A 57,671-nucleotide genomic window follows, 5' to 3' on the forward strand; every position below is an offset into this window, starting at 1 on the left:
AAGCGCGCTACGCCGAGAAGGCCGGGCAGGTGCTGCGCACCTGGTTCCTCGATCCGGCCACGAGGATGAACCCGAACCTGAACCACGCGCAGTTCATCCCGTGCAAGTACGACGGTCGCGCCATCGGCATCATCGACTTCTCGCAGTCCTACACCAGCGTCCTCGACGCGCTCGCCCTCCTGGAGAGCGGCGCCCCGGGCTGGACCGCGAAGGACCGCAGGGGCATGGCCCGGTGGAACACCGATTTCCTCGACTGGCTCAGGAACAGCGACTTCGGCAAGCAGGAGGCCGCCGCCACGAACAACCACGGCACCTTCTACGACCTGCTGCTCGCCGGCCTCGCCTACGCGACCGGTGACCGGGAACTGGCCCGCCGAACGGTCCTCGACGCCCGGCACAAACGCATCGCACCGCAGATCGCGGCCGACGGCAGCCAGCCCCAGGAGCTGACCCGGACCAGGAGCTGGCACTACTCGACGTTCACCCTGGTCGCCCATGCGCGGCTGGCGGCCATCGGCCGGAACGCCGGCGTGGACCTGTGGGCCTATCAGGGGCCGGAGAAGGAGAGCCTGTTCAAGGCGGTCGGCTTCCTCCTGCCCGCCGCGACGGGAACGGCCGCCTGGCCGCATCCGGAGCTTCAGTTCCGCCGGTACGCGGCGACCGACGTCGTGCACGCGGCGGCCGATGCCGGGGACAGGCGGGCGCAGCGGGCCGTGCGGTCGCTGGAGGAGCCGCCGGGCGGCGACCTGTGGCTCCTGCGCCCGGCGGCGGAACAGCTGGACTCCATCGCAGGCTGACGGCACTCCCTGCCCGTCAGACCGTGGAGAGGTCGATCGCCCGGTCGACGTCCTGCGGCTGGAGCACCCGCAGGATGCCTTCCAGCAGGTAGTAGTCGGCATACGGGAGGGAGATCTCGATGCCGTCCTCGGCCGGACGGTTGCGGGTGCAGCGGGCCACCACGGCTTCCGCGCGGGCCGAGTTCCTCGTCAGGCACGTCTCCGAGAGTGCGGTGAGCAGCCGTAGCGCCACCTCACGGTAGGCGTGCCTGCCGGTGGCCGCGGCCAGGTCCAGCAGCCCGCAGGCGGTGATCGCTCCGGCCGACGCGTCCTTGATGTCGTGGGGCTGCTGCGGCGCGCGGTAGTCCCACACCGGGACGTGGTCCGGGGTGAGTGCTCCGACCGCGTAGTCCGCGAGTGCGCGGGCGGTGGTCAGGAAGTCCCGGTTCCCGGTCCTCCGGTACAGGGTGGTGAAGCCGTACAGTCCCCACGCCTGCCCGCGCGCCCAGCAGGACGTGGGGCTGTACCCCTGCACGGTGTTCGGTCCGACGGGCGCGCCGCTGTCCGGGTCGAAGTCGTAGACGTGCGGCGTCGATCCGTCCGGGCGGGGGAAGACCCGCCGGGTGGTCTTCGCGTGTTCCACGGCGATGTCCAGGTACCTGTCGTCCCCCGTCTGCCGGCTCGCGAACGCCAGCAGGTCGAGGTTCATCATCGTGTCGATGATGACGCGGCCGGCGTTCTTCGGATCGTTCAGCGGGCCCCACGCCCTGATGAAGCGCCCCCGCGGGTTGTACCGCTGGATGAGGGAGTCGGCCGCCCGCAGGGCGCCGGTCCGCCAGGCTTCATCGCCGGTCAGCCGCCAGGCGGTGACCCAGGACGGGTAGAAGAGGAAGCCGAGGTCGTGCGTGCCGGTGTCGTACTGGCGAGGGGCCAGCTTCCGCGCCGAGTCCAGGGCATGCGTGCGGAAGGCCTCGTCCTTGCTGTGGAGCCACGCCATCCACAGCGTGCCCGGCCAGAATCCGCCGACCCAGTCGCCGTTCTGCGAGTAGACCCACTTCTCGAACTTCGTGCCGACGGGGAAGGCGGTCACGTCCGGCGCGACGGCGGCGACCTTCTCGACGGCGTAGTCGGCCGCCGCGCGGAGCTTGCGCAGGGTGGGCGCCGGCACGCGGCCGGCGGTCGTGTCCGCGGCTGCGGCAGGTGCAGGGGAAGCGCATAACGCCGTGGCGCCGGCCGCTGTGGCCAGCACGGTACGCCGGGAAACACTCATGCTGATCCCTCCAACTCGGTGTTCAGGCACGTGAACTGGCTCAGCGGTGGCAGGTGGTGACACCCGGGCGCCAGGGACAGGCGATCCCGGCGAAGCCGCCGTTCGCGACCACGTCCACGGCGAACGTGTCGCCGCCGCGCAGCACCTGACGGTTCCTGACGAGCCCGTCGGCGCCGTCCTGGATCGTTTCGACCAGCCAGCGTCCCGCGCCGATGGTCAGCGGCACCTCCGCCCTGCGGGCGGGGCCGGCGTACACCCCGCCCAGGAACCAGCGGTCTCCGCTGCGGCGGGCGAGCACGGCTTCCCGGCCGGGCCGGCCGGCGAGCAGCCGGGTGTCGTTCCACGCGGCGGGGACCTGGTCGAAGTAGTCCCGGGCGAGCGGCCGGGCGTCGTACGAATCGGGGGTGCCCGCGAACATCTGGAGGCCCGACTCGTAGGCGACGGTGAGCCCGACCTCGGCCGCGTCGGAGTTGGGGCGCAGGCCGACGCGATGGAAGGCGCCGGGGGTGAAGTCCATGGAGCCGATGACGTTGCGGGTGAAGGGCAGGGTGGTGAGGTGGGCGGCGGTGTTGGTGCGCTTCTCCTCGCCGGCGACGCCCTCCAGGGTCATGACGTGGGGCCAGGTGCGCTGGATGCCCTTGGGGACGGTCGAGCCGTGGAAGTTCACCATGAGGTGGTGGGCGGCCGTCTCCCGGAGGATGGCGTCGTACCACTGGAGGGTGGCCTGCGCCTCGGAGTCCATGAAGTCGATCTTGACTCCCTTGACGCCCCACCGCTCCAGAGTGGGCAGCCACTGTGCGCGTTCCTCGGGTGTGTCGAGCTCGCGCTGGTGGATCCAGACGATGATCCCGACGCCCTTGGCGCGGGCGTGGTCCACGAGCTCCGGCATCCAGCTGTTGGTCTGCCAGTCGGGGTCGGTGACGTCCCACTCGTCGGCCTTGAAATACCAGCCCGCGTCGACGGCCTCGTAGGGCCAGTTCCGCTCGGCGGCGTAGTCGACGTAGGCCTTCTGCGCGGCGAGACTCTGCCCGGCCGGGCGGCCGCCGGCGAGCCAGGTCCACAGCACGGTCCCGGGCCTGATCCAGGACGGGTCGGCGACCTTGGAGGCGGGAGCGAGGTCGTCGGTGAAGGTGGACCGGGTGACGGTGGCCAGGTCGCCGGTGACCATGGCGCGCCAGGGGGTGGTCAGGGGGCCGTCGGTCTTGACCCGGTCGTCGGCCAGTTCGACGCGGTAGGTGCCGGTGCCCTTGTCGTGGGCGAGCCGGGCTCCGGAGTAGGCGCCGGTGAGGTCGGACTCGGCGAGCAGGGTGTACCCGCCGTCGGTCGCGAACAGCGCCTGGGGCGAGTACGCGCCGGTGGGGGCCGTGGCGGCGGTGTACTCGGTGAACTGGCCCTCGTTGTCGGGCCGGTAGGTGCCCAGCCAGGCGCCTGCGTCCGGGGGCAGGGTGAAGGCGGAGGTCTCGCCGAGCACGTCGCCGTGTCCGGCGGGCAGGACGTAGCGGTAGGCGACGCCGTCGGCGGCGGCGCGGACCAGCAGGTCGAGCCGGGCGCCCGCGGGGGTGGCGAAGGACAGGCGGGTCTCGTTCATGCGGACCCGGCGGTCCAGCCGCTTGCCCGACCTGGTGCGGTAGCGCTCCTCGACCGTCCGGTTCTTGCCGCGCAGGAAGCGCAGATCCTTGGAGAAGTCGGCCCGTTCGGTGACGATGCCGACCGGCGACGGCTCGATGACCGTACGGCCGCCACGGGTCACCGACAGGCTCAGTGTGCCGGTGGCGTCGTCCAGGGCTATGCGTGCGCGGGGGGCGTCCGCGGCGACGGTCACCGTCCAGGCGCGCTCCCGCTGCTCGGCCCCGGCGGGAGCGGTGGTGAGGAGGGTGGCCGCCAGTGCGGTGCACAGCGCGGCGACCACGGTTCTGATCGGAACAGCCATGTGAACCCTCCGAGGTGTGTGGCGGTTACGGCAGTCCCCAAGCCGGACCCGGTTCGCCGACGGCGACGGGCGCGATGACGAGGTCGGGGCGCGATCCGGAGTGGACGAGCACCTCGCGGCCCTTGGGCAGGTCGATGGCGAGGGTGCCGCCGCCCAGGTCGCGGGTGCGGGCCGGGGTGCCGTCGTCGAGCAGCACGGTGAGGGTGCCGGTGAGGCCGTGCCGGAGTTTGAGCGGCTCGCCGGCCAGGCTCTTGATCCGGATGAACCGGGTGGCCCCCTTCTTGCGGACGGCGCTGACCAGGAAGGCGCCCTGGGTGCGGAAGTCGTGCAGGGTGACGTCCGCCCATGCGGTCGGGACGGCCGGGAAGACGCGGATCACGCCGCCCCAGCTCTGGCAGAACATGTCGTGCAGGGACTGCGAGGCGGACAGCGGCGTCTCGATGACCGGGCCGGCCTCGGTGTAGTGGGTGTTGGCCTGGCAGGGGTAGCGGGTGGAGGTGTCGAAGAACCTCCGTAAGTAGCCGATCGCCGTGTCACCGTCGCCGGTCATCGCGTAGATCGAGGCGGCGCCGGTGTAGCTGTAGCCGCGGTGGGCGCCGGTCAGCGCGTGCCAGTGCTCCACCGACGTGGTGATCAGGTCGCGGCTCTCGGGCTGGTCCCAGTTGACGAGGTACAGCGGGTACACCATCAGCAGGTGGGAGTAGTGCCGGTGGGACCGCTCGTACGGCGTGTCGGCGCCGATCATGAAGCCGTTGTCGTCGACCGGGTAGGGCGTGAGCTTGGCCAGCACCTCCCGCCAGCGCGGGGCCAGGTCGTCGTCGATGCCGAGGACTTCGGCGGACTCGATGAGCGTCTGGCAGGCCCAGCGGATCAGGGCCAGGTCGTAGTTGGTGTCCTGCGGCGGTACGACGGGGTACTCGGGCGAGAGCGTGCTCGGCAGGTGCAGCTTGCCGTCGCTGCCCGGGGTGAGGAAGTGCAGGTAGTAGTTGACGGCCCGGCGCAGGACGGGGAAGACCGTGTCGCGCAGGAGCGCCTTGTCCATGGAGTGTCTGTAGGACAGCCACACGTTGTGCAGCGCCCAGGTGAGGTTGCCGGCCTCGGTGCCGCTGCCGGGCCTGCCCACTCCCCGGTTGGCGAACATGTCGGAGCTGCGGCCGACGCCCGAGCTGTCGGCCCGGTAGGCGGTGGGCACGTTGGCGATGAGCTGTTCCTGGTTCTGGCGCAGGGTGGTGGCGAGCGCGTCGAGTTCCAGGTGGTTGGAGCCGTGGATGAGCCAGTACTCCAGCTGGACGTTGAGGTTCCACCAGACCGCGGGCCAGGGGGTGGGCTCCAGCCACGGCCCGGAGGTGGCCATGACGGGGCCGCCGGCCCGGCTGGCGGAGGCGACCTTGTAGAGCTGGATCCAGTGGAAGCTCTGGAGCCGCTGGTCGGGGAACGAGACGAAGCTCTTCTGGTAGAAGGCGTGCCACCAGCGCGTGTGCCGTCGCCGGAGGGTGCCGTAGGACCCGGCGCGCCGCAGGTTGCGCAGCGAGTCGGCCTCGGCCGCGGTGGTGGAGGGGGCGCTGTGCCCGACGCTGAGCAGCAGTTCGTCGCCGTCGCGCCGGTAGGCGGTGGCGGTCTGGGCGCCGGTGAGCGGCTGGAGCACCTGCTCGGTGCCGTCGGCGGCGGTCTTCGTGGTCCAGGGCGGGTTGGGGATGTAGTCGGCGGGCGGGGGCTCCTGGATCTTCCGGGGGCTGATGGCCTCCTCGGGGTGGAAGGTCCAGACGGCGCGCTCGCCGCCGGTGGCCCGCACCCGGACGGCGAGCACCTCGTCGTGGATGAGGGCGGAGAGGGTGAGCTTGCCCGCGGTGGTGGTGACGGTGCCGGTGAGTTCGGCGTTCCACAGGCTCAGCCGCCAGTCGACGGCGGTGATGGTGCCGGCCGGTTCGAGCGTGAGGTGCCCCACGGGCAGCCGGCAGGTGCCCCAGCCGCTCCCGAACTCGGGGCGGTGGTCCTGCACCCGGCCGTGCTGGACGGTGAAGCGGACCTGGTTGGCGTCCGGCTCCCGGTAGATCATGCTGCCGAGCAGCCCGTCGCCGAGGAAGGGGCCCTCGTACCAGCGGGTGGGCAGCCTGGTCCACAGCAGGTCCTGGCCGCGCAGGAACGTCGACCAGGCGCTGTCGGTGGTCATGGTGTCGCGGAGCTTCCAGGGGCGTCTGCCGCCGCCGGCGTCGGACGGCACCGTCCCGGTGGGTTCCTGGGCTTGGGCCGTGCCGGGCAGGGCCGCCGCCGCGGCGCCCGAGAGGGCGGTGCCGAGTACGGCTCTGCGGGCCACCTTCGAACGTTGCTCCGGCTGTGAGGTCATCGTGTCCTCCAGACCTGACGGATCATCGATACATCGGGTGTATCGGGGAACCTAAGCAGCGTTCATGCACCTGTCAATGACATGAACGCGGTCCATGTGGATGAGCCCTCCGATGTATCGAGGAGGACTCAGCCCCGTTCGCCCGGTCTGAACAGGACGTCAGTCACGCAGCCACGGCGCGAGCATCCCGCCCCTCTTCAGCGAGCCGAGGACCATCGACACATCCACCGACACCGCCTCGCGCAACCACGGCGAACGCGTGACGAAGTCGTGGAGCGCCGCTTCGTCCGGAAACGCGGTCAGGACCAGCAGCTGGCGTTCACCGGTGACGAAGCTGACGTACCGGACGTGCGGGGACGCGGCGAGCCCCGCCGTCACCGCGTCGACCTCCGACGGCACCGTCCGCACCCACAGCACCGCCTCCACCGGCAGCCCGAGCAGCACCGGTTCGATCACGGCACGGACGCGGACCCGTCCCGCCCTGCGCAGGGCGCCCAGCCGGCGCCGGGCAGTGGCCTCGGACACCCCGGACACGCGGGCCAGTTCGTCGAACGTGCACCGCCCGTCCTCGGCCAGGGCGTTCACCAGCAGCCGGTCGGCGCGGGAGAGTTCCCCGGCACCGTCGAACGCGGGTGACACGTCCGCCGACGCCGAGGCGGCCCCCGTCCCGGCGGTGAGGGCGGTGATCTCGGCCTCGGTGAGCAGACCCGCGTGCCACTCGCGAATCGTCCGCACGTGCCGCAGCACCGGGAGCGTCAGCGTCCGTACGACCCCCGGCAGACCCGGGAGCTCGTCCATGACGAGACCGGCGAGACGGTCGCGCGGGCACTGCACCTCCGCGACGCAGTCCCAGGTCCCGGTCAGGACGTGGGCGAAGGCACAGTCGGGCCGGCGCGCCAGCGCGGTGGCGACCACACGGGCCTGGCCGGGTGCGCAGCGCACTCCGATCACCGTGCTGCGCCCGCGCACCGCCATGGCGCCGATCCGTACCAGCCCGGAGTCCAGCAGCCGGGTGCCCCGCCGGACGACGGTCCGTTCCGGTTCGCCGAGCGCCGTCGCGATGGCGTGCCACGAGGCGCGGCCGTCGATCTGCAGCGCGCTGATGATGCGCCGGTCCAGCGAATCGGCCACGAAGCCGGTGTGCGGTGCGTCCATCGGCCTGAGCGTATGGCTGATTCCGTCGATTTCCCAGGGAATCTTGTTCCCATCCGTCGGCCTGGCCGACTCTGCCGGAAGCCGGACCACGCTTTCCCTATCTCCGGAGGTGGCCGACGTGACCGCGACACCCGGAAGTCCCCCTCATCCACCGACGGCTGCCCCGTCCCCCGAGTCCTTCCCCGCCCCCGCCACCCGGCGCGGGCGGCTGGCCGTCCTCGGGCCGGGGCTGGTCCTCGCGGCGGCCAGCGTGGGCGCCGGCGACATGGTGACGTCGCTGGCGGGCGCCGCCGGCTACGGCATGGCCCTGCTGTGGGCGATCCTCATCGGCGTCGTGCTCAAGTACGCGCTGACCGAAGCCGTGGGACGCCTGTATCTGGCGACCGGCCTGACGGTGATCGCGAGCCTGCGTTCGGCCGCCCGCTGGCTCCCGTACGCCTTCTTCGGTTTCGTCCTGGTCATCGGGTTGCTGTACGGGGCGGCCCTGAGCTCGGTGGCGTCGCTCGCGCTGTCGACGCTGTTCCCCGCGCTGCCGGTGAGACCACTGGCCCTGGTGATCGCGCTGGCGTCGGCCGGGATCGTGTACGTGGGCCGGTACTCGCTGTTCGAGCGGGTGATGAGCGGGTTCATGCTGGCCAAGTTCGTCGGCATGGTCGTGCTGGCCGTGGTCACGCTGGTGACCATGGACGACCCGTCCGGACTGGTGTCCTCGCTGCGGCCGCGCCTGCCGGAGGGCGACGTGATCACCGTGCTGGCGCTGGTCGGCGGGGTGGGCGGCACGGCCGGAGTGGCCTCGTACAGCTACTGGGTGCGGGAGAAGCGCTGGCGGCACGCGAGCTGGCTGCCCGTCATGCGGGCCGACACGGCGATGAGCTACACGGTCACGTTCCTGTTCGTGGTGTGCACCTCGATCGTGGGCACCGGTCTGCTGTACGGCAGCGGCCGGACGATCACCGGCAACGACGGACTCGCCGCGCTGGCCGAACCGCTCGGCGCGGACCTGGGGTCGGCGGCCCGGGTGCTGTTCCTGGGCACCTTCTTCCTCGTCACCCTGAGCGCCCTGGTCGGCGGCTTCAACGCCCTGTGCTACCTGCTGGCCGACTCGCTGCGCACCCTGCGCGGGGTGCCGGACGACGAGGCCGAGCGGCACATGGGCCAGCGCAGCCGCCCGTTCCGCCTGTTCGTGCTCTACTGCGCGGCCACGTCCGTGGCGGTGACCTTCGCCGGGAAGCCGGTCCCCCTGCTGCTCACCTACGCCGCCGTGGGCTCCCTCGTCCTGCCGCTGCTGTCCGGGGCGCTGCTGGTCCTTCTCAACCGGCGCGGTCTGCAGCCGCCGTACCGCAACAAGACCCTGTCGAACGTGCTGCTGTCGGGCTCCTTCGTCCTGTTCGGGGTGCTCGCCGTCGTACAGCTCAAGGAAACCCTGGGAGGACTGTGAACCCCGCCGACCTGTGCTTCGCCACCGCGACCGAGCTCGCCGCGGCCCTGCGGCGCCGTGAGATCTCCGCCCGCGAGGTCGTCACCGCCCATCTCGAACGGATCGACCGGGTGAACCCGTCGGTGAACGCGATCGTCACCCTGGTCGCCGACCGAGCGCTCGAGGCGGCGGCCGAGGCGGACGAACGGGCTGTGTCACAGGCCGAGTTGGGGCCGCTGCACGGGCTGCCCGTCGCCCACAAGGACCTCCACGACACCGCGGGCATCCGCACGACGTACGGCTCCCCCGTCCTCGCCGACCACGTCCCGGCCCGGGACCACCTGGTCGTCGAGCGTCTCAAGCGGGCCGGGGCCATCACGCTCGGCAAGACCAACGTGCCCGAACTCGGCATGGGTTCGCACACCGTCAACCCCGTCTTCGGCGCGACCCGCAACCCTTACGACCTCTCGCGCAGCGCGGGCGGCAGCAGCGGCGGAGCCGGGGCCGCCCTCGCCTGTGGCATGCAGCCGATCGCCGACGGCAGCGACACCGGCGGCTCGCTGCGCAACCCGGCGTCCTTCAACAACGTGGTCGGCCTGCGCCCCTCCCCCGGCCGGGTCCCCTCCTGGCCCGACAAGGCCCCGTGGGGGCAGCTGTCGGTCAAGGGACCCATGGCGCGGACCGTGCAGGACGTCGCCCTGACGCTGTCGGTGCTGGCCGGGCCGGACCCGCGCAGCCCGCTCGCCCTGGAGACGCCGGGCTCCCTCTTCTCGGGCCGGCTCGACGGCGATGTGCGCGGCTGGCGGGTCGCCTGGTCGCCCGACCTCGGCGGGAGCGTGCCCGTCGAGGCGGAGGTCCGGGACGTGGTGCGGGGCGCGGTGGAGGTGTTCGCCGCGCTGGGCTGCGAGGTCGAGGAGGCCTGCCCCGACCTGTCCGGCGCCGACGAGGCGTTCCACGTCCAGCGCGCCTGGCAGATGGAGCTCGCCCACGGGCCCCTGCTGGACGAGCACCGGCACCGCATGGCCCCGGACGTCGTCTGGAACATCGAGGAGGGCCGCAAGCTCACCGGCCCGGACCTGGGCCGCGCCCAACTGCTCCAGGCCGCGCTCTTCCACCGGGTGCGCGAGTTCTTCGGGAGGTACGACGTCCTGCTGCTGCCGGTGAGTCAGGTCGCGCCCTTCGACGTCCGTCTCCCTTACCCGGCGTCGGTGGACGGCATCGCCATGGAGACGTACCTGGACTGGATGCGCTCGGCCAGCCTGATCACCATGACCGGCTGCCCGGCCCTGTCGGTCCCGGCCGGCTTCACCCCCGGCGGGCTGCCGGTCGGGCTCCAGGTGGTCGGGCCGCACCGGGCGGACGCGGCCGTGTTGAGGGCGGGGCACGCGTTCGAGCAGGCGACGCGGTTCGGGGAACGGCGGCCGGACGTCGCGGTGAGCACGGAAACGGCGGAAGGCGGCCGGTCATGAGCCCGCGCAGTGTCGTGGTGGTGGGTGCGGGCATGGCGGGACTGGCAACTGCCTGGTTCCTCCAAGAGGGCCGCGTCGAAGTCACCGTCGTCGACCGGCGGGGCGTCGCGGCCGGCGCGTCCTGGGGCAACGCGGGCTGGCTGTCCCCCGCCCTGACCGTGCCGCTGCCCGAACCGGCCGCCCTGAAGCTGGGGTTGCGCACGCTCCTCTCCCCCGCTTCCCCGCTCTACATCCCGCCCCGCCCGGATCCGCGGCTGGCCCGCTTCCTGCTGGCGTTCACCCGGAACTGCACCCACCAGCGCTGGCAGGTGGCGATGGCGGCACTCGCCGCGCTCAACCGCCAGGCGCTGTCGGCGTACGACGAGCTGGCCCGGGGCGGGATCACCGAGCCGACGCGCTCGGGCGAGGCGTGCCTGCTCGCCTTCACCTCCGCGGCCGGCCGTGCCCCGCTCGTGGCGGAGCTGGACGCGGTGCGCGCGGCGGGGCAGGAGGTCGACTACGACCTGCTCACGGGGGCCGAGGCACGCGCGTGGGAACCCGCCCTCTCGCCGCGCGTCGACGCGGCCGTACGACTGCACGGCCAGCGTCACCTCGACCCCGGGGCCTTCGTCGCCGCGCTGGCCGACGCGGTCCGCGACCGGGGCGGAAAGATCGTCACCGGCCTGGAGGTCACCCGCGTACGGGACCTGGGCACCGGGGTCGTCGCCCTCGCCCCGGACGGCGCGTCCGTGCGGGCCGACGCGGCCGTCCTCGCCCCCGGCGCCTGGCTCGGCCGCCTGGCCGCGCCCTTCGGGGTGCGCGTGCCGGTGCAGTCCGGACGCGGCTACAGCTTCTCGCTCCCTCCGGCGGGGCTGCCCACCCGGCCCACCTACTTCGCCGAACGGCGGGTGGTCTGCACTCCGCTCGGGGACCGGGTGCGGGTGGCGGGAATGATGGAGTTCACGGGGCCCGACCGCCCCGCGGATCCCCGCCGCATCGAGGCGATCGTCAACTCCGTCCGTGATCTGCTCCCTTCGGCCGACCTCAGCCGTCGCACCGACGAGTGGGCAGGCCCGAGGCCATGCACGGCGGACGGCCTGCCCCTGGTCGGCCCGACCCGCTCGCCCCGGGTCCACGTCTGCGGCGGCCACGGCATGTGGGGCATCGCCCTGGGCCCCCTCAGCGGCAAGCTGCTGGCGGAGTCGATGGTCACGGGCCGTCGGGCTGCCGAGTTGACGGCGCTGCATCCGCTGCGGTGACGCACGGTCAGTGGCTGCCCCGGTGTGCGTGTGCTTCGGCGAGGAGGAGGTAGCTCGCCGCGGTCCAGGTGTAGGCGCGGTCGCGCAGACCCGTGCCCGTGAGGGCGTCGAAGTTCTCGGCGAAGCCGTGGGTCTCGCACAGGGCGCGGAAGCGGGCGCTGATGTCGTCGGCGAGCCGGTCGTGGCCGGCGCGGCGCAGGCCGTCCTCGATGAGGACGGTGGCGGGGGCCCAGACCGGTCCGCGCCAGTAGCCGTCGGAGAGGTAGTGCGGTGAGGTGGGCAGTTCGGTGGCGAGACCGTACGGGGTCAGATGGGCCTTGATGTGATCGGCCAGCGCGCTGCCGATCTCGCCGGGCAGGTGCTCGCCCAGCACGATGGGCATCAGGTCGAGAAGGCTGGAGCTGCTCCACGTGTGCCCGGTGGCGGCTCCCCGGGCGACGAACCGTTCGCCGGTCCAGAGCTCGTCCAGCAGCGCCGACTGGATCTCGCGGGCCGTGCGCGTCCACCGGCTCGCCTCGTCCGGCTTGTCCAACTCCGCGGCCAGTTCAGCGAGTTCGTGGAGCTGGAGGACGAGGAAGGCGGCCAGGTCGGCGGTGACGACCACCCGCTCGGGGTCGAAGGTGGTGGCGTTGTCCCAGCCGCTGTCGTTGCCGTGCTGGTAGTGGGGCAGGGCGGCGCCGGGTGCGCGTCGTTCGGTGAGCCAGAAGTCGGTCCAGCGTGCCAGCCGGGCGTATGTCTGGGCCAGTTCCGCCCGGCTGGGAGGCACCGGCAGCCGGCGGCGCAGAAGGCCCGACGTCCAGCCGTGGATGGGCGGTTTGACGAAGTTGTGGAGGACCTCGGAGTGGGTGACGGAGTCGGGCAGGGCTCCGCTGCCGTCCTGGTGGTCGAAGGGCAGGGCGAACTGGTCCACGGCCAGTTCGGGACGGCCCGGAGCCAGGGCCAGGGCGTTGAAGCAGTGGTCCCAGCTCCACACCTTGTCCATCCAGTGCTTGGACATGAGAACGGCGGGCCGGGTGACGAGTCCGGTCGGCCGTACGGTCGCCGACCAGAGGACGTAGGCGGCGAGTTCGGCGGCCGGGGTCGCGGACGAGCGCCAGGGAGCCACCGCGTCGGCGAAGTCCGCGAAGGATCCGCGGGCCGCCGCCACGATCTCGTCGAAGGCGGCCGGGGACGCGTACGGCGGGCGAGCGGTGTCGAGTTCCTCGACGGCGATCTCCCACCCGCCGTCTGCCGCCGCGGCCAGGGCGAGGCCGCGGTCGCCGCCGCCCAGGGCCTGGGCTCCGTCGGTGTGGGCGATACGGCCGGACAGGACGGTGACGCGGTAGCGGCGTCCCGTCTCGTACGACGTGAACACGTGCGCGTCCGCCGCCGGGTCGTGGAAGAAGTACGTCCCGCTGAACGGCGTCAGGACCTGCGCGGCCGCACGGACGCCGAGGCCCAGTCCGCTCCCCCGCAGGCGTACGGTGTCCGGCGACTCGTAGGTGAGGTCGATGCGCCCGGCCTGGCCGACCCAGCTGAGCAGTCCCGGAGTCGCCTCGACACGGGTCCCGGTGCGCTCGCCCGTCGCCGGGTCCAGGGGGACGAGGCGGAGGACGGCGTGCATGCCGTTCTGGTGCGAGACGAGGTGGAGGTCGTCGGCGTACGTCTTCTCCGCCACCACGGGTGAGATGCCGAACCAGGATCCGAACGTGCTGAACGGGATGTCGTGGACCGAGAAGGCCGGTCCGGACGACGGGGCGGCGGTCATGAAGGCGTGACTCGTTTCTCGAGCAGGGATCGTCGGCGGAGGGGAAGGTCAGCGGGAGGTCAGTCCTTGACGGCACCGGCGGTCACGCCGGCGGCGACGTAGCGCTGGGCCAGGACGAGGATCACCGCGGCGGGCAGCGAGGCCACGACGGCGGTCGCCATGATGGCGTTCCACTCCTGGTTGTTGTTGCCGATGTAGTGGTAGATGCCCAGGGTGATCGGCTCGTGGGCACCGCCGTTGACGAGGGTGCCGGCGAAGACGAAGTCGGACCACGACCACAGGAACGCGAACAGCGACACCGTGACGACGGCGTTGCGGCTCATCGGCAGGACGACGGCACGGAAGGTCGTCAAGGGCCCGGCGCCGTCCATCGTCGCCGCCTGGAGCAGTTCGCCGGGGATGCCGGACATGAACGCCGTGAAGATGAGCACCGCGAACGGGACGGCCAGGGTGGAGTCGGCGACGATCAGGCCGGGCACGGACCGGAGCAGGCCGAGCTGGAGGTAGATCGCGTAGAACCCCATCGCCATGATGATGCCGGGGATCATCTGGGCGACCAGGAAGAGGAAGCCGAGCAGACCGCCGCCGCGCGGGCGCAGTTTGGCCAGGGCGTAGCCGGCGGGGGCGGCCAGTGCCACGGTCAGGACGACCGTGCCCAGGCCGATGACCAGGCTGGTCGCGAGGTAGGGCAACTGCTCGTCCAGGACGGTGCGGTAGCCGGCCAGGGTGCCGTGCAGCGGCAGCAGGTCCGGCGGGCTCTTGCGCATGTCCTGGTCGCGGGTGAGGGAGACGTTGAGCATCCAGTAGACCGGGAAGAGCATGATCCCGGTCAGCAGCAGACCGATGGCCGTCTTCCACCACGTGCGGCTGGTGCTTCGGTTCATGACAGCGCCTGCTTTCGCTGGACCCGGATGTAGACGAGGCCGAACACCAGGGCGGCGACGACGAGCAGGTTCCCGACGGCCGCTCCGGGGCCGAAGGCGGGCAGGAGATTGCCGAAGCCGAGCTGGTAGGACCAGGTGGCGAAGGTGGTGGACGAGTCCGCCGGGCCGCCCTTGGTCATGATCCAGATGATGTCGAAGACCTTGAGTGTGTAGACGAGGCCCAGGAGCAGGGTGATCGCGGACACCGGGCGCAGCAGCGGGAATGTGATGCGCCAGAAGCGGTGCCAGGCGTTCGCCCCGTCCAGGGCGGCGGCCTCGTACAGGCTTGCGGGAATGGACTGGAGGCCGCTGTGGAGCACGACCAGGTTGAAGGGGACGCCGATCCAGATGTTCGCGATGATCACCGAGGTCAGCGACCAGGACGGTGAGGTCAGCCAGTTCACCGGGCCGATTCCGGCGGCGCTCAGCAGGGCGTTGACGATGCCGGAGTCGCTGTTGAGCATCCACGACCAGGTGGATGCCGACACGATCAGCGGGAGCAGCCACGGCACCAGGAACAGGGCTCGCAGGGTCGCCGAGAGCCGGAAGTTCTGGTGGAAGAAGACCGCGAGGGCCAGGCCGATGGCGTACTGGAAGACCAGGCACACGGCGGTGAACACCACGGTGTGGAGCAGGGCCGGCGCGAAGGTCGGGTCGTCGAGGACCTTCCCGTAGTTCTCCAGGCCCGTGAAGGGCGCGTTGCCCTGGACGAAGGAGCGGACCGTGTAGTCGCGCAGGCTCAGGTCGAGGTTGCGGTAGAGGGGATAGGCGTAGAAGAGGACGAGGTAGAGGGTGACGGGGGTGAGGAAGGCCCAGGCGGCCCACTGCTGGGAGGCCGGGCGGCGTCGTGGCGCGGGGCCGGCCGGGGGCGGGGCGGCGGTGGCCGCCCCGCCGTCCCGGTCGAGCGCCGGCCGGCGGGCCGGTGGAAAGGTCGTCTGCTTCATCGGGCCCACGTCACTTGACTGCGGACTGCGCCGAAGTGAGAGCGTCCTTCGGGGACTTCGCCCCGCTGAGCGCGGACTGGACCGCCTTCCACAACTGCTCCGAGATCTTGGGGTACTTGGTGCCGAGGTCGCCGCTGGTGCGTCCCTTGGCCGACTTGACCGCGTCGACCCAGGGCTTCAGCGCGGGGTTCGCCGCCACCTGCTTGTCCTGGACCTCACCGGTGGGGGCCACGTAGGACAGGGTGGTGTCGGTGTCGTACAGGTTCTGGGTGCTGGTCAGGCAGGTCGCCAGCTTCTGCGAGGTGGTGTACCGGCCGGTGTCGTCCTGGACCGGGAGGGTGACGAACTCGCCGCCGGTCGGGGCGGCGGCGTGGCCCCCGCCGGCGCCCGGGATCGGCAGGACGCCGTACTCGAAGCCGGCCTTCTCGGCGTTCGCGAGCTGCCAGGTGCCGTTCTCGGCGAAGGCGTAGTCGCCGCCGGCGAACTCCTGCCAGCTGGTCGTCTGGGTGTTGTTGATGACCGAGTTGGGGGCGTAGCCCTTCTTCAGCCAGTCCTGCCACAGCGACAGCGCGGAGACGGCCTCGTCCGAGTCGAGTTCACTGAGCTGGGCGCCGGAGCCCCAGAACCAGGGCAGGAACTGGAAGCTGCCCTCCTCGGTGCCGATCGCCGAGAACGTGATGCCCTTCTTGCCCGCCTTCTCGACCTTCTCCAGCGCCGCCGTCAGCGACGTCCAGTCCTTGACCGAGGCGATGTCCACCCCGGCCTCCTTCAGCACCTTCTTGTTGTAGTAGAGGGCGAGGGTGTTGGCGCCGATGGGTGTGCCGTAGGTCTTGCCGCCCGACTGGCCGGCCGCGAGCAGGTTGGGGTCCACCTTGGAGGTGTCCAGCTTGTTCTCGTCGGTCGTGGTGAGCACGCCCGCCTCGGCCAGGGTCGAGACGACCGGATTGTCGACGATCAGGACGTCCGGGGAGTTGCCCTGCTGGGCCGCGAGCAGCGTCTTGTTGGCCAGGTCGCTGGTGTCGAAGCCGGTCCGCTGGATCTTCACGCCGGCCTGGGTGCCGCACTTGTCCAGCAGCTTCGTCCAGGCCGAGCCCTTGGCGAACTGCGGGTACGGGTCCCAGATCGTGTAGGTGCCGCTGTCGGCGTCCTTGGCGTCGGTGCTGCCCGCGCCGGAGGAACAGGCGGTGCCGACGACGGCGACGGCTGTCGACAGGGCCACGGCGGCGAAGAGCCGTCTGGAGGAGCTGTGCATGGCGGGTCCTTCGTTCTTGGCATACGGGTGCCGTGGGCGGGGTGACGAGGGGTGTGCGGGCACGCGGAACGTCGGCGGCGTGCCTGGTGAAGTGAGAAGAGTCCGAGGAGGGGTCGAGGGTCAGGCGGAGGTCAGGCGGAGGGCGTACCGCCGGCGGGTCCGGTGCTCGCCCGCAGCGAGATGGGCGGTGCGAGAAGGTGGTGCCGAGGCGGCGCGCCGGGATGGTCGAGCCGTTCGATGAGCAGGTCGACGGCGCGGCGGCCCATCTCCTCGGCCGGTACGTCCGCCGCGGTGAGCTGCGGGGTCACCGTCTCCGCCCACCGGCCGGCGACGACTCCCGTGACGGAGAAGTCCCGCGGCACATGACGGCCCGCCTGGGAGAGCCCTCGGTAGAGGCCGCCCAGGGCGGCCTCGTTCAGCGTGACCAGGGCCGTCGTCGCCGGATCGTCGTGCAGGATCTGTTCCAGGCATGCCTGGCCGGACGCGGCGTCGTCCCCGCAGCAGTACGTCCGCACCGTCAGCCCGCGCTCGGCCGCCGCCTTGGTGAAGCCGTCCAGTCCCCGGTGCGCGGACTCGTACCCCGCCCGCAGGAGCTGCTCCGGACGGTTGACGAAGGCGACCCGGCGATGTCCGAGGTCCGCGAGGTGGTGGACGCACGCCGCCGCCAGCGCGGTGTGGTCCAGGCCGACCCACCAGCCGCTCTCCGGGTGCGCGGTGCGGCCGATGGCGACGGCGGGGAAGTCCAGCGCGGCCAGATGGTCGGCCCGGTCGTCCTCCAGTCTGATCTCCATCAGGATCGCGCCGTCGACCCGCCGCTCCCCCAGCAGTCGCTGGAACGAGCGGTCGCTGTCCACGCCGCTCGGGGACAGCAGCACGTCGTAGTCGTGGGCCGCGGCGGCTTCGACGACACTGCCGATGAAGTCCAGCTGCATGCCGGTGTAGTGGTTCCCGGCGGGCGGGAAGACCAGGCCGATCGTGCTGGTCCGGCCGTTGGCCAGGGCGCGTGCGCTGGCGTTGGGCCGGTAGCCCAGCTCGTCGATGACGTCCTGGATCTTCCGGCGTGTCTCGTCCGACACCGGACGCTTGCCGCTCAGCGCGTACGACACGGTGCTCCGCGAGACACCGGCCCGCCGGGCGATCTCACCGATGTTCACGGGCAACTCCTTGCGTGGGCTGTCGAACCGGCGAGTGTCGAACCGGTTCGCGTGAAGTGAAGCTAAGAACTGCCCCGACGGCTGTCAACACCCCGCACAGCACTTCTTGCCTTGCGACAGGGGTATTGCTGGGAGATTTCGCCGGTGCTAGCTTCCTGCGAACCGGTTCGACGAGCGGTCGGCCCTGTGCGCCGCAAGGGACGACGGACGGTCGCAGCTTGTTTGCCAGCGATGAGTCGAACCGGTTCGACTCCTTCAGTGTCCGATTCAGCGTCCGAAGCAGTACGGAACCCACGGAGACCTCAGTGCGACGAAGCAGAACGACTGTGGCCGGAGCCGTCGCGACGGCCGCCCTCGCCACGCTCCTGGCCGGCCCGTCCGCGGGCACCGCCGGGGCCGCGGAGCGGGAACGGCTCGTCATCGACCTCGCCACCGACACCGGCGCCTTCCACGGCGGCGCCGCCGGCTCGCTGTACGGCGTGTACGGCGACGGCGTGCCGAGCCGCAACCTCATCGAGGGCATGCACCTGCGCACGGTGTCGACGAAGGCGCAGGACGGTCCGCAGCACCCGGGAGCGGACGCGCTGGAGATGCTGCCGCCGTTCGTGGACTCGGGCGGCAAGGACGTCTACATCTACATGACCGACATCTACCGCGGCTTCCCGTACCAGTGGCCCGGCGCCAACGGCCCCGAGCGGCTCGCGGACTTCAAGGCGAAGATCAAGAAGCAGGTCCAGCAGGTCCTGACCATGGGGAAGTACAAGGATCACGTCGTCTACGTGCCGTTCAACGAGCCCGAAGGGAACATGTTCGGGACCGGTGAGTGGAGCTACAACAAGGTCTCCTGGCTGAACGACCCGCAGCACTACTTCGCGGCCTGGAAGGAGGTGTACCACCTCATCAAGGGCCTCGACCCGGACGCCCGCATCGCCGGCCCCAACACCAGCGTCCTCTACAACCAGGTCAAGGGCTTCCTGCAGTACGCCAAGGCCAACGACGTGGTGCCGGACGTGATGACCTGGCACGAGCTGTCGTCACCCGCCGCGGTCCGCACCAGCGTGGCGAAGTACCGGCAGATGGAGAAGGACGTCGGCGTCGGCCCGCTGCCGATCAACGTCAACGAGTACGGGCACAACTACCACCTGTCCGTGCCCGGCCAGGTCGTCCAGTGGGTCTCCGCCATCGAGGAGTCGAAGATCGACGCCGACCTGGCGTACTGGAACATCGACGGCAACCTCAACGACTCGGCCGTGGAGGCCAACAAGGGCAACGGCCAGTGGTGGCTGTTCAACGCCTACGGGCAGATGTCCGGCCACACGGTCGAGGTGACCGCCCCGCACCCCAACCAGCAGTACACCCTCCAGGGCGTGGCGACCCTCGATGAGGACAAGAGGCAGTCCCGGGCCCTCTTCGGCGGCAAGAGCGGCGACGCCGACGTCGTCTTCGACCACATCGACCCGAAGCTGTTCGGGAAGACCGTGCGCGCCACCGTGCAGGAGATCCCCTGGTCCGGTCAGGTCGGCGACTCCGCCCAGCCGTTGCGGCTCGCGGACCAGGAGCTGACGGTCGGCGCGGACGGCTCGGTGACGCTGCCGATGACCGGCATGAACGAGATGTCCGCCTACCAGGTCATCCTCTCCCCCGGCGGCAACGGCGCGAAGCCGGCCGCGCCTTCGGTCAGCTGGCGTCAGACCTACGAGGCGGAGAACGCCACCTACACCGGCAAGGGCTACTCCAGGAACGGCCCCGAGGGCACGCCTTCCGACGTCGGCAAGTTCGCCACGTCGGGCGCCTACAACGTGGGCGGTCTGCGCACCGGCTCCGACGGGGTCCTCGCCTTCGACGTCGAGGTCCCGCAGGACGGCACGTACGACCTGAGCGTCTTCGCCAACTCCTACAACCTGTACGACCTGGTGAAGGAGCAGGGCCCGACCAACGTCTTCCTGCGGGTCGACGGCAAGGAGCCGCAGGAACTGAGGCTGCCGCTGGGCTACAAGTGGGTGGTCTGGGGCCACACCGACACGACGGTGAAGCTGACCGCGGGCAAGCACCGGATCACGCTGGCCGCCCAGGACCCCGACCTCGGGGTCACCAAGGGTGACGCCATCATCGACAAGATCGACCTGTCCCTGCGCGACGAGAAGGTGACCGCGCCGGCGATCTACGAGGCCGAGTACGCCACCCTCACCGGCACCGAGCCGCGCTACACGTACCGCGGTGCCTCGGGGCCGGGCGCGGTTCCGCTGCCGAAGGGCGCCTCCGCGACCTTCTGGGTCCACTCCCCCGCCGACGGTGAATCGACCGTGTCGGTCGACCACTTGGGCGGCGGCCGGGCGAGCCTGGCACTCAACGGCGAGGAGCTCGACCTGCCCAAGGCCGGCGGGGCCGGGAAGGGCACGGACACGGTCCGGCTGTTCCTGTCCGGCGGCATCAACAAGATCACCGTCACCGGCACAGCACGCGAGCTGGTCCTCGACCGGCTGCGGGTCGCCCCGTCGAAGGGCACCCTGGTGCCCACCGTCTACCAGGCCGAGAACGGCACGCTCACCGGCGCGGCGAAGGTCACCGGCGCCTACCCCTTCGCCACGAACGGCAAGGCCGTCACGGACATCGGCGACGGCAAGGCCAACGCCCTCACCGTCGACGTGGTGGCCGCCAGGGCCGGGCGGCACGCGCTGACCATCCGCTACTCCAACGCCGAGCAGGCACCCGCCACCCACTACAACCCCGACCCGATCGCCCGCCACGCCGACCTCTCCGTCAACGGCGGACCGGCCCGCCGGGTGCTGTTCCCGACCACCTTCCACTTCAACAACTTCTGGGACCTGACCGTCCCGGTCACCCTGAAGAAGGGCACGAACCGGCTCACCTTCACCGCCGAGGAACTCCCCGACTTCAACGGTGACACCTACAACCAGTACGACCAGCGGTCCCCGTACGCACCGGTGATCGACCGGCTCGCCGTCACGCCGCTGGCGGCGAAGTAGCCCTGGTGAACGCGAGGCGCCGATCCGGAAGCCCGGTCGGCGCCTCGCCGCGCGTCAGCTCCTGCGCCACGTCACCCACAGGTGTGATGAGGGCGGTCATAAGCCCGGAAGGCCGAAACCCCGGACTCCCGGCGCCGATACGTTGGCACGGTGCGGCGGATCGGGGAGTTCACCGTGGAGCGGCGCCTCGGTGCCGGCGGAATGGGGGTGGTGTACCTCGCGCGCAGCGCCGCCGGGCGGCGCGTGGCGCTGAAGGTGATCCGGCCCGAGTACGCGGACGAGCCGCACTTCCGGGCCCGGTTCCGGCGCGAGGTGGCGGCGGCACGCAAGGTGAGCGGGGCGTTCACAGCGCCCGTCCTGGACGCCGACCCGGACGGCGATCCGCCGTGGCTGGCGACCCAGTACGTCGTCGGCGACTCCCTGGACGACCGGGTGCGGTCCGGTGGTCCGCTGCCCGTGGCCGACGTCGTCCGACTGGCCGGACAGCTCGCGGAGGCGCTGCGCGACATCCACCGGCAGGGCATCGTGCACCGGGATCTGAAGCCCGCCAACGTCCTGCTCGCCGAGGACGGCGTACGGGTCATCGACTTCGGCATCGCCCGTTCCCTGGCGCAGAGCCGGGCGCTGACCCGCAGCGGCGCGCTGGTGGGAACCCCGGCCTTCATGGCGCCGGAGCAGCTGATCTCGGCCCAGACGGTCTCCCCGGCGACGGACGTGTTCGCGCTCGGTGGCGTCCTGGCCTTCGCCGCGCTGGGCCGCAGTCCCTTCGAGGATCCCGAAGCGGCGGGTCTCGAGCCGATCGCGGTGGCCTTCGCGGTGGTGCACCAGGAGCCGGACCTGACCGGCCTGCCCGGAGCGCTGCGCGCGCTGGTGACCCGTTGCCTCACCAAGGACCCCGCCCGGCGGCCCGGCCTGGAGGAGGTGCTGCGCCTGGCGACCAGGGCGGAGCAGGGCGATGACGAGGCCGGCAGCGCGCGACCGGTACGGCGCGGGCGCCCCGGGAGGGCGGCGGTCGCCGCGCTGGCCGCGCTGACCGCGCTGCTCCTGCCGGGTGATGTGTCACGGTCGGGCGCGTCGGCGGTCCTGCCGTGCGCGGACGGTATGACCGCCATCGGCGAGGGGCGTATGCGCAGATGTGTCGGTCTGCTGGCCGCGGACGCGTCGCCCGAGGTGCTGCGCCGCTCGTCGAGCGGGGCCGTCGCCCCGGTGCTGGAGCGGATCGCCGCGGAGAACCGGCGGGTCGTGGCGGCCGCATCGAAGCCGGGCGGCCGGCCGTACGTGTCGATGGTGTATCTGACGCCCCTCACCGAGGAGTTCGACGGCGTCGCCTCGATGGAGGCGGTGCGGCGCGATCTGGAGGGTGCCTACTTCGCCCAGCTCAGGACCAACGGGCGGCTCACCGGACCGGCCGAAGGCGCCCCGGTCCGGCTGCTGTTCGGGCAGACCGGAGGCTCCGCCGAGCAGCGCAACCACACGGTCGGGCAGGTGCTCGGGGCCCGGCGTGCCCAGCGGATCGTGGCGGCGCTCGGCCTGGGCGGCAGCACCGCCGCCAGCCAGGACATGGTGGAGGAGCTGACGGCCGGCGGTCTGCCCGCCTTCGGTTCGGTCCTCACCGCCGACTCCTGGTCTGCCGTTCCCGGGCTGGCACGGGTCGCGCCCACCAACGCCGACCAGGCGGCGGCCGCCGTACAGCACTTGTCGGCCGGGGCGCTCGCCCGCTCCCGGATCCTGTTCGTGCAGGACGTCGCCCCCGGGGACCAGTACACCAGCACCCTCGCCCAGCAGTTCCGCCTCCGGATTCCGCCCGGCCGGCTCGTCCGCGCGGAGCCCACCCTGTTCGACTCGTCGCGGTCCGGCCCGACCGACTTCCGCGCCGCGCTGGCGGACGTGTGCGAGGCCAAGCCCGACGTCGTCTACTTCGCCGGACGCGGCACCACGCTGCCGCAGCTCCTGACCGTCCTCGCCGCGCGCCGCTGCCGGGATCACCGGATCACCGTGATGTCCGGCGACGACACGATGATGATCAGACACACGGCGGGCTTCGACGCGGGGGAGCTGGCCGATGTCCTCGGCAAGGGCCGAATCGACCTCCTCTACACCGGCCTCGCGCATCCCGGGGCGTGGGACTCGGCACCGGACGCGTTCGACAGGGACCTCGTCGCACCCTTCCGCGACGGCCTTTTCGCCGCCGTGTTCCCGCACAGCGACCTGGAGGACGGCAGGGCCGTCATGATGCACGACGCCCTGCTCACCGCGGTGCGGGCGGTGCGGGTGACCCCCGCGGTGCCGGATCCGACGGTCACCGACGTGCACCGGACGCTGGCCCGGCTGCGGCAGGAGGGTCCGCTGCCGGGCGCGAGCGGCTGGATCGCCCTCGGCAACGACGGCGCCGCCCGGGACAAGGCGATCCCCGTCCTGCGGATCACCCCGGACGGCCGCACCACCGCCACCACGGTCACGTCGGCCGACGGCACCCCGCAGGCCGGGCCGACCCGGAAGGGGTAGCGGGGTCAGTCGAGCGCTACGCCCGTGTGCCTCTCCAGGGCTTGGAGGAGCTGAGCCTGGAACTGTTCGTCCTGCGTGGCGGGGTGTGGTGTCCGGGTCTGCCGGTGGTACCAGTAGCCGCCGGTGCTCGGGGTCACGTCGTCGTGGGTGGCGAGCCATGCCTGGGTCTCGTGCCCGGCGGTCAGATCGTCGGGCGCGCCGCGACCCCCCATGCGGGTCGGGACCCACCCGGGGTCGACCGCGTGGCTGGAGGTTCCTTCCCAGCGGGAGGCGACGGCGAGCGCGAGGGCGGTGACCCACAGTTTGGTGTCGTCGTAGGAAGCGGATCCGACGGCCAGCCGCCGCAGGTCGGTGGAGCCCGTCTGGTGCATGGAGCTGCTGAGGTAGACGAGCCGGGCCGGCTTGTCCATCAGCGCCGTCAGCAGGTAGGGCGCGACCGTGTTGACGGTGACGTCTTCCGGGCGGTTCATGACACCGGCGTTGTGGATGACGGCGTCGAAACGGCCGAACCCGGCGGCCTGCCGGGCGACATCGCGGATCTCGTCCAGGTCGGCCAGGTCCCCGGTGACGACACCTCTCCACCGGGCGGTGTCGTCCGCGTCGGCGAGCCGGAACCGGTTGCGGACGTGCACGACCACGTCGTGCCCCTCGGCGGCCAGCGCGTCCGCCGTGCCGCGCCCGAGTCCGCCGGCCGCGCCCGTCACCAGAACCAATGCCATGTCAGTCCCCTCTCCTGTCGTCGTCAGGAGCTCGTCAGAGGGTGAGGAGCACCTTGGTGGCGCGCCGCTCGTCCATGGCCTTGTATCCCTGCGCGGCCTCGTCCAGCGGCAGAGCGAGGTCGAAGACCCTGCCGGGGTCGATCTTGCGGTCCCAGATGAGCTGGATCAGCTCGGGCAGGAACCGGCGCACCGGGGCGGGGCCGCCCTCCACGTGGATGCCCGCGAAGAACAGGTCGATGCCCGGGATCGTGACGTCGTAGTTGACGCCGACGAAGCCGAGGCGGCCGCCGGGGCGGGTGGAGTTGATGGCCTGCATGGTCGACTCCTGGGTGCCGACGGCCTCGACCACCGAGTGCGCGCCGAGCCCGTCCGTGAGTTCCTTGACCCTCGCCACGCCCGCGTCACCGCGCTCCTCGACGATGTCGGTCGCGCCGTAGAACCGGGCGAGCTCCTGTCGGTCGGGGTGGCGGGACATGGCGATGATCCGCTCCGCGCCCAGCTGCTTGGCCGCCAGGACGGCCATCAGGCCGACCGCGCCGTCGCCGACGACCGCGACCGTCCTGCCCGGGCCGGCCTCGGCGGCGACGGCCCCGTACCAGCCGGTGCCGAGCACGTCGGAGGCGGCCAGCAGCGACGGGATCAGGTCCTCGTCCGGCTGCCCGGGCGTGGGCACGAGGGTGCCGTCCGCGTGGGGGATGCGGGCCTTCTCGGCCTGGGTGCCGATCGTGCCCGCCACGAATTCGCGGTGCACACAGCCGGACTGGTAGCCCGAGCGGCAGATCTCGCAGGTGTTGTCGGAGATGACGAACGACCCGACGACGAAGTCGCCGACCTTGACGTTGCGCACGTCGTCGCCGACCGCCTCGACGACGCCCACGTACTCGTGGCCCATGGCCGTGTGGTCGGCGGGCTCGACCCCGCGGTAGGGCCACAGGTCCGATCCGCAGATACAGGTCGCGGTCAGCCGGATGATCGCGTCGGTGGGCTCGATGATCTTCGGGTCAGGACGCTCCTCCACCCGGACGTCACCTGCCGTGTACATGACCACTCCACGCATGACTGCGTCTCCTTGCCTTCTGTGTGCCGGCGCCCGCGGCGCCGTGTCCTGCCGGGCGGGCCACCTCACCGCCACGACATCCAGGGAAACAGCCCAGTGCGCGGGCAGCGAGTCACTGATGAAGGGTGTACCGGCAGTACACCCCACACCGCCGGGCTCGGCCGTACGGTCGTGCCGTGGACAACCGTGACGAAGTCCGCGAGTTCCTCACCTCGCGGCGAGCCAAGATCACCCCAGCGCAGGCGGGGCTCCCGGCAGGCACCCGGCGCCGCGTCCCCGGGCTGCGCCGCAGCGAGGTCGCGGCCCTGGCCGACGTCAGCGTCGAGTACTACGCCAAGCTCGAACGCGGAAACCTCGCCGGCGTCTCACCCGCCGTGCTCGAAGCCGTCGCCCGCGCCCTCCAGCTCGACGACGCGGAGCGCGCCCACCTGCTCCATCTGGCCCAGGCCGCCGAGGGCTCCGACGCCCTCGCCCGTCCCCGGCTCCGCTCCGGCCGGCAGCGCGCCCTGCACACGAGCCTGCAATGGGTCCTGGACGCCATCACCACCGGCGCCGCGTTCGTCGTCAACGGCCGGCTGGATCTGCTCGCCACCAATCAGCTCGCCCGCGCCTTCTTCAGCGACATCTACGGCAGCCACCACACCCAGCCGCCGAACCTCGCCCGCTACCAGTTCCTCGACTCCGCCGCCCACCGCTTCTACGCCAACTGGGAACTCGCCGCCGACATGACCGTCGATGTCCTGCGCACCGAGGCCGGCCGCAATCCCCACGACAAGGACCTGCACGACCTCGTCGGCGAACTGTCCACCCTCAGCGACGCGTTCCGCACCCGCTGGGGCGCCCACAACGTCACCCGCCACGGCACCGGCACCAAACAGTTCCACCACCCCGTCGTCGGCGACCTCACCCTCGACTGGGAATCGCTGGCCATCACCGCCGAACCAGGCCTCACCCTCACCGTCTACACGCCCGAACCCGGCTCGCCCTCCGCGGAGAGCGTGAACCTGCTCGCGACCTGGGCCGCCACCCAGGAGGCGGGCTCCGCGACGCAGTAGGGGACGGACCTGTGCGTCAGCTCCGCCGGTCCGGCGCCGGCGCGGTGGGGCCCTCCGGGCCGGCGCGCAGCATCGCCTTGTAGAGGGCGTCGTGCTCGGGCGGGTCGGGCAGGGGGCCGCGGGCCGGGGCCTCCAACGACTGGATCATCAGGGCGACGACGCGTCGCCAGGCATCAGGTGCGGCGTCGCCGGTGGCGTTGACGACACCGGCGTTGGCCATGTGGATCAGCACCAGGTCGGAGGGGTCGAAGTCCTCGCGCAGCCGGCCGGTGGCCTTGGCGCGGTCGATGAGCCGGACCATGGCCTCGTACGCGTCGTTGCGGCGCTGCTCCAGGGCCTTGGCGGTGGGGAAGGTCATGGTCAGCACGTCGGCGAAGCCGTAGTCGGCGGCCTGCATCGCGCAGGCCGCCTCGATGTAACCGACGAAGCCGCGCCAGGGGTCCGGGTCCTCCAGGGCGGCCGCGACCGCGTCGGCGTAGGCGTCCATGCGGTCGGAGAAGACGGCGTCGACCAGCTCCTCCTTCGTCGGAAAGCGGCGGAACATGGTGGCGATCCCCACGCCCGCCTCACGGGCCACCGACGCCATCGAGGCACTCAGCCCGTCGCGCGCGAACACCCTGCGCGCGGCGGCGATGATCCGCTCCCGGTTGCGCTCGGCGTCCTTGCGCAGCGGCTGGGCGGCGGGACCGTCGGAATGCTGGGCGCCAGGACTCATACCAGCCACTCTAGCGATCACATCACGCTGTCCGGTTTCCCTCCCTCACGGCATGACCAGAGCCTCCGGCAGCGGTGTCCGGCCGGTGAGGTTCTCCGGGCGCAGGATCGTGTCCAGTTGCTCCGTCGTGAGCAGACCCGCCTCCGTGGCCAGCTCCTTGATGCCGCGTCCCGTGGCGAGGGCCCGGCGGGCCAGCGTGGTGGAGGCGGCGTAGCCGATGTGCGGAGCGAGCGCGGTCACCAGGCCGATGGAGCGGTGGACCGTGTCGTGGAGGTGTTCGCGGTTGGCGGTGATGCCGGGGACGCAGCGGGTGGCGAGCGTGTCGCAGGCGGCGCGCAGATGGGTCAGGGAGCGCAGCAGGCTGTAGGCGATGACGGGTTCGAAGGCGTTGAGCTGGAGCTGCCCGGCTTCGGCGGCCATGGTGACGGTCAGGTCGTTGCCGATGACCTCGAAGGCGACCTGGTTGACGACTTCGGGGATCACCGGGTTGACCTTGCCGGGCATGATCGACGAACCGGCCTGCACCGGCGGCAGGTTGATCTCTCCGAACCCGGCCGTGGGGCCGGAGGACATCAGCCGCAGGTCGTTGCACGTCTTGGAGAGTTTCACCGCGACGCGCTTGAGGACGCCGGAGAGCTGGACGAAGGCGCCGCAGTCCTGCGTGGCTTCGATGAAGTCGCCTGCGGGCCGGACGGGTTCGCCGCTGATGTCGGCGAGGTGGCGGCAGGCGAGTTCGGCATAGCGGGGGTGGCCGTTGATGCGGGTGCCGATCGCTGTGCCGCCGAGGTTGGACTCCAGCAGGAGGGCAGCGGCCTCGTCCAGGCGCCGGAGGTCCTCGTCGATCATGACGGCGTAGGTGGTGAACTCCTGGCCGAGGGTCATGGGGACGGCGTCCTGGAGCTGGGTGCGGCCCATCTTCAGAACGTCGTCGAACTCCGTCGCCTTGGCGGTGAAGGCCGTGGCCAGCGCCCGCAGGGAGGCGCCGAGCCTGCGCAGTGAGGCGACCAGGGCCAGCCGTACGGCCGTGGGGTAGACGTCGTTGGTGCTCTGGCCGAGGTTGACGTGGTCGAGTGGGTGGATCACGTCGTAGCGGCCGCGGGGGTGGCCGAGGATCTCCAGGGCGCGGTTGGCGATGACCTCGTTGGCGTTCATGTTCGTCGAGGTGCCGGCCCCGCCCTGGACGGGGTCGACGACGAACTGCTCGTGCAGCCGTCCGGAGCCGATCTCCTCGCAGGCCCCGATGATCGCACCGGCGATGTCCGGCGGCAGCAGGCCCAGGTCACGGTTGGCCCGGGCAGCCGCCTGCTTGACGGCTGCCAGTGAGGTGATCAGGTCCGGGAACTGCGCGATGGCCGACCCGGTGATCGCGAAGTTCTCCACCGCCCGCACCGTGTGCACGCCGTAGTAGGCGTCGGCCGGGACCTCCTTGTCCCCCACCAGGTCGTGTTCCACGCGTGTGGTCGGCGCCATCCGATGCTCCTCGTCCTTGCGGGCCCCTTGACAGGCCACTGCTTCCGCCATCAGTGTTACCGGCCAACACGCAGAACGCAATATATTGCATGGCAGGAGCATCATGAATCGCGTTCACCCTCACCCCACCAGCACAGACACTTCAGCGACCCGGCCCTCGGGCTTCTGGCGGCGCTGTCTGCGGATGCCGATCGGAGTCCAGTCGGTCATCGCCGTCGGCCTCGGCGCCCTGGTCGGAACCCTCGCCCCGTCGGCCGGCGAGCAGATGAAGATCCTCGGGGAGGTGTTCCTGAACCTGGTGCAGGTCGTGGTCCTGCCGCTGGTCTTCCCGCTCATCGTGCTGGGCATCGCCCGCATGGAGTCGGTCAAGAAGGTCGGCCGGATCGCCGGCAAGGCCATCCTCTACTTCGAGATCGTCACCACCGTCATCCTGCTGATCGCGGTGGGACTGGCCAAGCTCACCGGCATCGGCCAGGGCGCTCCCGTCCACGGGGCCGACGCCAAGGACCTGGACGGCATGAGCCAGGGCATCGACTTCCACGAACTGGTCCTGCACGCCGTACCGAAGAACATCTTCGCCGCGTTCAGCGAGGGCAACCTGCTCGGCGCGATCGTCTTCGCCCTCCTCGTCGGCGTCGCCATGGCCGCGATCGGGGAGAAGTCCGAGCCCTTCGCCTCGGTCCTGGAGTCCGTCGCCGCGGTGATGTTCAAGGTCGTCGGCTACGTCATCCGCATCGCGCCGCTGGGCGTGCTCGGCTTCATCTCCTACGACGTCGCCCACTACGGCTTCGGCAACCTCCGCAGCCTGCTGGGGTTCATCGCCGTGGTCTACGCGGGCCTGGCCATCGTCGTCGGCGTGCTGTTCCCGCTCATCGCCGCGCTCTACCGCATCCGCTACGTCGAGCTGATGAAGTCCATCGCCGGGCTGGCCGGGATCGCGTTCGTCACCCGCAGCTCCGAGTCCGTCCTGGCACCGCTCATGGGCAAGCTCGAGGCGTTCGGCCTCAGCCGCTCGACGACCTCGTTCGTCGTCCCCCTGGGCTACTCCTTCAACACCGACGGCTCCGTCCTCTACCAGGCCGCCGCCCTGGTCTTCCTCGCCAACGCCTACGGTGCCGACACGTCCCTGCCCGCCCTGCTCCTCATGGTCGGCGTGCTGGTGATCCTCTCCAAGGGCATGGCCGGTGTCGCCTCGGCCTCCATCGTCGTCCTCATCGCCGCCGGCAACTCCGTCGGGCTGCCCGCCGAGGGCATCGCCCTGCTCCTCGGCGTGGACTTCATCGTCGACATGGCCCGCACCGGCGTGAACGTCATCGGCAACTCGCTCGCCGCCGCCGTCGTCGACAGCTCCGAGAAGAGGCGTGAGGCGAAACGCGGCGGGCCTGACGCCTACGGCAGCCCGGCCGAGGCCGACGCCCCGTCCTTCGAAAAGGAACCCGCCCAGTGACCACCCCCACCTCGGAGATCATCGGCATCCTGGGCGGCATGGGGCCGGCGGCCACCGCCGACTTCTACGCCAAGCTGGTGTCGATGACTCCGGGCAGCAGCGACCAGGACCACCTCCGTACCGTCATCTGGTCGGACCCCACGATCCCCGACCGCACCGACGCCCTGCTGGGCGACGGCCCCGATCCCACGCCCTGGCTCCTCGACGGCAGCCGCGTCCTGCGCGAGGCCGGCGCCACGGTCATCGCCATCCCCTGCAACACCGCGCACGCCTTCGTCCCGCGCATCGCCGACCACGTCGGGCTGCCCATCGTCCACATGATCGGCGAAGTGGCCCGGCACCTCACCACCGTGCGCCCGCGCATCCACACCGCCGGACTGCTGGCCACCACCGGCACCCTGCGCGCGGGCCTGTACCAGGAGTGGCTGGACCGCTTCGGGATCGGCCTCGTACTGCCCGACGCCGACACCCAGGACCACGAGGTGATGGCCGGCATCCGTGCGGTGAAGGCCGGTGACCGGGACGGCGCCGCCGCTACCCTGGAGCGCGCGGCGCGGCGCCTGACCGAACAGGGCGCCCAGGCGGTGATCGCGGGCTGCACCGAGATCCCCCTCGGCCTGCCCGCCGACGCCGTGGACGTGCCCCTCGTCGACCCGGCGCTCGTCCTGGCCCAGGCACTCGTCCGCCGGGTCAGAAGCGGAACCACAGCCGGAGAGGCCGCCTAGGGCGATGTACTGTACGCAATATGTCACTGGACAGCCCTGTCTCCCGCCGCCTCCTCAGCGACGAGGTCTTTCACCGCCTGCGTGACTCCATCGTGCGCGGAGAACTCGCCCCCGGGGAAAAGGTCAGGGACGGTGAACTCGCCGAGCGCCTCGGTCTCAGCCGCACCCCGGTGCGCGAGGCGCTCGCCCGGCTCGCGGACATCGGCCTGGTCGAGGCGAAGCCCGGCGTCTACACCCGCATCACCACCCTCAACCGCCGAGACGTCGAGAAGACCCTCGCCGTGCTGCGCTCCCTCGACCAGCTCGCCGTCGAGACGGCCGTGCCGGCCATGACCGAGCAGGACCTTCAGCAGATGCGCGAGGCCAACCGGGACTTCGAACGGGCCGTGGCCGCCAACGACACCGACGCCGCCCTCGCCGCCGACGACCGTTTCCACGCCGTCCCCATCGCGGCGGCGGACAACCCCGTGCTGAGCCGGATCGTCGAGCAGCTCCACCCGCAGATCCACCGCATCCTCTACCGGAAGTTCTCCACCCTCCTCGGTGGCCGCAACACCATCGAGCACCACGGCCGGCTCGTCGACGTCTGCGCCGGCGGCGACGCCCGCGCCGCGGCCGAACTCTCCGGACAGCACTGGTCCGAACTCGGCGGCCACATCAACCGGCTCTTCGACACCAACCAGTTCGCGGAAGCCGGGGCAGGCTCCGCGTAGTGGCGGATGCCCTGGTCAGCCCCGCCAGGAACACGCCGCCGTTCCCTTGACCGGTACGGGGACACTCAGTACCGCACCGGAGGTCTCGTCCGGGTTCTTCACGCCGTACCGGGCCGTGGTGACGAGGAGGCGGTTGTCGTCGGGGGGCAGGCAGACCGACGTGGGATGCGGGGCGGGCACGGTCAGGGTGTGCAGCAGGCGGCCGTCGGGGTGGTACCGGCGGACCGCGCCCGCGCCCCACATCGCGACCCACGGGCAGCCCTCCTCGTCGACGGTCGTCCCGTCGGGGCTTCCTTCGTCCTCGCGCAGGCGGGCGAAGGTCTCCGGGCCGCCGATGAGGTCGCCCGAGACGGGATCGACCCGGCAGCGGAGGATCGTGCCGACGGCCGTGTCGGCGAGGTACATGGTCGTGCCGTCGGCGGTGAAGGCCGGGCCGTTGGCGATGGTCAGGCCGTCGAGGACGCGTACGACCGTGCCCTCGGGGTCCGTCCGGTAGAGCGAGCCGGCGCCGTGGGTGCCGTCGTAGGCCATGCTGCCGGCCCAGAAACGGCCGGCGGGGTCCGCGACGCCGTCGTTCATCCGGCTGGGGAGCGAGCTGTGATCCTCGGGGCGGTCGAGCCATTCCGGTGTGCCGTCGGCCGAGAGCAGCGCGATGCCCGTGCCCGCGGCGGCGATCCAGGTGCCCGGCCGGTCCGCCACCGGCGCGACGGCCCCCAACGGCACGTCCAGCCCGGCAAGTCGGGCCGGACCTGTGCTGTCGCGCGGTTCGAAGAGCCGCCCGCTGAGGATGTCGACGTACACGTACCTGCCGTCGGCCCAGCGGCCGCCCTCGGCGAGTTCGTATCCGCCGTCCACGAGGACCGTCGCCTGCACTGCTGTTGATGTCATGTCCGGTCTCCTGGCTCAGCGGATGGTCGTGCCGTCGGGCTGGTCGAACAGGCCGAGTTCGTCCCGCGTCGGGAGGCCCTCCCAGTCGCCCCGGGTGGCGACGGCGAAGGCGGCGGTGGTGACGGCCCGGTGCAGCCGGGCGGGGATGTCCGCGCCGTCCAGGAGCCCGGACAGGTATCCGGCCACGAAGGCGTCGCCCGCGCCGACCAGATCGACCGCGTCGACCCGCCGGGCGGCGCAGTCGGTCGGTGTCGTCCTGACGTCCAACGCGGCACCCCACCACCCCATGTGGCACACCGACGGGGACTGGATGCGGCGGGTGAACGCCCGGATCACCGGCGGCTGACCCGGCGCCGCCGCCGTCCAGACGGTCAAGTGCTGGTCGGGTGAGAGGATCAGGCGTAGCGGTTCAGGTCGTGGAAGAACCCTGGGACGGGCGTCACCAGGCCACGGCGGGTCGCCTCGCTGTAGACGTGCGCGCCCACGGCCAGGTCGAGCACGCCGAGTCCGAACGGCGAGAAGACCACCGGGCGGTCGGCGCGGATCTCGACCTTCTCCTCCAGCACGTCGTAGAGGGTGCCGTCGATGAACGACCGGTCTCCCGTGGCCTGTTCGGCGAGGTGGGGTGAGGTCTGCGCCTTCAGGCAGTGTTCGACGTCGTCCACGATGTTGGTGGCGGACAGGATGATCTCCGGCGAGAGGTCCCGCAGGGAGATGTGCAGCACCGTCGGATTGTGGGCGAACCAGTCCACGTCCTTGATGTGGGGTTCTGCCGCCGTGGTGGCGAAGACGACCAACTCGGAGGCGCGGACGGCGGTCTCGGCGTCGTCCAGGACGTTCACGGTGCCGCCGTGTCCCGTGCCCGAGACGTAGTCGGCGAAGCTGCGGGCGTACTCCGGGGCGTGGTCGTAGATGTTGACGGTGTCGAAGTCCCAGCCGGTGCCGGACAGGTACCGGTGGATGTAGCGGGCGATCAGTCCGGTGCCGACGAAGGTGACGCGACGCGGGCGCTCCCGGCCGGCGTGCAGCCGGTCCGCGGCGAGCGCGGCGGACGCCGCGGTGCGCGTGGCGCTGATGATGGAACTCTCCAGGCACGCGAACGGGTAGCCGGTGTCGTGGTCATTGAGGATCAGGACAGCCGAGGCCCGGGGCAGCCCGGAAGCGATGTTGGCCGGGAAGCTGGAGATCCACTTGATGCCGTCCACTGCGAACTCGGCGCCCAGGGACGCGGGCAGCGCGATGATGCGGGAGTCCGGCCGGTCCGGGAAGCGAAGGAAGTAGCTGGGCGGATTGACGGTCTGCTGCCGGCCGTGGGCCGTGTAGGCCCGGGCGACGAGGTCGACGACGTCCTGCTCACGGCCGGCGAGGACGTCGTGCACGGTGGCACCGCTGACGACGGAGAAGGGAGGGACACTGGACAAGGCGGTTTGGCTCCTTGAAGAGAACGGAAAACGAACGGGGTGGTCGGGAGCGGGCCTCAGCCGTTGGCGGTCGGCTCCTGCTCGGCGCTCTTGGGCGTGCCGTCCTCGGCACGCACCCGGCCCTCCCACAGCGCCAGGGCGACGGTTGCTGCCAGCGTGGCGAAGAACAGGCCGCTCTGGTACGGCAGCCGGTGCAGGGCCAAGGCCAGCACGCCGCCCATCAGGCCGGCTGCCACCGCGCGCTTGCTGGTGAAGCAGGAGACGACCAGGCCGATGTACGTGGCATAGATCGCGAAGTCGAGTCCCAGGCCGTCGATGCTGGTGACGTCCTTGCCGAACACGTAGCCGATCAGCGTGCTGGAGAGCCAGCCGACGTACATCAGGACCGACGCGGCCAGGACGTACCAGTGCTGCTGGCCCCGCCGGTCGCCGGTGGCGTCCTCGTACCGCTTGGCGGCCAGCACGTAGATCGCGTCGATCATGCCGTAGGCCAGTACGGCCCGCCACAGCGTCGGCAGATGCCGGACCTTCGCCGACAGGGCGGCCGAGTAGAACACGTGCCGCATGTTCACGACCAGGCAGGTCGCGACGACGAGGAACCAAGCCGTGCCGGACGCCATGAGGCCCGTGGCGATCATCTGGGCGGAGCCGCCGTTGACGAGGGCGCTCATCAGCATGGTGTCGAGCAGGCTGAGGTCCGCCTGCTGTCCGACAGCGCCGAACAGCAGCCCGAAGGGCAGGGCACCGAGTGCGAGGGGGGTCGCGTCGCGGAGCCCGGTGCGGATCTCCCGCCCGCGGCTCACCGGCCGGGCGGGTGTCGAGGATGTGCTCATGGTGGACTCCGTCACAGCAGGAACTTGGCCAGGGCGAACGCGGCGACGGCGGAGGCGAAGACCAGGAAGAAGTTGTCCTTCTTGAAGACACCGACTCCGAACCCGACCAGCGCGCCCACCAGATAGGGCGAGAGCCATCCGGGGCCGTCGTCCGGGGCCGGGGCGAGGACGACGGACGGCACGATGATCGCCATCAGGACGGCGGGCATCACGTAGGGCAGGGCGCGCTCGATGCCGCCCGGCAGCCGCTCCGGCTTGAGCGGTCCGAAGAAGCAGAACCGCAGGGCGAATGTCACGGCGCCCATGAGCACGATGGTCACGGTGGTCACCGGGTCACACCCCCAGGCCCGCGCGGAGGGCGGCGGCGATCCGCTCGGGGCGGGTCGCGTTGAGGTAGTGGCCGCCGTCGGCGCCGACCTCGACGCGTACGGCGTCACTGAACAGCTCCCAGTTGCGTGCCGTCTCCTGGTGGCCCTGCGCCAGCGGGTCGTCCTCGGCCAGCAGGACGGTGAGCGGGCAGTCGAGACGGCTCGCGGGCAGTGTGGACAGGGCCTGGTGAAAGGCGCGCGTGGCCTGGGCCGTGTCGTACTGGAAGGCGCGGGCCAGGTCCGTGCGCTCCTTGGCCCCCAGGCCGGCGATGTCCTGCAGGCCGGTGTTGTCCACCAGCCATGCCAGGATCTCCTCCTCCGACATGTCGACCACCTCGTTCGAGGCGTGCGCGGAAGGGTCCACGGACTTCAGCAGCTTGGCGACCACGAACAGTCCTCGCACGTCCACCTGGCGCTCGCGCAGCCGGGGCACTGTGGCGAGGCCGAGCGCGGATCCGGCGCAGTGGCCCAGCAGCAGGACGGGGGTGCCGGCCGAGCGCTGTATCTCCTCGGCGAGTTGCTCCGCAAGCTGTTCCACCGGGACGGGAGCGGCACTGTCGTCGCGGGTACGTCCGGGCAGTTCCACCCCGAGCACCCGGATGGGAGCATCCGCCTGGGCGAGTTCCCTGGCTAGCGCGACATAGCTGACCGCGCTGCCTCCGGCGAAGGGCACACACACCACGGTCGCCCGCGGCCGGGCGCCCGCACCGCCCGCGGCCGCGGTGAGGTCGACCAGGAGGTCGCGCCGGGTGCCGGCCTGCCGCACGAGCCCTCGCGCCAGATGCCGTGCCGTGGGGTGGGCCAGCAGGTCCCGCAGCGAGATGCGGCCCTCGGAGGCCGCCGCGACCTTCATCGCGGCCAGTGAGTGGCCGCCGATCTCGAAGAAGTTGTCGGTGACGCCGACGGTCTCCGGGGCGTGGCCCAGCACCTCGGCGAACAGGTCCCGTACCAGCCGCTCGTCCTCGTCCGCCGGGGGCACCACATCGGTGCGGCCGACGGCGGCCAGCTCGTGGCGGGCAAGGGCCTTGCGGTCGACCTTGCCGTTCCCGGTGAGCGGGAACTCCGTCATGCGCACCAGGATCTCGGGGTGCATGTAGGCAGGCAGCGAAGCCGACAGACCGGCGTGGAACGTGGGCAGGTCGGGTTCTGCCGTACCGCAGTAGAACGCCACGAGCCGTTTCTCGCCGCGCAGTTCCCGGGCCAGGGTGACGGCGCCGTCCACTCCGGGCAGTCGTTCCAGGGCGCTGTCGATCTCGGACAGCTCGATGCGGTGGCCGCGCACCTTGACCTGATGGTCGACGCGGCCCGCGCAGTCCAGGCTGCCGTCGGGCAGCCAGCGCCCCACGTCGCCGGTGCGGTACATGACCTGCGACCGGTCATCGAGGGTGTTGGCGACGAAGACCGCCGCGGTGCGCTCCTCGTCGTTCACGTAGCCGAGCCCCACACCCGCGCCGGTCACACAGATCTCGCCGTAACCGCCGATGGGACGCGGCGTGTCGTCGAAGCCCACGACATGGATGCCGGTGTTGACGACCGGCCGCCCGACGGGGGTCCGGGTGTCCAGCACCGGGTGCTCGATGACGTGGTGTGTGACGTCGTCGGACGCCTCGGTGGGGCCGTATGCGTTGACGAGCGGGACGTCGTACTGCGCGAACCAGCGGCGTGTCAGGGCGGGCGGCAGGGGCTCGCCCGTCACCATGTTGAACCGCAGGTCGGGCAGGCCGACCGGGCGCTGCTCGACCTCGGTGAGCAGCGCGTCCAGGTAGGAGGGCACGACTTCGAGGACGGTGATGCCGTCCTCGCGCAGTGCCGCGAGGAACGTACCCGCCTCGACGATCTCGTCCTGCCCGTAGATCACGGTGCTGCCGCCGCACATCCAGGCGACGAGCAACTGCCACACCGAGATGTCGAAGCACTGAGTGGCGATCTGCGCCACCCGGTCGGACTCGGCGAGCTTGAGGTCGAGCTCCTTGGCCAGCAGGTGGTTCAGCATGCCCGAGTGGCGGATCATCGCGCCCTTGGGCTCACCGGTGGAACCGGAGGTGAAGATGATGTACGCGACGTCGTCCGGCCCCGGCCGGCCGGCGGGTGCGGCCGGAGCGACCGAGGCGGCCTGCTCATAGGCGAGGACCTCGACGCCGTCGAGCCGTGCGTCCAGCGCGCTCTGCAGACGGGCGACATCCTGGTCGGCCGCGACGACATGGCGACAGCCACTGCGGCGGAGCACGGAGGCGACGCGGTCGGCGGGATAGGCGCGCTCCTGCGGCAGATACACAGCGCCGCTCTTCAGCAGGGCGAGGACGGTCACCGCCCAGGCCGTGCCACGCGGCAGCATGGTCGTCACCACGTCGCCGGCGCGCACACCCCGCCCGGCGAGGAAGGCGCAGAACCGGTCGGACTCCTCGTCCAGTTGGGCGTAGGTCAGGCCCCGCTCGCCGTGCCGCACGGCGACGGCGTCGGGATTGCGCCGGACCGACGCGGCGAACGCGTCGACGAAGGTGCCATCGGGCAGCTCCATCCGGGGCCCGCCGCCGAACTCCCGCAGCAGGGCCTGCTCCTCCGCGCTCATCAGCGAGGTCGCGCCGAGCGGCTGGTCGGGCTCGTTCGCCAGCAGGGTGAGGGCCTGGGTGTAGTAGCTCGCCATGCGTGCCGTCTGAGCCGCGTCGAGGACGTCCGGGTGGTAGTGGATGCTCAGCAGCACCTCGTCGGACACCGCGTCCTGGGAGAACTCGGCACGGAAGGGGAATTCCGTCTGGGCATTGACGACAGAGCGGACCAGAGCGAACCCGTCCCGCTCCCCCAGGCTCTTCAGCACGTGGAAGTGAGTGAAGTTGAAGACCGTCTCGAAGAGCATGTCCCGACTGCCGACCGCGCGCTTGATCTCCGCCATGGGGAAGCGGCGGTGTGGCAGCATGGCGCTCTCCGCCTCGTACGCCGCACGCGCCAGGTCGGCCCAGGTGCCGTCGTCGGGCAGACGCAGCCGGAACGGCACGGTGTTGAGGAACAGGCCGGGGACGGTCTCGCCGCCCTCCGTCTCCGGGCGTCCGGAGTGCTCGTAGCCGGTCAGAACGTCGTTCGTGCCGGCGACGAAACCGAGCACCGCGGTGTGCGCGGCGAGCAGCAGCGACTTGACCGGAAGGCGCAGCTGGTGGGCACGCTCGATCAACCGCGCGGACAGCCCCTCGGGGAGGCCGACGTCATGGATGACGACCTCGGGAAGGTCCTCGCCCGGCGGGGTCTGGGCCCGGTGGCGTGGCAGCTGGGTGCTCTGCGCGTCCGTCATCAGGTCCAGCCAGAAGGCACGCTGCTCGCCGGAGTCCAGTGCCTGTCGCTCCAGAGAGATGAAGTCGCGGTAGGACACGTCGTACGTGGGAGCCTCGGGCTCGCGGCCGTCGAGCAGGGCGAAGTAGGCGGTGAAGAGGTCGCGGTGGATGGTGTTGACGCTCCAGCCGTCGAGGGCGGCGTCGTGGTAACTGAGTGAGTACTGGAACTCCTCGGGTCCCAGCAGGTGCAGGTGGACGCGGACCAGGTCGGGGGTGCCGTCGCCGAAGCCGGCGCGCAACTCCTGCCGCGAGAAGTCTTCCAGGGCTGCCTGGCGTTCGGCGGCGGAGAGCGCGCGCAGGTCGTGCACGGTGAGCGGGGACGGGACCTCGGCGTGCACGACCTGAATCGGCTCGCTGAACCCCCGCAGGTGGAACGAGGTGCGGAACACCGCATGACGGCCCGCGACATGGGCGACGGCCCGCTCGAACAGGCCGACGTCGACGCTCTCGCCGATGGGGTAGCTGAGGATGTCGTGGTAGAGGCCTTCGACATCGCTGCGGGCTGCCTCGTAGATCAGGCCGATCTGCAACTGGGACATAGGGTAGGCGTCGACCGAGCCCGGTGGCAGGGCCGCGCGGTCCGCCGGGGAGAGCAGCGCGAACGGCTCGACGGGGGCCGGGGCCTCGCTTCCGGCCCCGGCGGCCTCGCCGGTCTCGGCGACGCCGGCGAGTTCACCCACGGTCGGGTGGGCGAACAGGTCCTGGAAGGAGAACCGCAGACCGGCGGCACGAGCCCGGGCCAGGACACCGATGAACTTGATCGAGTCGCCACCGAGGGCGAAGAAGTTGTCGTGGACGCCGACCGTCTCCAGGCCGAGGACCTCGCTCCAGATGGCGGCGAGCGCCTGCTCGGTGGAGGTGCGCGGCGCCACGACGGGAGCAGCGGCGTCCGAACCGGTGCCCGTTGCGGCGGGCCGCGGCAGTGACTTGAGGTCGCGCTTGCCGTTGTGGTTGGTCGGGATGGCGTCGATCTCGACGATGTGCTGCGGAACCATGTAGGACGGCAGTTCCGCGGCGAGGTGCCGGCGCAGCGCGTCAGTGTCGAAGCCGGCTGCGGCGACCACGTAGGCGGCCAGGGACTTCTCCCCGGAGGTGTCCTCCACGGCGGTCACGGCGCAGGAAGTGACGCCGGGGCAGAGGCCCGCGACATGCTCGATCTCGCCCAGCTCGATGCGGTATCCGCGAATCTTGACCTGGGTGTCGATGCGGCCGAGGTACTCGATCGTCCCGTCGGACAGCCGGCGCGCCAGGTCACCTGTTCGGTAGATGCGGCCGGTCGGCTCGAACGGATGGAGTGGGAAACGCTCCTCGGTCAGCTCCGGTGCGTTGAGGTAGCCGCGCGCCAGACCCACTCCGGCGATGCACAGCTCGCCCGGGGTGCCCAGCGGTGCATGTGCCCCGTCGCGCGTAAGAACGTAGAGGCGGATGTTGTCGATGGGGCGTCCGATGGGGATCGACCGGGTGCTGTCCACCGTGTCGCACGGCTGGTGGGTGACATCGACGGCGGCCTCGGTGGGACCGTACAGGTTCACCAGCCGGGCATGGGCGCCGATCACTTTCTGGAAGAGTTCGGCGTGCGCGACGGCGAGCGCCTCACCACTGGCGAAGACCCGGCGCACGCTGCCCAGCCTGCCTTCGGTGTCGGTCGCCGAGACGTACTGGAGGAACGCGTTGAGCATGGGGGGCACGAAGTGCAGCGTGGTCACACCGGCCGTGGCGATGCGCTCCACGATCCGCTCCGGGTTCTTCTCCTCGCCGCCCGGCAGGGTGACCACGGAGGCGCCCGCGAGTGACCACCAGAAGATCTCCCAGACGGAGACGTCGAAGGTGAAGGGCGTCTTGTGCAGGATGACGTCGTCGCCGCCCAGCGGATAGGCCCGCTGCATCCACCAGAGGCGGTTCACGATGGCGCGGTGTTCGACCATGACGCCCTTCGGCCTGCCCGTGGAGCCGGACGTGTAGATCACGTACGCCAAGTCGTCGGGCCCGCTGAGGGGTTCGAGATCATCCGGGTCGACGGTGTCGTCGTAGGCGGCCGTCACCTCGACCGTCCCGCGGCCGGTGACGACCTCGCGGGTCTCGTCCGTGGTCACCACCAGGGCGGTTCCGCTGTGGTCGAGGATGTAGTCGACGCGGTTGCGCGGCAGGGTCGGGTCGACCGGCAGATAGGCGCCGCCCGCCTTGAGGATCGCGTAGATCGCGACCAGCATGTTCTTGGAGCGCGGCACGCACACGCCCACGACGGTGCCGGCCTGTACGCCGCGAGAGCGCAGCACACGGGCGAGGCGGTTGGCAGCCGCGTTCAGCTCGCCGTAGGTCGTGCCGTCGTCGGCGACGGCGATCGCCGACGGGTCGCCGGAGGACCGTTCCTCCAGGAAGCTGTGGAGCGTCCGGGTGTCGGGGAACGGCGCGGCGGTGTCGTTGAACTCTCCGGTGATCGCGGCGATTTCGGCCTCGTCGGCCGCGAGCTGTGCCGCGAGAGGGGCTGCGGGGTCGGCGAGCAACACGGCGTACAGCTCGGCGTAGGTGTCGGCGAGCCGCTGGGCGGTGCCGGAGCTGAACAGCCGGGGGTCGGCGTGGACGGCGACCGTGTCGGTCCGCACATCGAACAGGACCGGGCAGCCCGCCTGTTCGGCGTGGTCCGGCGTGAGCTGGGAGTCCAGCGTCAGCATCATGTCGCTCGGTTGCTGCTCCTCGTGCCGCAGGAGCGCCTGTACGGGGATGTCGAGGTGCTCGGCCGCCTCCAGGTAGCGCGCGCGCAGCTCGGTGAGCAGGCCGCGGCCGGTCTGATCGGCTGCGACCGGAACCGAGAGCGGGACGGCTGTGTCCGCGACCGGAACGAAGACGGTCACGTCCCGCCGGTCGGTGGCGCGGGCGGCCAGCAACGCGAGCACCGCGCCGGCCAGCACCCGCTGCAGCATCGGGTCGCCGCCGGTGAGCTTGCCGGCGGCCGCGACCGCCGCGGGCGGGATCGCGGCCTGCACCTGCGGGCCGGCCTCGGGATGCCGGCGCAGATGGTCCCGGACCAGAACGGTCGGCTCGGTCCACGCATGCCGCTGTGCCCGCCAGTACGCGGCCTGCCCGGGGTGGGCGCGCAGCGCCTGCTGAAGTGCGATGACGTTACTCATGTAGCGGTCCCTAGAAAGCGAAGTCGGTGGCAGGTGCGGTGAGCGCGCCCGTCGGCGGCGCGGCGGGCCTGGACGCCGGTGGGAATACGGAAAGGCCGGGACGGTGCAGTACCTCGTCGAGGGCGGCCACGATCTGCTCCAGCAGTGACTCCGCCGACTGCTGCGTGAACAGAGCGGTCGAGTACTCGAGTTCGAGGCGCAGCCCCTGCGGGCGCTGGTACGCCTGCAGGTTGAGGTCGAAGCGGCTGGTGCCGGGATGCAACAGCGAGACCGTGACGCGACGCCCGTGCTTGCGGAAGACGTGGAAGTCGATGTTCTGGAGCGCGAAGAAGGCGTCGAAGAGCGCGTTGCGGCTCAGATCCCGCTGGGGCGCCACTTGCTCGACCAGCCGGTCGAACGGATAGGCCTGGTGGGTCAGCCCGCTGCGGTGCTCACGGCCGGCCTGGGCCAGCAGGTCGCCCAGAGTCGCGCCGTCGTCGATCTGCAGGCGCAGCGCAACCGTGTTGACGAACATGCCGATCACACGGTCCAGATCGGGATGCACCCGCCCGCTCATGGGACAGCCGACGACAATGTCGCGTTGCCCGCTGAGCCGGGCCAGTACGGCGGCGTAGGCGATCAGCAGGACGGAGAAGTCCGTGACCGAGTGAGCGGCTGCGCACCGACGCACCGCGTCCTGGCACTCCGTCCCCAGCTCGTGCCGCACCACGGCACCCCGGGTGCTGCGGATGGCCGGGCGCGGGTGGTCCGTCGGCAGGTCCAGGGGCGGCGGGGCGTCCCGGAACCGCTCCAGCCAGTACGCACCGTCCCGCGCGAACCGACCGGTCTCCAGCTCCCCGTCCAGCCACCGGCCGGCCGCGGCGTAGGTGGTGGCCGGTTCCTCGGGCCGGACGCCGACGTAGAGGTCGAGGAGCTCGTCGACCAGGAGAGCGAGCGACACCCCGTCGAAAACGATGTGGTGAACGTCCAGATAAAGGCGGTCGTCACGGTCCTCGTCCTGCACGAGCAGAGCCCGTAGCAGCGGGCCGCTGCCCAGGTCGAAGGGGCGGACGAACCGGGCGACGACGTCTTCGTCCGTGCAGGCCCGGGAACCAGACAGGATTTCGAGCGGCACGTTCACCGCCTCCTGGACGACCTGCCGCACCCGGGGCCTGCCCTGAGCGTCCACCTCGGTGACGAAGTGCGTCCGCAGAGCGTCATGACGTCCCGCCAGCTGCCGCAGGGCGGTCCGCAGCCGCTCCGGGTCCAGGTGCCCGCTCACGTCCAGACGCGCCGGGACGTTGTACGCGAGCGACTCCTCGTCGACCTGCCACAGGGCGTACAGACCACGCTGCTGAGGATGCAGGGGCAGGTCACCGCCGGCCGGTATCTCCGCGATGGGGGCGAAGCCCTGGGGCTCGCCCTCCGCCACGCTGCGTGCCATGCCGCGCAGCGTGCGCGTGGCGAACAGCTCCTGGAAGCTCAGCACCACCCCCAGCTCGCGCCCGATCCTGCCGATGAGGGCTCCGGCGGTGATGGATGTCCCGCCCAGCTCGAAGAAGTCACTGTCCGGGCCGATCAGCTCGGGTTCGCGGTGCAGCACCTGCGCCCAGAGAGCGGCCAGCTTCTCCTCCTCGGGGCTCAGCCGCCCGGAAGGGGGGCGTACGGAGGCAGCCGGAGCGGGCAGCCGGGCGGTGTCCACCTTGCCGTTGGCATTGAGCGGCAACCGGGGGATCCGCACGATCCGCTCCGGGCACATGTACGAGGGCAGACGGCGCCTCAGCTCGCTGAGCACGCCGTCCTCGTCGCCCTCCGTGACGACGTAGCCGATCAGCTTCTTTCCCGTAGCGGAGTCCTGGACGGCGGTGTGCGCGTCGCGTACGCCCGGGACGTCCAGGAGAGCACTGTTGACCTCCTTCACCTCCACCCGGTGGCCGCGGATCTTCACCTGGTCGTCGCTGCGGCCGTGGAACGACAGCACGCCCGTGGAGTCCGCGCTGACCAGGTCGCCGGTGCGGTAGTAGCGCTCGCCGTCGAGCGTGAGGAAACCTTTCGCCGTCGCCTCGGGGTTGTGCAGGTAGCCGCGCGCCAGCCCCAGGCCCCCGGTGAACAGCTCGCCGATCTGTCCGGTCGGCACCGGACGCAGGTCGCTGTCGAGAACGCGGGTGGTGGTCCCGGCGATCGGTCGGCCGATGGGGATGGCCGACTCGTAGGGGCGCTCGACAGGAAAGACGGTCGTGAAGGTGGTGTTCTCGGTGGGGCCGTAGCCATTGAGCAGCCGCAGGCCCGGGCAGGCCTCGAGCACCCGGTTCACGTGGGGGCAGGAAAGGGCGTCGCCCCCCACCAGGAGCGTGCGGAGGCCCTCGAACAGCGTGACGTCCTCGTCGACGAGCTGGTTGAACAGCGGTGCGGTCAGCCAGAGGACCGTCGCCTGCGCCTGCTTCAGTGCCCGCTTCAGGCGCTGCGGGACGACCAGTGTCTCCTGGTCGACGATGTGCAGGACGGCCCCGTTCAAGAGCGCGCCCCAGATCTCGAAGGTCGAGGCGTCGAACTCCAGGGCCCCGGTCAGCAGGAAACGCTCGTCCGGTGAGAACCCGAAGTAGTCGGTGTCCTTGACCAGGCGCACCACCCCTCGGTGTTCCACCATGACGCCCTTGGGGCGCCCGGTGCTGCCGGAGGTGTACATCACGTACGCGAGGGCGTCCGCGGGGACGGCCTGCGGCAGTTCGCCGTCCGCCGGCCGGGCGTCGTGGTCGAACAGGTCCGGGAGCGTGCGCAGAACAGTCCCCTCCGGGAGTGCCCCGCGCATGGCCTCGGCGGCCTCGGGGGCGCACACCACCAGGGGTGGACGCGCATCGCCGAGCACACGCTTGAGCCGCTCGGCGGGGAAGTCCGGGTTCACCGGGAGGTAGGCGCCGCCTGCCAGGACGATCCCGAGCATGCAGACCACAGCGTCCGCGGACCGCGGGAACGCCATGCCGACAAGGGTCTCGGGACCGACCCCGAGCCCCCGCAGCCGACCTGCCACACGGCGTGCCTCCTCGCGCAGCTCCCGGTAGGTCAGCCGGTCGTCGCCGAAGACGACCGCTGTGCTGTCCGGCGACAGCTGTGCCTGCTTCTCGAACAGCCCGATGAGGTTGTGCTGTTCGGCCATCAGATGCCTCCCTGGCCGTCTGTCACCGGTACCGCCACCTGGCGGCGAGTGATCTGTGCGGTGCCGCCACCCAGATCGAACCGGTCCTTGACCCATTCGTCGTCGTAGATGGAATCCAGGTATCGTTCACCGAGATCCGGGGAAATCGCGACGACCGGCATATCGGCCCGTTCCATGGATATTCGATGCATCATTCCCGCGAGTACGGTTCCCGTGGATCCGCCGAAGAGATAACCGCGCCCCGCCATGGTTCGGCACATGCGAATGGTGTCCACTTCCGGAACCATGATGATCTCGTCGATGACGCTTTCATCGACGATCTCCGGGCGTCGGCCCGTTCCGAGCCCCGGAATATGTCTGGGGCCGGGCGGTCCGCCGAACGTCACGGAACCGACGCTGTCGACGGCGATTATTTTGGCCGGATGCCCGACCTGCTTCAGATACCGTGCGCACCCGGTGAGCGTGCCGGTCGTGCCGGCTCCGATGAACACCATCTCCGCGTCGGGGCAGGCCTTCGCGATCGACGGGCCGGTGGTCTTGTAGTGGGCGAGCCAATTGCTGTCGTTGGCGTACTGGTTGAGCCACAGCACGTCCGGTTCGCGTGCGCAGAGGTCGGCGACATACCGCAGGCGGGCCCCGAGCAGGCCTTCGACAGGATCTGGCTCCTCGATGACGACGACATCGGCCCCGTACACCCGCATGAGACGGAGGTTGCGTTCGTTGCAGCGGCTGTCGGTGACACAGGTGAAGTCGTAACCACGATCGGCAGAGATCATGGCGAGTGCCACACCGAGGCTGCCCGAGGACGACTCGACGATGCGGCCACCCGGCTGCAGAAGTGCGGACCGCTCCGCCGCATCAACCATCTCAGCCGCGGCCTTGATCTTCACGGAACCGGTGAGATTGAGACCCTCGCACTTCAGATGCACCCGCCGGCCGAGGGACTGCGAAAGGTCGAGGTAAATACCGTCCGGAATGTACTCCGACGGAGAAGCTATTAATCGAAAATCAGCGGGAATTCGGGCAGTGCGATCCCGCGACACCCCATGAATTGTTCCTGTCATCACTTTCCGATCCAACCGCACCACGGACGCCACGCCGCCCCGCCGAGAGGCCACTGCCAGACACGGAACGGAGGGCATTTGTGTGGCAGGGACCAGAGGACTGTAGCCGGGTGATCGCACGAGGTTCGCACCCGAACGGCGTGAAACATTCAGAGGAACCTACGATCGACTTACCCCCATGGGCTCCGTGTCAGAAATGTTCAGACTGGAGAAACAAAATCCGATATGCCGTCGATGTTCCACCACTGAGCGCGATCAAGCGATCACGCCGGGCGGGAAACGCCCTTGGAAACAGGGGGCTCTTTCGAGAGCGGGCAACGACCCGACCTGCGCGCCCCGGGATGGATCCTCGCTGAAGTCCTGCGCGTTCCGGATGTCCCGTCAGCTCGCCATTCTGACCGGTTCTCTGAGGGTAGTCACCATGCAACCCCGAGTAACGCCGCGCCAGGCGAGGGTCTGCTCGACGACTGGCGGAGCTTGACGGCCCTAGGTCTTTGGTGCCCGGTCCAGTCCGTCCGAGGGCCGATTCGCCGCTCCCCGGCAACAGCTAGCGTCCCACCCATGCGCTTAGGACTACTTGGCACCGGCAACGTCGCCCGAGCACTGGCCCACGGCTGGAGCGCCGCGGGGCACGACGTGCTCCTCGGTTCACGCCGACCTGAGGAACGGGCGGACCTCGGCCTCCCCGTAGCGAGCCTGAAGGACACGGCCGCCCACGCGGAGGTCCTCGTCAACGCCACCCCAGGGACCGTCTCCGTTGAACTCCTGCGCTCCATCGGGGCACCGGCGCTGGCCGGCACCCTGCTGATCGACGTCGGGGTCGGCCTCTCCGACGACTTCGCCGAGCTCTCGCACCCCAACAGCAGCCTGGGAGAACAGATCCAGGAAGCCTTCCCCCGGACACCCGTCGTGAAGACGCTGTGCACCATGGACTCGACGGTGATGGTCGCCCCGGGCGATCTGGCCGGCCCGAGCACCGTCTTCCTCTCCGGTGACGACGCCGAAGCCAAGCGGACCACCGGCCGGCTGCTCAGCGACCTCGGCTGGCCCCCGTCGTCCCAGCTCGACATCGGCGGCATCACCACAGCCCGCGGGCAGGAGCACTTCGCCCTGCTCTTCATGGGCATCGCGGGCGGACTGGGGTCTCACGTGTTCAACATCAACGTCGTGACCCGGCCTGCCGCCTGACAGGCCGTCGACGTGCCGCCTCCCGGGTCAGTCGTCGCCGGCGGCGCGCTCCTCGTCCCCGGCCGTCCTGCCGTCGTCTTCCGGCGCCGGGCCCAGCAGGACCTCGATACCCGCGCGCAGGTAGCGCTCCAGCGTGGCGTCCGGCGCCGAGACGAGGGCGGGTGGGCGTATCTCCGTGCGCATCAGGCTGGTGCCGAGCATCCAGGCCGCCAGGAGTTCCGCCCTCAGGTCGGCGTCGGGGCCGTCGAGGCGGGCGGCCAGACGATGCGAGAACACTTCCGTGAAGTCCGCCCGCAGTCGCGCCACCGCCTCGTCCCGGCCGGACGACCGCAGCACGGAGAGCACAGGGTGAGGGAAGTCACCTTCCCTCGGCTGTCCCATGAGCAGCGCGCAGAACCAGTCGGGGATCGACTCGACCGGCTCGTCCAACAGCGGCTCGAACATCTTGCCCGTCCCCGAAACGTCGTTGAACAGCGCTTCTTTCGAGCCGAAGTAACGGTAGACGAGGGCGGCGTCCACGCCCACGTCGCCCGCGATGTCGCGCACGCTGGTGCCCTCGTAGCCGTACTTGCCGAAGCGGAAGGCCGCGGCGGCCCGCAACGCGGTGCGCGTCGCCGAGGCCGAGCGTTTGTGGGCGGGCCGGCGAGCCGCCGCCTTGGCCGCCTCGCCGTTCTGTACTCCGGTCACGTACCGCACCTCCGTGGTCCACGGCCCTCTGGCCATCCGCCCATGTTCCAGTCTGCGGCGACTGTCTCAAAGTCACCGACCTATGTCATCAATCGTTGACTTACGTTCTCGCGGCATGCGATACCTGACTCAGGTCAACGATTGGTGACTTGAGTCCTCGCTGTGCCCGGGCCGTACGACGAAGTCGGCCCTTCCAGGTCCGCCCGTACGACGCGATCGAGCGCGCCCTTCGGCCGTCGCACGCGGGCACCCCCACCGACCGGAAAAAGGTGATCTTCTGTGTCTGCTCGACGCGTCGCCGTGATCGGAACCGGCTACGTCGGACTGACAACCGGCGCCTGTCTGGCCTCCCTCGGGCACTCCGTGGTGTGCGCGGACGCCGACCCGCACAAGGTCGATCGGCTGCGCGAGGCCCGCGTGGACATCCTGGAGCCCGGTCTGCCCGAGACCGTCCGGGACGCCCTGGACGCGGCCCGGCTCGACTTCACCGGCGACACCGCGGCCGCCGTCGCCGAGGCCGAGGTCGTGTTCCTGTGCCTGCCCACGCCCATGGGGGCGGGCGGCGCCGCCGATCTCGCCGCCGTGGAGGCCGTCGCCGCGCAGATCCGCGACGTACTGCCGCCCGGCTGTGTCGTCGTCAACAAGTCGACCGTGCCCGTCGGAACGTGCGAGCGCGTCGCCGCGCTGCTCGGCCGGGACGACGTGGGCGTGGTGAGCAACCCGGAGTTCCTGCGCGAGGGCCGCGCCGTCCAGGACTTCCTGCACCCCGACCGGATCGTCATCGGCGCCGCGGACCGGGACGCCGCCCGGCGCGTGTCCGACCTGTACGCGGGACTGGACGCGCCGCTGGTGCTCACCGACCCCGCCAGCGCCGAACTGACCAAGTACGCGGCGAACTTCTTCCTCGCGATGAAGCTGTCCTTCGCCAACAATCTCGCCACCGTCTGCGATCGCTTCGGCGCCGACATCAACGATGTCACCGAGGGCATCGGCAGGGACCCGCGCATCGGCTCCGCGTTCCTGCGGCCCGGGCCCGGCTGGGGCGGTTCCTGTCTGCCCAAGGACACTCACGCCTTGCTGACCGTGTGCGAACTGGCCGGCGTGGACTTCCCCCTGCTGCGCGCGACCATCGAGACCAACGTCACCCACCAGCAGCAGCTCGTCGAACGGGTCGCCGCCGCGTGCGGACGCGGCGGCGACGGCTCGCTGCACGGCGTACGACTCGCCCTGTACGGCCTGACCTTCAAGGCCGGCACCTCCGATCTGCGCGACTCCCCCGCACTCTCCGTCGCCCGGCTGCTGCGCGAGCGCGGCGCCGAACTCACGGCGTACGACCCTGCGTTGCGTGAGGAGCGGCCCGACCTGAGCGATCTGGTCGACCTCGTCGACGATCCGGTGCGGGCGGCGGAGGGGGCAGCGGCCTGCCTCGTCCTCACGGAGTGGCCGGAGCTGCGCGACCTCGACTGGGCGGCGATCGCCGCGCGCATGTCCGGCCAGGAGGTCCACGACTTCCGCAACCTGCTGGACGCGGACCGGCTCGCGCGGGCCGGGCTGCGCTGGCAGGGCATCGGGCGCGCGGAGGCGCCGACGCGGGTGGCGTGACATCTCCTCCCTGCTGCGCAGACGAACCCAACCTGCTGCGCAGACGAACCAAAGACGGCAAGTCCGAGAAGATCCCAGAGAGAAAGGCTCACCCCATGCGGGTTCTGTGCACCACGCTCGGCAGTCCCTCCCACGGGCGCGCTCAGCTGCCCCTGCTGCGCGCCCTCGCCAAGGCCGGGCATCAGGTGCTGGTGGTCACCACCGAGGCCCTCGTCCCCGTCTTCCGTGACGACGACGTACAGGTGAACGCCGCTTTACCGGAGTTCGATCCGCTCGCCGCGATGGGCCCGTACCTGGCCGAGCTCGGCGACACCCCCGACCTGACGGAGCCGACGGACGCGCTGGCACGGCTGCTGATGCGCAACGTGGCCGGGCCGGGGGTCAAGCCGCACCTGGACGTTCTGCTCCCCCTGGCCCAGGACTTCCGGCCCGATGTGATCCTGCGCGACGGCATGGACATGGGTGCGGTGCTCACCGCCGAACTCCTCGGCGTGCCGCAGTTGCCGACGCCTTCCGGGTTCAGCAACGTCCTGGACCCCGCAGAGGCCTTGCCGCAGCTGAACGAGCGGCGCGAGGAGCTGGGACTGCCCGTACGGGACGACCCGCCGTCCCTCGTGCCGCACGGCCGCGTCGACTACGTGCCACCCGCCTTCTCGTTCGCCCGGCACCTGCCCCGCACGTGGGCGTACCGGCAGACGGTGGACGTCGAGCGCGGCATGGTCCTGCCGGAGTGGGCCGCCGAACTGCCCACGGACCGGCCGCTGGTGTACGCCGCGATCGGTACCGCCCTGCCGAAGATGCATGCGCGCATGGAGGACGGGGAAACGCCTCTGCCGGTGAAGCTGCCGGACGCCACCGAGAGCCTGCACGCGATCGTGCGGGCGGCGGCCGAGCTGGACGACTGCACGGTGGTCGTGTCGACGTCCGGGCTGCCGGTGGACACCGAGGGGCTGCCCGGGCACGTCCACGTCGCCGAGCGAGTGCCGCAGCCGCTGCTGCTGGAGTCGGTCGACCTGTTCATCACCCACGGCGGCTTCAACAGCATCCGCGAGGCCATGCGCACGGGCACGCCGCTGGCGGTCCTGCCGCACTTCGGTGACCAGCCCGCCAACGCGGAGCGCGTGGAGGAGCTGGGCCTGGGCCGGCACATCGCGGACCGCAGCGCGGCCGGCATCGCCGACGTGTGCCGCAAGCTCCTCGCCGATCCCGGGCCCCGGGCGCGGGCCCGGTCGGCCCAGCTGGCGATGCTGACGCTGCCGGATGTCGAGCAGGCGGTCGACGACCTGGCAGGCCTCGCCGGCTAGCCGCCCCGGCATCGACGACCGGCTGCCCCGGCATCGACGGTCAGCCGTCCGGCATCGTCGGCCGGACGCCCCGGCCCCGGCGCGGGCCGCTCCGGAACACCGGGGCGGCCCGCGCCCGCGCGCCGTACCCGCCCCCACCCCGAGGACGACACGTGACCTTCTCCGACACTCAAGAACAGGGCGCGGCCGGGGACATGCCCCCGCGGCTCAGCCACCGGCAGATCACCACCGTCATGTCCGGGCTGGTGCTCGGCATGTTCCTGGGGGCGCTGGACCAGACGGTGGTCTCGTCCGCGCTGCGGACCATCGCCGACGACCTGCACGGGCTGACCGCCCAGGCCTGGGTGACGACCGCGTACCTCATCACCGCCACCATCGCGACGCCGCTCTACGGCAAGCTCTCCGACATCCACGGCCGCAGGCCCGTCTACCTCGCCGCGATCGCCCTGTTCACCGTCGGGTCGCTGCTGTGCGGATGCGCCACGTCGATCTACGAACTCGCGGCGTTCCGCGCCGTACAGGGTCTCGGCGGCGGCGGGCTGATGTCCCTGGCGATGACGATCGTCGCCGACATCACCACCCCGCGTGAAAGGGGCCGCTACCAGGGCTACTTCATGGCCGTGTTCGGCGGCGCCAGTATCGTCGGCCCGCTGGTGGGCGGGGCCTTCGCGGACCGGGCCGACCTGCTCGGGACAGCGGGCTGGCGCTGGATCTTCCTGATCAACGTGCCCCTCGCCGCCGCGGCCGCGGTGGCGATCATGCGCGTGCTGCGCTTCCCGCACCGGCGGGTGCGGCACCGGCTCGACTACGCCGGGGCGCTCGCCCTGGCCGTGGGCCTTGTACCGCTGCTGACGGTGGCCGAGCAGGGCCGCATCTGGGGGTGGGACTCGCCCTCGGCCCTGCTGATGTACGCGATCGGCGTGGCAGGGCTGGCGGTGTTCGTCGTGGTGGAGCGTCGGTCGGGCGACGCCGCGCTGCTGCCGCCGCGCCTGTTCCGCATCCGGACCTTCCGCCTGGGCGTCGGGCTGCACTTCGTCGTCGGCATCGGCATGTTCGGCGCGATGACGACGCTGCCGCTCTATCTCCAGCTCGTGCGCGGCATGAGCCCCATCGAGGCGGGTCTGGCCACTCTGCCCACGGTTGCCGCGAACCTCGCGGTGACTCTGCTGACGGGCCGGATGATCGCCCGGACCGGCCGGTTCAAGGTCCATCTCGTCGCCGGTGCCGGCTCGTTCACCGCCGCTATGCTCGTGTTCGCCACGCTGCGCGTGGACAGCCCGCTGTGGCACGCGGCGCTCGGCATGGCCCTGATGGGCGCGGGCCTCGGCGCGTCGATGCAGACGCTGACCACGCTCGCACAGAGCGAGGTGCCCCGCACGGACATGGGCGCGGCGACGGCGTCCGTCAACTTCTTCCGCTCCAACGGCGGCACGGTCGGCACGGCGGCGTTCCTGTCGATCCTGTTCACCACGGCGGCCGGCAGCATCGCCGAGCGACTGGCCGAGGCCCGCCGCGACCCGGCCTTCCGCCACCTCCTGGCCCAGCCCGACAACGCGCACGCACTGACGGGCGTCCTGCGCCCCGACGGCGGGGTCGACCTGGAGGACTCCGCCTTCCTGCGCGGCCTCGACCCGAGCGCGGCACTGCCGTTCCTGGAGGGTTACGTCACCTCGATGCGCCTGGTCTTCCTCACCGGCGCCGCGGTGTCCCTGGCCGCCTTCGCGCTGGCGGCCTGGCGGGTCCCCGACCTCACGCTCTCCGACGAGTGACGTCCACCGGAGTGCTGCCCCCGGTGCCCGCGGTGGTTGCCGCCGGGGATCGCCGTATGGGAAGCATCGTGAGGATCGGCTCCTTGGCGAGGAAGTCGAGGATGATCCGGTTGACCTCCCCGGGCTTCTCCATGAGCAGCGCGTGCGACGTTCCCGGCACGACGGCCAGTTGGGATCCGGGGATCGCGCGATACAGGGCGATCGTGTGTTCCAGGGTGATCAGGTCGTCGTCCCCGACCAGGACGAGCGTGGGCGCCGTGATACGGGCCAGGTCCTCGGTGCGGATGGTCGGTTCGGTGCGGAACATGGCGGCCAGCTTGCCCACGACGACCGGCCAGTGGGCGGCACCGTCGGGCGACACGGCTTCGTACGCCTCGCGGAACATGGTCAGGTCGTCGGGCGCCATCTGATCCAGCATCTCCGGAGCCGCGCCGCTCTGTGGGCTCGGCAGGAAGTTGGCCCCGATGGCCACGACCTTCCGGACCAGGTCGGGGCGGGCGATGGCGACGAGCAGGGCGATGACCCCGCCGTCGCTCCACCCGACGAGATGCGCGGGACCGCCGACGACCTCTTCGATGAAGGCGACGGTGTCGTCGGCCATGTCCTGATACGAGAGCGGCCCGTCGACGTCGGGAGTGTGCCCGTGCCCACGACGCTCGGGAAGCAGCACGCGGAAGTTCGCCGCGAAATCGGCTCGCTGAGCCTGCCACGTCTCGTTCGTGCAGAGGCCGCCGTGGAGGAGGAGCAACGGGTCACCGGCGCCATCGGTCTCGTACCACGTCCTGACGCCGGGGAGTTCCACGTAGTCACCCATCGCTCCGGGCCTTTCCGGGATGCCGCCGTTTGCTCCCAGTCTCCGCCGCCGCCTGGATGGCCTGCAATGCGAGGCCATCCAGGCCGAGCAGGCAACCGTCAGAGGGTGGCGCGCAGATGGCTGACGGTGACGAAGTGGTAGCCCCGGGCGGTCAGGGTGCGCAGGATCTGCGGGACCGCGGCGACCGACGTGGGGTGGATGTCGTGCATCAGGACGACGTCGTTGCGCCGCACCTTGTCGATGACGGTCCGCGCGACCTTGTCGGCGTCACGGTACTTCCAGTCCTCGGTGTCCACGTCCCACAGCACCGGGGAGAGGCGGGTGGCGGCCCGGACGCGGCGGTCGACGGCACCGTAGGGCGGGCGGAACAGGGTGGGGGCCTTGCCGGTGGCGGCCTCGATGGCGGCGCTGGTGCGGTTGAGCTGGGAGACGACCTGCCCGCGGGCGAGCTTGGTGAGGTCGGGGTGGTTCCAGGAGTGGTTGCCGATCTCGTTCCCGGCGCGGGCGGCGGCGCGGACCAGGGCGGGGTGGGCGGCGACGTTCTGGCCGACGGTGAAGAAGGTGGCGCGCGCCTTGTACCGCGCCAGGTAGGTCACCAGGGTCGCGGTCTCCGGCGCTGCCGGTCCGTCGTCGAAGGTCAGCGCGATGCACCGGACCTTCTTGCAGTCGGTGTCGTCGTCGCCGGAAGCGGTGTGGGTGGGGACGGCCTGCGGGGGGACGTGCGGCGCGCCCAGGTCGAGCGACCGGCTGGGCGTCACCGTCTGCCGCTGGGCACGCTTCCCGAACGCGGACAGCCAGGGGGTGACCGTCTCCTCGGGGAGAGTCAGCGTGACGGCACCGGCGGGCGGTACGGCCACGTCGCCGCGGTCGAAGGTCACCCGCAGTCCGCCGTCGGCGGTGAACGCCATGTCGTCCAGGGCGGCGGCGCGGGAGGCCGGGTCGGAGAACGTGTCGTCGAGGGAGTCGGAGTCCACGCCTTCGCGTCCCTTGAGCCGGTCCTTCAAGGCGCTGAGGAAGTGGTCCCGGGAGCCGTCGGCGACGAGTCCGAGGGCCGTACGGTACGCGCCCGCCTTGCCGTCGTACCAGTACGTCGTCGCCGACTGCCCGGACCCGGCGCTGCTGGGGTCCTGTGTGCTGAGCCTGACGCCGAGGACGTCGCCGGAGGCGACCAGGAACTGGTGACTGATGTTGAGCTCGCCGCTGTCCGCGCCGCCCGTGCCGTCCTGGCAGATCGCCGAGTCCGAGCGGAAGGCGGCCAGGCGCCGCTCCACGTACTTCTTCATCGCGGCCGTCATCGCCTCCGCGCCGGGCACGTCGGGATAGCTCGTCGCGAAGGGGCAGGACTTGTCCTCGCTGCTGTCGCTGACGATCTCCAGGCCCTTGATCTTCGACGGGTCGACGCTGCGGACGGGCGAGGGGCCGGGGGTGGAGCCCGCCTGCCCGGAGGCAGCGCGCGCGGATCCGGACGGTCCGCCCGGTCCGGACGAGCAGGCCGCCGTGAAGGAGAGGGTGCCGAGCAGCAGAAGGGAGGGGACCAGGGGGTGAATGCGCATGAGTGAGACCAGAACCTGACTGAGGGGATTCGCGGACACCGCCGACGGGACGCCGCGGTCGTTCTGGTCATGGAGCGTGCAGGTCAGAGGCGTTTTTCAGCGACCCGGAAGGGCCTGTGAAAAAAATCAATCCCCACAGACGGGCTCGTACGGCGCGTCAGGGACGTAGGTGCGCCACTGCGCCTCGGTCAGACCGCCACCGGTACGGGAGCAGATGGTCCGGACGGCCTGGTCCGGGGCGACGGGGAAACGCTGGAGCGGCACGTACGGGCCGCTCGCGTACACCGTGCCGCCGTCCTGCGCGAAGGCGAGGGACCGGATCTCGTCGCCGGGCGTGGGCAGGTCCGACCCGAGGAGCTGCTGGCCCTCGGTGTCCCACAGCCGCAGGGTCCCGTTCGCGCCGCCCACGGCCAGCGTGCTGCCGTCGGACGAGAAGGCCAGCGCCTCCACCGCCTCCGGCTCGCCTTCGGAGACCGTGTCGGAGGTGCCGGTCAGCGCACCCGCACGGTGACGGAGGCTGCCGTCCCACAGCGTGACGTGCCCGGTGGTGTCGCCGACGGCGAGCCGGGAGCCGTCGGGGCTGAAGGCCAGCGCGGTGACCTCACGGCCGTCGGCGAGCGCCCGCCCGGTGACCTTTCCGGACGCCGGATCGGCGTACTGATCGTCGGAGCCCACGAGCAGACTGCCTTCCGGCCGTACCGCCAGCGCCGCCCCGGACGGACCGGGCATGGCCCGCGACCGCCGATGGGTCCGCGTGTCCCAGACCTCCGTGGCGTAGCCGCCGCTAGCGTCGCGGACGGCCAGCAGCGTGCGGCCGCCGGGCCCCAGAGCGAGGGCGGCGGCCGGGCGGTCCGCCGCGCCGGAAGTGTCGAGGACCGTACGCACCCGGTGCCCGCCCACATCCCACACCGTGAAGCGCAGCCGCAGCGAGCCGTGCGACGACACGGTGTCGGCGACGGCCAGCGCACGGCCGTCCGGGCTGAAGGCCAGCAGCGGGGTTTCCTCGCCGGACAGGTTCGGCAGCGGGCCGAGCGTCGCGCGGGCGCGGACGGTGCCGGAACGCGTGGAACGCAGCTCGAAGCGGTAGCCGCCACCGGACCGGGTGACGGTGGCCAGGGCGGCGCCGTCCGGGCTGAGCAGGCTCCCGTCGGCCGGCCTGCTCTGCCACCGCGGGGCGAGACGGTCGGTCAGGTCGAGGGTGTGGACCGTGGCGCCGTCGAGGTAGCGCAGGAGGCGATGGCTGCCCGCGTCCCAGGTCAGCCCCTTCATGTCCGCACCGGACAGCGGCCGGTGGAAGACCTGGGTGCCGCCGGTGGCCAGCCGCCATACGGCGAGCTCGTGGTCGTCCGCCGTGGCCAGGAACTCCCCGTCGGCAGAGAGAGCCGCCTGCGTGAAGCCGGTGTCGCCACCACTGGTGAAGTCGTCGACTGTGCGGCCACTGGCGACGTCCCACACCACGGCCGCGGTGCCGTAGACGGCGGCCAGCCGTTTGCCGTCCTGGCTGAACCTCAGCAGGCGTGAGCCGCCGTCCGCGCCTGTGCCGGTCCCGCACAGGGTCTTGTCGGCCTTCTCCCAGTCCCCCGGCAGTCGCTTTCCGCCGGCTGCGTCCCACAGCTGGAGCGGCCCGTCGGCGGGGCAGAGGGCGAGCAGGCGTCCGCCGGGGCCGACGGCCCCCGAGGAGAGGGAGCGCGGAATGCCGGTGCTGAAAACAACCTTGCCGTCGTTCGCCCGGTGCAGCCGGACCGTGCCCGGCCCGTCCACGGGACCGGTGAGGTACGCGCTCCCGTCGTCCGCGCTGCCCTGCAACGACGCATCGCCCAGATCGGCGGCGGGCCTGCCCCGGGGAAGGCTCCACAGGTTCTCGTCCCCGTCCGGCCCGCTGACGTCGAGGAACCGGGAGCCGGGACCGGCGGCGGCCACTTCCGTACCGCTCGGCAGGTGGTGGGTGGCGGTGACCTTGTGGTCGGCCACGTTCCGGACGGTGACCGTGCCGTCGTCGACGCTGAGCAGGGTCCGGCCGCCGTCGGTGAGGAAGCGCCGGACGTCTCTCCCGACCCGGGGGTCGGTGAAGGCGTCACGTTCCGGTTGCGCCAGAGCACCGAGCAGCGCCGAGCGGGACTCGGTGAGCGGGGCCGTCTGCCACGCGGCGGCCCCGAGCAGGGCGGCCGTGCGCGGATCGGTGGAGCGGAGGCTGTCGGCGACCGTGGCCAGGCGGCGGGCGGTGGCCTTGGCGGCCTCTTCCTCACTCACCCGGTCACGCTGCCAGGCGACCAGACCGGCGGCCAGCGCCAGCACGAGGCCCACGGCCAGGCCGACGACCAGGAACCGCGTCCGCCGCGCGGCACGGCCCTCGGCTTCCTGCTCGGCGTCCCGGGCAGCGACCGAAGCGGTGAGGAAGGCCCGTTCCAGGGGGGTGAGGTCGTCGTCCGGCCGAGCCCTCCCAGTGGAGTCGTCGTCCGGCTGCCGCGCGAACAATTCCTCGGCCCGGGACAGCCGCGTCCCGCGGTACAGCGCGCCGGGGTCGCGTTCCAGTTCCTCCCAGCCGCGAGCCGCCTCGCCGAGCCGGCGTTGCGCGCGCAGGCGGTCGCGGCCCTCCTCGATCCAGCCGGCCAGGCGCGGCCACCCGGTGATCAGCGCCTCGTGCGCGAGCTCCACCGTGTCGCCGTCCAGGGTGATCAGACGGGCGCCGGCGAGGCGCTCCAGCACGTCCCGCGCACCGCTGCCGAGTTCGGCCCGGGAGGCCGGGCGGCGCGTGTCGGCCGTGCCGTCGCCGGGCGCGATCAACCGCAGCAGAATCCGCCGGGCGACACGCCCCTGCGCCGCCGGCAGTCCGCCGTACGCCTCCTCGGCGGTGGCGGCGATCGCGCCGCGCACGCCGCCAGCCTCCTCGTACGCCGCCAGGGTCAGCATCCGGCCGCGACGGCGCCGCCAGGTCTCCAGCAGGGCGTGCGAGAGCATGGGCAGTGCGCCCGGCTGGTCGACGACCTCGTCGACGATCCGGGCGGTGAGAGCACGTTCCACGGTCAGGCCGGCGGAGGCGGCCGGACCGGTGATCACTTCGCGCAGTTCGTCCCGGCCCAGCGGTCCGACCAGCAGGTTCGCCCGGCAGACGGCCTCGGCCAGCTCACGGTGGTCGGCGCAGTGACCGTAGAAGTCGCCGCGGACCGCGACCGCCACGCGCAGCCGGCTCTCCGGCCGCGCGGCCGCCAGCAGCAGAGCGAGGAACCGGTCGCGTTCCGCGCGGTCGTGGCAGAGGGTGAACAGCTCCTCGAACTGATCGACGATCACCCAGGTCTCCGCGTCGCCGTCGCGCGCGACGAGCGCCTGCTCGTGCGTGCGCGCGGGCCGCTCCCCCGGTGTGAGCACCCGGATCACCGCCGGCCGCTCCGCCCCCGCCGCCTGTCGCAACCGCGGAATCAGCCCCGCCCGCAGCAACGACGACTTGCCGCTGCCGGACGCCCCGAACACCGCCGCGAACCGGTGCTCACGCACCAGCTCCATCAGGTCGGTGACGAGGGCCTCCCGCCCGAAGAACAGATCGCTGTCGTCCGGCTCGAAGCGGGCCAGCCCCCGGTACGGCGGCC

At 71.2% G+C, this 57,671-nt stretch carries 38 protein-coding genes and 1 pseudogene (2 of these 39 running past the window's edge); 14 read left to right on the plus strand and 25 right to left on the minus strand.

Annotated elements, in window-relative coordinates; all coding sequences use genetic code 11:
- Positions 1-797 carry the 3' portion of an alginate lyase family protein gene (locus tag MQE23_RS03785; protein ID WP_243378232.1) on the plus strand. Its footprint begins 481 nt before the window's first position, so only the last 797 of its 1,278 coding nucleotides appear in the window; the start codon falls outside the window, past its left edge; the stop codon is at positions 795-797.
- Positions 798-813: 16 nt separating this feature from the next.
- On the opposite strand, the gene MQE23_RS03790 is transcribed toward MQE23_RS03785, so the two are convergent.
- From MQE23_RS03790 to MQE23_RS03805, 4 genes are all read right to left on the minus strand, one after another.
- Positions 814-2,046, minus strand: a complete 1,233-nt coding sequence (locus MQE23_RS03790) for a glycoside hydrolase family 88 protein (RefSeq protein WP_243378234.1) — start codon at positions 2,044-2,046, stop codon at positions 814-816.
- 40 nt (positions 2,047-2,086) lie between these two features.
- Entirely contained in the window at positions 2,087-3,976 is a 1,890-nt protein-coding gene (locus MQE23_RS03795; RefSeq protein WP_243378235.1) for a glycoside hydrolase family 97 protein, read from the minus strand.
- Positions 3,977-4,001: 25 nt separating this feature from the next.
- Positions 4,002-6,320 carry a hypothetical protein gene (locus tag MQE23_RS03800; RefSeq protein WP_020274684.1) on the minus strand — a complete coding sequence of 773 codons (2,319 nt, stop codon included), beginning with the start codon at positions 6,318-6,320 and terminating at the stop codon, positions 4,002-4,004.
- Between the two features lie 159 nt (positions 6,321-6,479).
- Positions 6,480-7,475 carry an Lrp/AsnC family transcriptional regulator gene (locus MQE23_RS03805; RefSeq protein WP_243378237.1) on the minus strand — a complete coding sequence of 332 codons (996 nt, stop codon included), beginning with the start codon at positions 7,473-7,475 and terminating at the stop codon, positions 6,480-6,482.
- A 118-nt stretch (positions 7,476-7,593) separates the two neighbouring features.
- On the opposite strand from MQE23_RS03805, the gene MQE23_RS03810 reads away from it, so the two are divergent.
- The 3 genes from MQE23_RS03810 to MQE23_RS03820 are packed head-to-tail and all read left to right on the plus strand — an operon-like array spanning position 7,594 to position 11,599.
- On the plus strand, positions 7,594-8,913 hold the full coding sequence (locus MQE23_RS03810) for an Nramp family divalent metal transporter (protein ID WP_243378238.1): 1,320 nt from the start codon (positions 7,594-7,596) through the stop codon (positions 8,911-8,913).
- Positions 8,910-10,361 carry an amidase gene (locus MQE23_RS03815; protein WP_243378239.1) on the plus strand — a complete coding sequence of 484 codons (1,452 nt, stop codon included), beginning with the start codon at positions 8,910-8,912 and terminating at the stop codon, positions 10,359-10,361. Before MQE23_RS03810 ends, MQE23_RS03815 begins: the two co-directional genes overlap by 4 nt.
- Positions 10,358-11,599, plus strand: a complete 1,242-nt coding sequence (locus MQE23_RS03820; RefSeq protein WP_243378240.1) for an FAD-dependent oxidoreductase — start codon at positions 10,358-10,360, stop codon at positions 11,597-11,599. Before MQE23_RS03815 ends, MQE23_RS03820 begins: the two co-directional genes overlap by 4 nt.
- Positions 11,600-11,606: 7 nt before the next feature.
- Here the strand turns inward: MQE23_RS03820 and MQE23_RS03825 are convergent, their stop codons facing one another.
- From MQE23_RS03825 to MQE23_RS03845, 5 genes are all read right to left on the minus strand, one after another.
- On the minus strand, positions 11,607-13,346 hold the full coding sequence (locus tag MQE23_RS03825; RefSeq protein ID WP_243378241.1) for a trehalase family glycosidase: 1,740 nt from the start codon (positions 13,344-13,346) through the stop codon (positions 11,607-11,609).
- 59 nt (positions 13,347-13,405) lie between these two features.
- Positions 13,406-14,230, minus strand: coding sequence for a carbohydrate ABC transporter permease (locus MQE23_RS03830; RefSeq protein WP_243378242.1), 825 nt, complete (start codon positions 14,228-14,230; stop codon positions 13,406-13,408).
- Positions 14,227-15,213, minus strand: coding sequence for a sugar ABC transporter permease (locus MQE23_RS03835; RefSeq protein ID WP_243378243.1), 987 nt, complete (start codon positions 15,211-15,213; stop codon positions 14,227-14,229). The genes MQE23_RS03830 and MQE23_RS03835 overlap by 4 nt, the downstream gene beginning before the upstream one ends.
- Before the next feature lie 10 nt (positions 15,214-15,223).
- Positions 15,224-16,465, minus strand: a complete 1,242-nt coding sequence (locus MQE23_RS03840; protein ID WP_243378244.1) for an extracellular solute-binding protein — start codon at positions 16,463-16,465, stop codon at positions 15,224-15,226.
- Positions 16,466-16,596: 131 nt separating this feature from the next.
- The gene (locus tag MQE23_RS03845; RefSeq protein ID WP_020274674.1) at positions 16,597-17,619 is read right to left on the minus strand and encodes a LacI family DNA-binding transcriptional regulator; all 1,023 of its coding nucleotides are present in this window, start codon (positions 17,617-17,619) and stop codon (positions 16,597-16,599) included.
- Positions 17,620-17,924: 305 nt separating this feature from the next.
- Between MQE23_RS03845 and MQE23_RS03850 the strand changes: the two genes are divergently transcribed.
- Complete coding sequence (locus tag MQE23_RS03850) at positions 17,925-20,606, plus strand: cellulosome protein (protein WP_243378245.1); 2,682 nt, start codon at positions 17,925-17,927, stop codon at positions 20,604-20,606.
- Positions 20,607-20,756: 150 nt separating this feature from the next.
- Positions 20,757-23,111, plus strand: coding sequence for a bifunctional serine/threonine-protein kinase/ABC transporter substrate-binding protein (locus MQE23_RS43470; RefSeq protein ID WP_279345120.1), 2,355 nt, complete (start codon positions 20,757-20,759; stop codon positions 23,109-23,111).
- A gap of 5 nt (positions 23,112-23,116) precedes the next feature.
- On the opposite strand, the gene MQE23_RS03865 is transcribed toward MQE23_RS43470, so the two are convergent.
- Together MQE23_RS03865 and MQE23_RS03870 are read right to left on the minus strand one after the other, a co-directional pair.
- Positions 23,117-23,830 (minus strand): SDR family NAD(P)-dependent oxidoreductase, encoded by a 714-nt coding sequence (locus MQE23_RS03865; RefSeq protein ID WP_020274642.1) that lies wholly within the window; start codon positions 23,828-23,830, stop codon positions 23,117-23,119.
- Positions 23,831-23,864: 34 nt separating this feature from the next.
- Positions 23,865-24,887 (minus strand): zinc-dependent alcohol dehydrogenase family protein, encoded by a 1,023-nt coding sequence (locus MQE23_RS03870; RefSeq protein WP_243378246.1) that lies wholly within the window; start codon positions 24,885-24,887, stop codon positions 23,865-23,867.
- 176 nt (positions 24,888-25,063) lie between these two features.
- On the opposite strand from MQE23_RS03870, the gene MQE23_RS03875 reads away from it, so the two are divergent.
- The gene (locus MQE23_RS03875; protein ID WP_243378247.1) at positions 25,064-25,942 is read left to right on the plus strand and encodes a helix-turn-helix transcriptional regulator; all 879 of its coding nucleotides are present in this window, start codon (positions 25,064-25,066) and stop codon (positions 25,940-25,942) included.
- A gap of 16 nt (positions 25,943-25,958) precedes the next feature.
- On the opposite strand, the gene MQE23_RS03880 is transcribed toward MQE23_RS03875, so the two are convergent.
- Both MQE23_RS03880 and aspA read right to left on the minus strand, forming a co-directional pair.
- Positions 25,959-26,657 (minus strand): TetR/AcrR family transcriptional regulator, encoded by a 699-nt coding sequence (locus MQE23_RS03880; RefSeq protein WP_243378248.1) that lies wholly within the window; start codon positions 26,655-26,657, stop codon positions 25,959-25,961.
- 45 nt (positions 26,658-26,702) lie between these two features.
- Positions 26,703-28,127 (minus strand): aspartate ammonia-lyase, encoded by a 1,425-nt coding sequence (gene aspA / locus MQE23_RS03885; RefSeq protein WP_243378249.1) that lies wholly within the window; start codon positions 28,125-28,127, stop codon positions 26,703-26,705.
- A 184-nt stretch (positions 28,128-28,311) separates the two neighbouring features.
- On the opposite strand from aspA, the gene MQE23_RS03890 reads away from it, so the two are divergent.
- The 3 genes from MQE23_RS03890 to MQE23_RS03900 are packed head-to-tail and all read left to right on the plus strand — an operon-like array spanning position 28,312 to position 31,012.
- The gene (locus MQE23_RS03890; RefSeq protein WP_020274637.1) at positions 28,312-29,574 is read left to right on the plus strand and encodes a dicarboxylate/amino acid:cation symporter; all 1,263 of its coding nucleotides are present in this window, start codon (positions 28,312-28,314) and stop codon (positions 29,572-29,574) included.
- Positions 29,571-30,299 (plus strand): amino acid racemase, encoded by a 729-nt coding sequence (locus tag MQE23_RS03895; RefSeq protein ID WP_020274636.1) that lies wholly within the window; start codon positions 29,571-29,573, stop codon positions 30,297-30,299. Before MQE23_RS03890 ends, MQE23_RS03895 begins: the two co-directional genes overlap by 4 nt.
- 20 nt (positions 30,300-30,319) lie before the next feature.
- A complete protein-coding gene (locus MQE23_RS03900) occupies positions 30,320-31,012 on the plus strand; it encodes a GntR family transcriptional regulator (protein WP_020274635.1) in 693 nt (230 codons plus the stop codon).
- Positions 31,013-31,027: 15 nt separating this feature from the next.
- Here MQE23_RS03900 and MQE23_RS03905 read toward each other — a convergent pair whose 3' ends face one another.
- From MQE23_RS03905 to sbnA, 8 genes and pseudogenes are all read right to left on the minus strand, one after another.
- Entirely contained in the window at positions 31,028-31,900 is an 873-nt protein-coding gene (locus MQE23_RS03905; protein ID WP_243378250.1) for an SMP-30/gluconolactonase/LRE family protein, read from the minus strand.
- A 15-nt stretch (positions 31,901-31,915) separates the two neighbouring features.
- Positions 31,916-32,134: pseudogene (locus MQE23_RS03910) on the minus strand (PfkB family carbohydrate kinase); the annotation flags it as partial.
- A 161-nt stretch (positions 32,135-32,295) separates the two neighbouring features.
- On the minus strand, positions 32,296-33,321 hold the full coding sequence (gene sbnB / locus MQE23_RS03915; protein ID WP_243378251.1) for a 2,3-diaminopropionate biosynthesis protein SbnB: 1,026 nt from the start codon (positions 33,319-33,321) through the stop codon (positions 32,296-32,298).
- Positions 33,322-33,377: 56 nt separating this feature from the next.
- Positions 33,378-34,154, minus strand: a complete 777-nt coding sequence (locus MQE23_RS03920) for an AzlC family ABC transporter permease (RefSeq protein WP_167338030.1) — start codon at positions 34,152-34,154, stop codon at positions 33,378-33,380.
- 11 nt (positions 34,155-34,165) lie between these two features.
- Positions 34,166-34,483 (minus strand): AzlD domain-containing protein, encoded by a 318-nt coding sequence (locus MQE23_RS03925; protein ID WP_020274630.1) that lies wholly within the window; start codon positions 34,481-34,483, stop codon positions 34,166-34,168.
- A 4-nt stretch (positions 34,484-34,487) separates the two neighbouring features.
- Positions 34,488-40,973 (minus strand): non-ribosomal peptide synthetase, encoded by a 6,486-nt coding sequence (locus tag MQE23_RS03930; protein WP_243378252.1) that lies wholly within the window; start codon positions 40,971-40,973, stop codon positions 34,488-34,490.
- Positions 40,974-40,983: 10 nt separating this feature from the next.
- Positions 40,984-44,106 carry an amino acid adenylation domain-containing protein gene (locus MQE23_RS03935; RefSeq protein WP_243378253.1) on the minus strand — a complete coding sequence of 1,041 codons (3,123 nt, stop codon included), beginning with the start codon at positions 44,104-44,106 and terminating at the stop codon, positions 40,984-40,986.
- Positions 44,106-45,170: a 2,3-diaminopropionate biosynthesis protein SbnA gene (gene sbnA, locus MQE23_RS03940; RefSeq protein ID WP_243382487.1), complete on the minus strand. Its 1,065-nt coding sequence runs from the start codon at positions 45,168-45,170 to the stop codon at positions 44,106-44,108. Before sbnA ends, MQE23_RS03935 begins: the two co-directional genes overlap by 1 nt.
- 561 nt (positions 45,171-45,731) lie before the next feature.
- Here sbnA and MQE23_RS03945 point away from each other — a divergent pair.
- A complete protein-coding gene (locus tag MQE23_RS03945; protein WP_243378254.1) occupies positions 45,732-46,358 on the plus strand; it encodes an NAD(P)-binding domain-containing protein in 627 nt (208 codons plus the stop codon).
- Positions 46,359-46,385: 27 nt separating this feature from the next.
- On the opposite strand, the gene MQE23_RS03950 is transcribed toward MQE23_RS03945, so the two are convergent.
- The gene (locus MQE23_RS03950) at positions 46,386-47,045 is read right to left on the minus strand and encodes a TetR/AcrR family transcriptional regulator (protein WP_037671043.1); all 660 of its coding nucleotides are present in this window, start codon (positions 47,043-47,045) and stop codon (positions 46,386-46,388) included.
- Between the two features lie 279 nt (positions 47,046-47,324).
- Here MQE23_RS03950 and MQE23_RS03955 point away from each other — a divergent pair, with 279 nt between their 5' ends.
- The 3 genes from MQE23_RS03955 to MQE23_RS03965 all read left to right on the plus strand — a co-directional run bounded on the left by MQE23_RS03955 (position 47,325) and on the right by MQE23_RS03965 (position 51,720).
- Complete coding sequence (locus MQE23_RS03955; RefSeq protein WP_243378255.1) at positions 47,325-48,647, plus strand: UDP-glucose/GDP-mannose dehydrogenase family protein; 1,323 nt, start codon at positions 47,325-47,327, stop codon at positions 48,645-48,647.
- A 95-nt stretch (positions 48,648-48,742) separates the two neighbouring features.
- Positions 48,743-49,951, plus strand: a complete 1,209-nt coding sequence (locus MQE23_RS03960; RefSeq protein ID WP_243378256.1) for a glycosyltransferase — start codon at positions 48,743-48,745, stop codon at positions 49,949-49,951.
- Positions 49,952-50,103: 152 nt separating this feature from the next.
- Positions 50,104-51,720, plus strand: a complete 1,617-nt coding sequence (locus MQE23_RS03965) for an MDR family MFS transporter (RefSeq protein ID WP_020274619.1) — start codon at positions 50,104-50,106, stop codon at positions 51,718-51,720.
- Here the strand turns inward: MQE23_RS03965 and MQE23_RS03970 are convergent.
- From MQE23_RS03970 to MQE23_RS03980, 3 genes are all read right to left on the minus strand, one after another.
- Complete coding sequence (locus tag MQE23_RS03970; RefSeq protein WP_020274618.1) at positions 51,701-52,534, minus strand: alpha/beta hydrolase; 834 nt, start codon at positions 52,532-52,534, stop codon at positions 51,701-51,703. The two genes, MQE23_RS03965 and MQE23_RS03970, sit on opposite strands and share 20 nt — an antisense overlap.
- Before the next feature lie 98 nt (positions 52,535-52,632).
- Entirely contained in the window at positions 52,633-54,087 is a 1,455-nt protein-coding gene (locus tag MQE23_RS03975; RefSeq protein WP_020274617.1) for a polysaccharide deacetylase family protein, read from the minus strand.
- 126 nt (positions 54,088-54,213) lie between these two features.
- Positions 54,214-57,671 carry the 3' portion of a helix-turn-helix domain-containing protein gene (locus MQE23_RS03980; protein WP_243378257.1) on the minus strand. 286 nt of this gene lie beyond the right edge of the window, so 3,458 of the gene's 3,744 nt are visible here — the last part of the coding sequence; its start codon lies off the right edge, out of view; its stop codon occupies positions 54,214-54,216.

The sequence above is a fragment of the Streptomyces sp. HP-A2021 genome, from assembly GCF_022807935.1.
Taxonomy (GTDB): Bacteria; Actinomycetota; Actinomycetes; order Streptomycetales; family Streptomycetaceae; genus Streptomyces; species Streptomyces afghaniensis.

Excerpts from the sequence above, each read along its gene's own strand:
- MQE23_RS03790 (WP_243378234.1), bottom strand. The coding sequence starts at position 2,046 with ATGAGTGTTTCCCGGCGTACCGTGCTGGCCACAGCGGCCGGCGCCACG.
- MQE23_RS03795 (WP_243378235.1), bottom strand. The coding sequence starts at position 3,976 with ATGGCTGTTCCGATCAGAACCGTGGTCGCCGCGCTGTGCACCGCACTG.
- MQE23_RS03800 (WP_020274684.1), bottom strand. The coding sequence starts at position 6,320 with ATGACCTCACAGCCGGAGCAACGTTCGAAGGTGGCCCGCAGAGCCGTA.
- MQE23_RS03805 (WP_243378237.1), bottom strand. The coding sequence starts at position 7,475 with ATGGACGCACCGCACACCGGCTTCGTGGCCGATTCGCTGGACCGGCGC.
- MQE23_RS03820 (WP_243378240.1), top strand. The coding sequence starts at position 10,358 with ATGAGCCCGCGCAGTGTCGTGGTGGTGGGTGCGGGCATGGCGGGACTG.
- MQE23_RS03825 (WP_243378241.1), bottom strand. The coding sequence starts at position 13,346 with ATGACCGCCGCCCCGTCGTCCGGACCGGCCTTCTCGGTCCACGACATC.
- MQE23_RS03830 (WP_243378242.1), bottom strand. The coding sequence starts at position 14,230 with ATGAACCGAAGCACCAGCCGCACGTGGTGGAAGACGGCCATCGGTCTG.
- MQE23_RS03835 (WP_243378243.1), bottom strand. The coding sequence starts at position 15,213 with ATGAAGCAGACGACCTTTCCACCGGCCCGCCGGCCGGCGCTCGACCGG.
- MQE23_RS03840 (WP_243378244.1), bottom strand. The coding sequence starts at position 16,465 with ATGCACAGCTCCTCCAGACGGCTCTTCGCCGCCGTGGCCCTGTCGACA.
- MQE23_RS03865 (WP_020274642.1), bottom strand. The coding sequence starts at position 23,830 with ATGGCATTGGTTCTGGTGACGGGCGCGGCCGGCGGACTCGGGCGCGGC.
- MQE23_RS03870 (WP_243378246.1), bottom strand. The coding sequence starts at position 24,887 with ATGCGTGGAGTGGTCATGTACACGGCAGGTGACGTCCGGGTGGAGGAG.
- MQE23_RS03880 (WP_243378248.1), bottom strand. The coding sequence starts at position 26,657 with ATGAGTCCTGGCGCCCAGCATTCCGACGGTCCCGCCGCCCAGCCGCTG.
- aspA (WP_243378249.1), bottom strand. The coding sequence starts at position 28,127 with ATGGCGCCGACCACACGCGTGGAACACGACCTGGTGGGGGACAAGGAG.
- MQE23_RS03890 (WP_020274637.1), top strand. The coding sequence starts at position 28,312 with ATGCCGATCGGAGTCCAGTCGGTCATCGCCGTCGGCCTCGGCGCCCTG.
- MQE23_RS03900 (WP_020274635.1), top strand. The coding sequence starts at position 30,320 with ATGTCACTGGACAGCCCTGTCTCCCGCCGCCTCCTCAGCGACGAGGTC.
- MQE23_RS03905 (WP_243378250.1), bottom strand. The coding sequence starts at position 31,900 with ATGACATCAACAGCAGTGCAGGCGACGGTCCTCGTGGACGGCGGATAC.
- MQE23_RS03920 (WP_167338030.1), bottom strand. The coding sequence starts at position 34,154 with ATGAGCACATCCTCGACACCCGCCCGGCCGGTGAGCCGCGGGCGGGAG.
- MQE23_RS03930 (WP_243378252.1), bottom strand. The coding sequence starts at position 40,973 with ATGAGTAACGTCATCGCACTTCAGCAGGCGCTGCGCGCCCACCCCGGG.
- MQE23_RS03935 (WP_243378253.1), bottom strand. The coding sequence starts at position 44,106 with ATGGCCGAACAGCACAACCTCATCGGGCTGTTCGAGAAGCAGGCACAG.
- sbnA (WP_243382487.1), bottom strand. The coding sequence starts at position 45,170 with ATGACAGGAACAATTCATGGGGTGTCGCGGGATCGCACTGCCCGAATT.
- MQE23_RS03945 (WP_243378254.1), top strand. The coding sequence starts at position 45,732 with ATGCGCTTAGGACTACTTGGCACCGGCAACGTCGCCCGAGCACTGGCC.
- MQE23_RS03960 (WP_243378256.1), top strand. The coding sequence starts at position 48,743 with ATGCGGGTTCTGTGCACCACGCTCGGCAGTCCCTCCCACGGGCGCGCT.
- MQE23_RS03970 (WP_020274618.1), bottom strand. The coding sequence starts at position 52,534 with ATGGGTGACTACGTGGAACTCCCCGGCGTCAGGACGTGGTACGAGACC.
- MQE23_RS03975 (WP_020274617.1), bottom strand. The coding sequence starts at position 54,087 with ATGCGCATTCACCCCCTGGTCCCCTCCCTTCTGCTGCTCGGCACCCTC.